The organism is Alistipes sp. ZOR0009 (assembly GCF_000798815.1).
Taxonomy (GTDB): domain Bacteria; phylum Bacteroidota; class Bacteroidia; order Bacteroidales; family ZOR0009; genus Acetobacteroides.
In genome coordinates, this window is record NZ_JTLD01000119.1 from 1 (window position 1) to 57,671 (window position 57,671).

Here is a 57,671-nt window from a genome sequence, read left to right on the forward strand (position 1 = left end):
TGAGTATTGAGATATGAGTATTGAGATATGAGTATTGAGATATGAGTATTGAGATATGAGTATTGAGATATGAGTACTGAGATATGAGTAAATCACAATACTTTGTACTCTGTGCTCACTACTCTGTACTCATTACTCCGTACTCACTACTCTGTACTCACTTCTCACTACTCACTACTCACTACTCATATCTCATATCTCCATAATTCTTTTTCTTCTACTTAATCTTGTCTACCTTTTTCAGCTCAACCTCCAGCTGATCTACCAGCTTTTGCAAACGGTTGGTTACAGCAAGGTACGACTCCTCTTTGGTCATATCAATCCCTGCATTTCTTAGAAGGTTGATTGGGTAGTCGTTACCACCGCTCTTTAGCAGGTTAAGGTAGCGCTCCTTAGCGGCATCTGCCTCCTTCTTATTCTTTGCATTTACAATGTTACCATAAAGTGCATTCGAAGCGGTAAACGAAACGGCATAGTTGTAAACGTAGAAGTTGTAGTTAAAGAAGTGGAATACGCGAGGCCAAGAGTACTTAAGGTTTTCGGGTTGCTCCACGCCTAAACCGTTGTACTTAGCGTCGATATCTCCGTAAACCTTAGCAATAACATCGGCATTTACAGGTTTATTGTTTTCTACCATGTTATGCATGGTGTACTCGAACTCTGCAAATTGTACCTGACGGTAGAAGGTACCTGCAACATTATCGATAGCTTGTACTAGCAGGGCAATCTTCTCGTTAGGATCTTTAGATTGAGCTAGCATGTAGTCTAACAGCACGCACTCGTTAAAGGTTGAAGCAACTTCGGCTACCATCGAATTTGCGCCACTATTGTTGTAGGATTGATACTTTTGGGCAAGAATACCATGAACCGAGTGTCCCAACTCGTGCGCCAAAGTAAATACGTTATCGCGAGTTTCATTCCAGTTCATTAGCACGTAAGGATGCACCCCATAAAGAGAAAGGTTGTAGGCACCGGTTTGCTTTCCTGGCTTCTCAAAAACATCAATCTTACCACCGGTAAGCATGCTGTTAAAGTTTTCGTTATACTCCTTGCCCATCATACCAAGCGCCGAGGTTACAATCTTAACAGCTTCCTCCCACTTGTAGCTACGGCTAAAGTTGGTAAGCTCTGCCGAAGCATCAGAATGGTAGTACTTAGCTAGCCCCAAAGCACGCTTACGTAAATCCCAGTATTTTTGAAGGGGAGCAACGTTAGTTTGGGCAACCTTTAGAAGGGTAAAGTACACATCCGTCGGAATATTATTGCCCGAAAGCGTAGCATCGAGGCAGCTTTTGTATCCTTCGAGCCTTGCGCTAGCAGCACGAGACTGTAGCATACCTAGGTAGATATCGGCAAAGGTGTTACGATGCTTAAAGTAGTAGTCGCGGTTAGCGTTTGCTACCTTAAGACGATCTTCCTGGTTAGGTGATGTAGCATATATGCGAGAAGCTACGGCAGGAGAAGCGGTTACCTCTTCGCCTGTTGAGAGCTTAACCTTTGGGAATTCAATATCGGCAACCGAAAGCGAATTGTAGATTTTAGAGGTTGCACTTAAAGCACGGCTATACTCGTTAAGGATATTTTGAGTCTTTTCGTCGAGAATATGAGACAGCTCGCGGTAAAAGTCCTCCATATCGTGCTTATAGGGAGCCAACTCAGGATTTTCGGCAATCCATTTCATTGCAGTTTCCTGTGGAAGAGTCGCCAATTCGGGCGAATACCATGAGCGATTCTTGCTCATCTCCACAAAAATGTTTTGTAGCTCCTGCAGCTTGGCATTATACATCGAGTTCTTTCCATCAACATCCTTCTGCAAGCGGGCAAACGAGCTAAGCTTAGATCCCATCTGTCCGGCCTTTTCCGAAAGCTTAATGTACTCAATTAGCGCCTTTGGATCTTTAGAGATCTTTCCCTTATACTCTATAAACTTAGGAGTAAGCGCGCTAAAGTCTTTTAGCTCCTTTTGCCAAGCATCCCAGCTGGGATAGATATGGGTGAAGTCCCAGTTGTAGGCAGGATCCTTTACTTCCATCTTTTCGGTATTTTGGCTAAAGCCCGAGCTGCATACTGCAGCTAAAGCAAAAGCGGTAAGTAACAATTTACGCATAAATGCCATGTTTTAGGTTATGGCTTCAAATATAGATATATTAACCCAACCCGATTTTAAGGAGAGAAAGGAAATGGAAGAAAAAAACATAAATGGTGAAAGATAAAATACGAGTCGTATAATGCACAACATAATAAGGTTGGATATACAGAACCTTGCCATAAATACTGAATCCTTAAAAATACATCGCTATCAAAACGCAAACTAAAAAGTACAATAAAACTTTTTTTGTAGGTTTACCATATCTAATAAAAAAACCATACTTAATTCCTTCGTTCGATGCAACCTACCAATTTAAGGCTGCAAAGTTCTGAATAAAAAGCTCCCATTACCTATGAATAAAATTGTGATAAAGGTACTACTACTCCTTACTTTGCTGCTACCTAACTTAGCATCGTGGTCGCAGGTCACCAAAAAGCTTGACAAAGCTCAAATGAAAAGTGACATTGATCACTTCTTTCGCTCTCTCCACCAACATCATCCCAACCCCTACTATTTCTGCTCTAAAGATTCGGTAGAACGAGAAAGAAATCTACTGGTAAATAGCTTACCCGATTCGCTATCTACCTCAGAATTTGCCAAACGGATTACCACACTCAACCATTTGTTTGATGCACATACCAATATTTCCCTAGACTTCATCTGGCAGGATACTTCACAAGTATACATTCCCCCCATTTTCGAAATTGACAACAACTATAACCTATACGTCAAAGAGAAGTATACCAGCGTAAGAAGCAAAGTCATGAGTATAAATGGGCAAAAGACGACCTCCGTCATGGCTCAATTCAAGAAATATATGTCTAACGAACAGATAAGATCTAACATACGTGGTAATATTCTTCTTTTTACGTATTGCCTGCCTATACTCGGGATAAACCATCCCTATACCATAGAATTGGAACATAATGGTACACTAGAGGTCATAAACATTTCAAATAACAAAGTGTATACTAACTCTGCATCTAACTACAACCTAGATTGTTCATCTCTTTACAAAAAGAGTCAAGACACAAATGCAGTGCAACCATCAAACTTTCAGATTAACACAGATCGTTCTTTAGCCATTTTATACTACACAAGTTGTGACATTGATCAGGACAGTTCTATACAACAACAGGTAAAAACCTTTTTTCAAAAAATTGATTCTCTAAAAATCAAAAACCTAATAATCGATATTAGGAATAACACAGGCGGCAATACTGCAAGTAATGACTATATAACTAAATACATAAAACATAAAGCATTTACGATTAAACAATCGGTAGAAGAGCGCATTACCAATGATTACAAGCAAGCGGCTTCTTCTAAGGTAAAAGATTACAGACAAAAAAGCTTACTTCACAAAATATTCTACAGGCTTACAATGCCATCTCATATTGTAAAGATATATGCTGGTAATGTTGGAGATCTGTACAAGGCAACCTACAAAGAAAAGGTAGCGGCTCGCACCTCTGGATATTCAGGAAATATTTTCATTGCTCAAGGATATAACACCTTCTCTTCGGCACTTGACTTTGCCTTATGGTTCAAAGTTTCTAAACGAGGTATTATTGTGGGAGATGAAACCGGTGAAGCAACAGATTGCTTCAGCAACATAAAATTTGACTATCTACCACACAGCAATCTGGCATACATGGTTGCACTTGGCAGATACAAATTTCCTTCAGGAAATATTGCCACAGGACTAAAACCTGACAGATACATAAAAATAGATGCTAGCGAGAGTTTTCTTAATGAGGAAGAAATCAATCAAATAATCCTCTTTAAATAAGGAACAACCACTACGTTGTACAATATAAAATAGCCGCATGATTACAATCATGCGGCTATATCTTATATGCTATTTATCAATTATATTCTAAGTAATCACACCTTACCCAAACTAGTAGTTCTCCTCTAGCTGCCCGTTTTCGTAAAGGATAATTAGCCGATTCAAAACCCGATCTTCTCCCTCCGCATCGAAGGTAGACTTTAGGTTTGAGCCAAAAAACCTGGCCAACGATTGCCAAAAGAATGCAGAAAAAGATCCCCGCAACTCCTTTACAATACTATAGGAGGTACGTCCCGTTTCCCTGTCGATAAGCTTTAGCAGCAGCTTACCCTGCGATATGGTTAGCTTCTTAAGCGGCTCCTCAAACTGAGCCCTAAGCTGCTTTTCGGCATTCTTTATGTAGATTTCGCGATCGCGCTTATTCTTAATCTGGGCCACCTCGCCCTCCATCTTAATTAGCATATCGCGCGCCAGAATGGCATAGGGATAAACCCGCTTAATGTTATAAATCATCCGACGATACTTTGCCTCATCCCTTGGCCTCTTAAACTTCTCCCAAGGAAAAACGTACACCTCCTTAATGGCGTAGTTTTCCATTGTTTCGCCATCTACCACCACCTTATTGGGTATGGTAAACGGATCTTGTGCAGCAGCAACCTTTGCTCCAAATACTCCTAAAAGGAGAATCAATATGTTAAGCCATTTTCGCATCATCGAGGTATGCTCTAAAACAAAGTGCCAAAGTAAACGGATTCTTTGCTATTTAGTTTTAGGGACGTTGTAAAATTAGCATTTGTTCAGTAATTTGTGCGAACTATAGCAATTGTTTCGATGTTTAAGCCAAAAACTTACTATGGATCAAAATAAGCGTAAGTATACCAATGGGGAGATTACCGTTTATTGGCGACCTAACCTTTGCGTGCATGCCTCCATCTGCTTTACCGATCTTCTTTCGGTATTTAACCCCAGAAAACGCCCTTGGGTAGATATGTCGGGCGCACCAACCCCTGCAATTATCGACATTGTAAACAGATGTCCTACCAATGCGCTAACCTTTAGCTGGAATGATAAGGAAAAGAACGATCTTGAAACGTCAGAAAAGGGGGAAAAAGATTTTGAAAGCCTTAACGAGGAGTTTGCCGGAATTTCGGAGCTGAAACCCGTTAAAGCCAACATCATGAAGAATGGACCGCTACTGGTTTCTGGTTCGTTTAAGATTATTGGCCCCGATGGAAAGGAGATGAGACGAATGCAAATGGCCTCATTTTGCCGATGCGGGAAAAGCGGAAGCTTACCCTTCTGCGATGGCTCTCACTTTAAGCATGGGTTTAACGACTAAATACAACTAGCATGGAAGAAGAACGCGACGAAAGCGTATTGGCTACCGTTACCATAAACGGAAGAGGCCCCATTCGCTTAGAAGGCAAATTTGAGCTGACAGATACTAATGGCGTAAAAGTTTTTATTGAAGATCAAACCATTAAAATATGTGGTTGCGGACGATCGGCTACCATGCCCATTTGCGACGGAGCACATAAAAGATAACCAGACATGCTAAAGCAGCATAGGCAATACCCAAAGTGTAGGGTATTGCTCTTTTAATCAGTAATAGGATCTAGGATTCTTAACCAACCTCATCTCCTTACACATGAAACTCAACAAGCTTATTCTAGCGCTTGTTGCTGCGTTTATTGCAACAGGCTTGCATGCAGCAACCGTAAACACGTCGAGTGGAACCTTTGTTGATACGAAAAGAAACAGAGATGTTCCCTACAAAATTTACTATCCCAACTTAGAGCAGGGCACCTATCCCGTAATCATCTTTTCGCACGGACTAGGAGGCAGCTGCAACGGATACTCCTACTTTGGCGAGTACATGGCACAACATGGCTACATCTGCATACACATTCAGCACAAAGGCTCCGATTCCGACATCTGGAAAAATGCAAGCAGTAAGATGGAAGTTATGCAAGCAATGAAGAGAGCGGTAATGCGTCCCAAAACCTCCATAGATAGATTTAAGGACATCCCCTTTACAATTGACCAAATAGCTGCCATGAACCAGTCATCTCCAATCTTTAAAGGACACATAGATGTAGGTAGCATAGGTATCGCAGGACATTCCTTCGGAGCACAAACGGTGCTATTTGCAGCTGGACAAAAAACCGTAAGAGGTGGTTTTCAGCTTAACGACACTCGCATTAAAGCAGGCATAGCATTAAGCCCCAACGCTCCCGAAAGTTTTAAAGACGAAGACTCGGATATTTACAATGACATGAAAATTCCGCTTCTACATATTACTGGGACAAATGACGACAGCCCCCTAGCAGGAAGTAAATCGGGCTTCACCCCTGCCAACCGAACAATTCCATACCAGAAGATCAAGAATGCACCTCAGTATCTAATTGTCTTCGATCAAGCAACACACATGACCTTCTCGGGAAGAGATGCAGAAGCCTCTCAAGATCCCTTCTGCGAAAAACATCTCGAAAATGTACTTCAAAGCTCGCTAGCCTTTTTCGACTGCTACCTAAAAGGCGAAAAGGAACGAGGTGCTTGGCTTAAAAAGGAGTTCGTAAAATCGCTAGCACAGAAAGATCGGTTTGAGTGGAAGTAGAAAGCCACCAAGCTAGCCTTCATTCGTATCGTCAGAATCTCAAAAATATAAAAGCAGCCGCAATGCTTGTGCGGTTGCTTTTTTTCTTGGTCAAACCTAAAGCTTGAAGAAATAGTAATAAGTTTGCAGCACTTATAATATATACCCTACTTTATTCATGGCTGGTTTCATCCGAATTAGGATTTTATTTCTTACGCTCATCCTCTTTGCTTGTATCGGCACAAAAGGGCAGATATCTATTAAAGGTACTGTTTTAAATCGCGAAACCAATGCAGTAGTAGAGGGGGTTCTCATAAAATCAGGGAAGAAAACTACGGTAACCAACCATCTTGGCCTTTTTATTTTGAAGTTAAGCAAAGGTGAATCGGCAAAGCTACAGCTGATGCATCTGGCCTTCGAAGAAGAAAACATATCGGTTAAATCAACAATAGATACTACGCTAACCATCTATATAACCCCAAAACAGCACAAGCTTGCAGAGATAACAGTAACAAGCCAACCAACAGAAAATAGAGGATCAAACATATCGGTTAACACCATAGAGATGCAAAAGAGAATCCCTCTCCTAGGAGAAGGAAACATCAACCTAATACTACAACAAAAACCTGGAGTGGCACATGCACAAGAAATCAATCCAGGCCTTTACGTTAGAGGATTCTCCAGCTCTCAGAATCAGGTAATCATTAACGGCTCTCCAATTTTCAACACAAACCATCTATTGGGAGTATACCCCTCGGTAAGCGCAAACGCAATTGCCAAAACACAGCTTCTCACAGACAATTTACATCCAAGGTATGGAGGAATGCTCTCCTCCTGCCTAATTATGGATAGCAATAGTAGACCCGCTGATAGCAGCGAATATATTGTAGGAGTAGGAGTTTTAACTTCGCATCTTTACAGCAGAGGTGCAATTGTCAAAAAGAAGCTATCCTACCTCCTTTCGGCTCGCCGTTCCTACTTCGATTTAGTAACAAAGAGCTACAATAAAAAAAATGATTACTCCCGAAACAGCGAAAAGCTACCCGACTACCGCTTTTATGATATCATAGGGTTGGTAACCTACCAGCACGACTCCTCCAGTAAAGTATGTGCCTCCACGTTTGTTTCAAGAGATAAGCTATCGCAGCACCAAAACTACTTAGGAATTGATGCTACCTGGGGAAATATTGCAGCAAACCTTTCTTGGGAGAAAAACATATCGAACAAAGTAAAGATAAAGGTAAATGGAGGTTACAGCCAGTACAATACCAATACCGATATCATTAAATCAAACAGTAACAGCATAACCAACTCCTTACAACGCTTTTACATATCGGCCGAGGGCAATCTAAAGATAAACGAAACAGGACAAGTAGACGCTGGCATTTTTGGAGGCAAAACCAGCACATCAATAAATTCCAACTCGAACGAAATTAATGGGAATGAGTCTTTTTTAAACAGTAAAGATGGCAGCTATATAAATAAAGGAATCTACGTCTCAATAAGTCAATCAGTAGCAAAAGTTGTACAGCTAAATGCAGGATTAAGGCTCGAATCATTTAGAAAAAACCAATACTACCTTTCTCCCCGTCTATACGCTCAATACTCCCTCTCTAAGCCAATATCCTTTTTTGCATCGTACTCGCAACGGCTACAATTCGATCATCTATATGCGCCCATGGGAATTAACCTTGCAATAGATATGACAATCCCCTGTGACGATACCTTAAAGCCCCAAAAGTCGCAGCAGGTAAGTGTTGGAGCTAACATCAACGTATCAAACGAATGGCATATTCAGCTATCATCATACTACTCAACGCTAATAAATCAGATCGATTTTATAAATCCAGAGCCTTTAAATGATGGATTCTACCACACTACAGGAAAAGGAGATGCTAAAGGAATAGAAATCTCTTCGTCCATAAAAAAAAGAACCTTTACCATAGAAGCCTCCTACTCTTTGAGTCAATCACGACGCAAGTTTGATAAAATCAACGATGGAAAATGGTTTAATCCACCGTTTGACATTAGACACAAAGCAGACCTATTTTTACACATAAAGATAAATTCTCGATGGAGCATCTCTGCTTCCCAATTCGTACAAAGCGGAAACATCACAACCATTCCAACCTCAATCTACTACGATAACGAACGCAATAAATCCATACCCATCTATACAACTCGCTATAACTTAAGGTTGCCCCTAAACCATCGGTTAGATGTAGCCGCACAGTATCAAGTAGTAAAAAGATTTGGGGAGGTGACACTCAACATGGGTATCTATAACGTATACAACCAAGCCAACCCATATTTCATTTATTTTAAACCGGAACAAATCGACAACGAACAAACCCGGCTAGTAGCAAAGAAAAGATCGCTGCTTCCGATGGTTCCTTTTTTCATGATAGAAGTTAAGATATGAAAACACCGCTCCTTATTCTACTCATAATATTCTGCACCATCAGCTGTAAGCTCGATAGCGATGTAGACATAACTCTTCCTACCCAAAAGAAATACCACATAGTAGAGGCTATTCTAAAAACAGATAAAGACATGAGCCTCCTACTAACCCAAAGCAATAGAATGAATGATATTGTAATGCTCAACTTCGTTTGGTACGCCCAAGCATCATTCATAATAAACAACGACACCATTCCACTAACTAACTATCTCATTTTTGACAAAGAAAACAACACCGTCATAAACTACCTATCTAAAACTCCACTCCCAAAATTCACAAACGGAGATATAAAACTCCTCATTATAAAAGATAAGGACACCATAACTTCCACCTCCCATTTTATAAAACCAATATCGATTAAAAGTTGGACTGTAAATGGAGTAGACATCAATGTTACCATTCCCAACATATACGACAGCGCCGATAGATTCTTTAGAATAGAAACATTCATCTACCATAGCAAAGAGAAAATCACTTCTAGATATGCTCAGCTCTACAACCTAGCAAAGAATAACGAGGAGTTGCTTAATATTCACATGAAAGTTGGAAAAATAAAACGCGACTCCATAAAAATCATCGTATCCCATATAACAAGAGAGCACTACGAATATCTTTACTCCTGCAATAGAGCCATAGACGCCTACTTCGATCCATTTACCGTGCCAACACCAATAAAAACAAATGTAAAAGGAGCAATGGGAATATTCACTGTAGTAGATGAAAAGTATATCTCCTTAAAAAGCACTTACCCTTAATATTAAGAATACAAGCTACATCTTAAAGGCTGTATGCACAAACTGCAATCTCAATTCGAAAGTCTCTAACCATGCACAAAACCTAAGACTTTCCTTAAAAAAGGATATATTTGCACGAATAAAATATTTTAAAACTAAGTCCAATGAAACATTTAATACTTGTAGCATCCATTGCTTGTGCAACCATTCTCGGATCATGCAGTAAAGACGATTCTTCCGTAAAACAACTTTCCCAAGCCGACGCAAAAGTTGAATTGCAAAAAGTAAGCAGCAACTTTGGAGCAGAGTATAAAACAATGCAGCAAAACAAAGGCATAAAAGCACTTGTAACTCTTTCTAAGATTGCAGACAAAGGGCTTCTTCCAAGCAGTTTTGCAAGTATTGCATCTCTAGAGGCAGTAAAAAGCAGCCTTTCTCCGCTACGCAATCCTATTGCCCCTGTATTAAAAGGGTCTGAAACACCTTTCGACTTTAATAAAAAAGGGAAATACACCTATACCAATGGAAAGTTTGTATTTAGCACAACAACCACTAAGGATATTGTTATAGTGTTCCCTACAGAAGGAAGCACCAAAAACAACGCGGTACTTACTCTCTCAAAATATGCCGAAATATATGTAGCTGCTCAAGAGGCTAACGTTCCAACTCAAATAGAAGCTAACCTAAGTGTAGACAACGTAACTGTCTTTAAAATCAGCTATAACGCTGCCTTTGGCGAACTTTTAAATGGACTAGGAACTAACGGAGTTGCTTCTGCTGACCTTTCAATGTCTTTCGCTCCCTACACACTCGAGTCTCACGACAAGGTTAGCATGAACCAAGGCAAGGCTGTCGCAACCAGCAGCACTTCGTTTAAAAACGGAAATAAGCAGCTAGTATCAGCACAAGAAGCCTTTAATATCTCACTCAACGAAAAGACAGGAGACGTTGCATTTAATGGTGACGTAGCACTACAAATCAACAATCTAAAACTTGAAGGAAAATTAAGTTTAGCCTACAACATGGATGGAGATTTTGACTACAAAGATATCGATATCAACAAAGCCATAAAGCTAGCAGCCTTCACATTCCCTGCTGGCGATAAAATAGGCGACATCATTGCCAATAAAGACAAACAAGGGAAAATCACACCTATGATTGTTTATGGTGATGGTACAAAAGAAAGCCTGCTAACCTACTTCAACAGCTGGTTTGGCAATATCAACAAATAGGCAATACGCAATAGAAATAAGAAAGCCGCTGCTTTTCGTTGAGAAGCAGCGGCTTTTATTTTATATACAATTTTACTTATAAAATCTTTATACCCTTCCAAAATATCCTTACATAATCCTTACGCCCCTACACCTACTTTTGATTTGTAAATAAAGACATTTATAAATCAAGGAAAATGACAACTGCTGATTTTATCCAGATCGCAATCTACGTAGGACTCCTCGTTGCACTTGCCCCTCTTCTTGGCAAGTACATGGCCAGAGTTTTTACAGGGAAAAAGCATTTTATGCTGCCCGCTTTAGGATGGCTAGAAAGATTATGCTACCGTACAATAGGTGTAGATTCCAATAAAGAGCAAGACTGGAAGTCCTATCTATGGGCTCTACTTCTCTTTAACCTATTTGGTTTTATCTTTCTTTTCGTTTTGTTGATGTGCCAAGGATTTTTGCCGCTTAATCCCCAACACCTTCCTGGCCTAGACCCTTTTTTGGCCTTTAATACCACAGCCAGCTTTGTTACCAACACCAACTGGCAGTCTTATGGCGGAGAAAATACGCTTAGCTACCTATCTCAAATGCTTGGACTAGGAGTACAAAATTTTGTAAGTGCGGCAACGGGCTTCACGGTAATTCTTGCCCTTATAAGAGGACTTTCCCGAAAGTCAACCACCCTTTTAGGTAACTTTTGGGTCGATTTAACCCGCAGCACACTATATGTACTGCTTCCTTTAGCCATTATTCTTTCGGTTGCACTTGTTTCTGAGGGTACAATACAAAATTTTAATAGCTATACCGAGGTTCATACCCTTCAGGGGGCAACGCAAGTTATTCCGCAAGGACCTGCCGCCTCACAAATTGCCATTAAGCAGCTTGGATCTAACGGTGGCGGCTTCTTTAACACCAACAGCTCTCACCCGTTCGAGAATCCAACTCCTTTTACCAACCTTTTGGAGATGCTATCGCTGCTTTTACTCGCTGCGGCCCTCCCCTTCACCTATGGGAAGATGGTTGGAAACATTAAGCAGGGCAGAATCATATTCGGAGTAATGCTTGTGCTGTTTTTAGCAGGACTTTCGCTATCGATGTACTCGGAGTATAGCGCCCACGCAGCCCATGCAGCCATGATGGAAGGCAAAGAAACCCGCTTAGGATTAACCAACAGCATCCTCTGGAGCGTTTCCACCACCTGCGCATCCAACGGTGCCGTCAACGCAATGCACGATAGCCTTTCTCCGCTATCCGGAATGGTTTCGATGGTGAATATGATGCTTGGAGAAGTAATATTTGGAGGTGTAGGCGCTGGTTTATACGGCATTTTAATATTTGTTTTCCTTACAGTATTCATTGCAGGGCTTATGGTAGGCCGCACGCCCGAGTATTTAGGAAAAAAGATTGATGCCTACGACATAAAAATGTCTATGGTAGCCGTTTTAGCGCCCAACTTTGTGGTTCTGGTCTTCTCCGCAATTGCCGTTATGCTCCCATCGGCGCTCACAAGCCTCAACAACGCTGGTCCGCACGGCTTCAGCGAGATTTTATACGCCTTCACATCGGCTGCCGGAAATAACGGAAGCGCTTTTGCTGGTCTGAATGCCAACACCCCTTTCTATAATACCATGATTGGCCTTGGGATGCTCATCGGACGCTTTGGGATCATCGTCCCAGTGATGGCGATAGCCGGAAACCTTGCACAAAAGAAGATCACCCCTCCTTCGGCGGGCACATTTAGAACCGATAATATGCTTTTTGCGGGCTTGCTAATCACGGTAATCCTCATTGTAGGCGGATTGACCTTCTTCCCAGCCCTTTCGCTCGGTCCAATTGTGGAGCATTTGCTTATGAATGCCGGAGTAACCTTCTAAAATTTGAAGTCAATGGAAAATAAGAATACAAAGCTACTTAATAAGCAGCTCATCATCGAAGCGATAGTAGCTTCATTTACTAAGCTAAACCCTAAGGTTCAAATAAAGAACTTTGTAATCTTCTTGGTGGAGCTTGGAGCCATTGCAACAACCCTTGTTGTCTTTTATGAGCTCTTCAGCGGTTCCTTTTCGGGATTCAACCTGCAAATAACCATCTGGCTTTGGTTTACTGTGCTATTTGCCAACTTTTCCGAAGCAATTGCCGAAGGTAGAGGCAAGGCACAGGCCGATAGCCTCCGAAAAAATAGAACCGAAACCAAGGCTAAGCTATTTGATGGCAAGTCGAAGGTTACCGAAATCAACGCAACTGAGCTTAAAAAAGGAAATTTGGTGGTTTGCGAGGCAGGCGACATCATTCCAAGCGACGGCGAGGTGGTTGAAGGCATCGCCAGCGTAGACGAATCCGCAATTACGGGAGAATCTGCCCCAGTAATTAGGGAAAGCGGCGGAGATAGAAGCGCTGTAACCGGAGGTACAAAGGTTATTAGCGATAGGATCGTCATTAGAATCACAGCCGAGCAGGGCGATACCTTCATAGACCGTATGATATCGCTGGTTGAAGGTGCTAGCCGCCAAAAAACGCCCAACGAAATCGCGCTATCGATGCTTCTTGTCGGATTAACCATCATTTTTATCCTAGCAGTAGTTACTCTACCCGCATTTTTTGGCTACGGACTCGCAGCGTCTGGGCTTCCAGCGTCGAGCAACCTCTCTCTTACCATCCTTATTGCCCTTTTGGTGTGCCTAATCCCAACTACCATCGGTGGGCTGCTTAGCGCAATCGGAATTAGCGGCATGGACAGGCTTTTGCGTCGTAACGTAATTGCCACCAGCGGCCGAGCAATAGAGGCAGCAGGCGATGTGGACGTTCTTCTGCTCGACAAAACAGGGACCATCACCTTAGGAAACCGTATGGCCACCGATTTTATCCCTGCCGAGGGTATAACCTCCGAGGAGTTGGCCATAGCAGCGCAGCTCTCGTCCCTGTCCGACGAAACACCCGAAGGAAGGTCGATTGTGGTGCTTGCCAAAGAGAAATATGGGCTTAGAGCTCAAAATATTCATGCTAACGACATCACCTTTATACCTTTTACCGCACAATCGCGCATGAGCGGCGTAGATATAAAATCTGCCAACGGTTCCATCCGCGAAATAAGAAAAGGATCAACCTTAGCTATCAAAAAGTACGTTCAGCAGAAGGATGGATTTATGCCCAAAGCGGTAGAAGACGTGGTAGAAGAGCTGGCACGCATGGGCGCAACGCCTTTGGTGGTTGCCGAAGGTGATAAAGTGCTCGGAGTAATCCATCTAAAGGATATCGTAAAGGGTGGCATCAAGCAAAGATTCGCCCAGCTACGTGCCATGGGCATCCGCACCGTTATGGTAACCGGCGATAACCCCTTAACCGCCGCCGCCATTGCTGCCGAAGCTGGTGTAGACGATTTCATAGCCGAAGCAAAGCCCGAGGATAAGCTTAACCGCATTAGAACAGAGCAAGCCAACGGTAGGTTAGTGGGAATGATTGGTGATGGAACCAATGATGCCCCTGCGCTAGCCCAAGCAGACGTTGGGATAGCCATGAATAGCGGTACGCAAGCCGCCCGCGAAGCTGGGAATATGGTTGACTTGGATAGTAATCCAACGAAGTTAATAGAAGTGGTCGAAGTTGGGAAGCAGCTGCTCATGACACGCGGCTCGCTAACCACCTTCAGCATTGCGAACGACGTTTCGAAGTACTTTGCCATCATTCCCGCCATTACAACGATACTTTACGCCAAATCGGGAGGCGAAGGACCGCTTTCGGCACTCAACATTATGCACTTGTCGACCCCAGAAAGCGCCATTTTAAGCGCGGTGATCTTTAATGCCATCATCATCATCCTTTTGATACCGCTGGCACTTCGTGGGGTAGCCTACAAACCCATGTCGGCAAACGCGATACTCTCTCGGAATATCCTGATATACGGTTTGGGAGGTTTGATAGTTCCCTTTATAGGCATCAAGCTTATCGATATGGTAATTTCAATGTTCTAGCAAAACGGCAAACAGCTTTAAAAACAACCGCCATTTAAAAAGAAGAAGAAAATGAAATCACAAATACTACCCGCCATTAAGGCGTTCGCCATCCTAGCCATTATAACAGGCGTTGCCTATCCCCTGCTAATTACCGGCATAGCCCAGCTGGCCTTTAACGGCAATGCGAACGGGAGCATCATCTACCAGAATGGGAAGGCAGTGGGTTCGAAGCTCATTGGACAAGAATTTACCGACGCCAAATACTTCTGGAGCCGCCCATCGGCGGTTAGCTACAGCTCGTCGCTATCTGGCGCCAGCAACCTTGGCCCTACAAGCGCCAAGCTCGACTCGACGGTAAACGCCCGTCGCCAAAGCTTCGCTAGCGCCAACGAGGTAAAGGCCAACACCCCTATTCCTGCCGACATGCTCTGCTCGTCGGCCAGCGGCCTCGATCCACACATCTCGCTGGAGTCTGCCATGCTGCAGCTTAACCGCGTAGCCAAGGCTCGGGGTTTCGACGCCGAAAAAAGGGAAAAAGTGGTGCATCTGATCTACCAAAAATCGCATACCATCGATTTTGCAACCAACGAAATGCGCTATGTTAATGTTTTAGAGTTAAATTTGGAAATCAATAAGCTATAATGAACGAGCAATACGACCTCAGACCCGATCCCGACGAGCTTTTGACATCCCTGAAGCTCGAGGAGGAAAGAAGCAAGCGTGGAAAGCTGAAAATCTTCTTTGGAATGTGCGCAGGAGTGGGTAAAACCTACTCCATGCTCAAATCGGCAGCCGTCGAAGCCGAAAAGGGAGTCGATATTGTCGTTGGGTATGTCGAAACACACGGCAGGAAAGAGACTGAGGCCCTATTGAACGGCTTTGAAATCATTTCGAGGAAGAATGTACTATACAAGGAGACATCTTTACCCGAGATGGACATCGATGCCATCATTCAAAGAAAGCCCAACACCGTTTTAGTAGACGAACTGGCCCATACCAACGCCCCTGGAAGCCGTCACAACAAGCGTTTTCAGGATGTTTTGGAGATTCTGGACAACGGTATAGATGTTTACACCACCTTAAACGTGCAGCATCTCGAAAGCAGAGCCGACACGGTGGCCCAAATAACAGGTATTGTCATCCGAGAAACGCTTCCCGACGAGATTTTCGAGAAGGCTGATGAGGTAGAGCTGATTGACATCACCACCAAGGAGCTTTTAATCCGCCTAACAGAAGGTAAGGTATATGCCGAAGAGCGTTCGCGCGAAGCTTTACTCAACTTTTTTAGGGAAGGAAACATCACGGCCCTACGCGAAATGTCTTTACGCATCGTTGCCGACCGTGTAGACAAGCAGCTGCGCGATTACATGCAGCTGAAGCGCATCCGCGGCCCTTGGAAGTCGGGCCTACACCTCATGGTGGTTATTGGCCCCAACCAGCAGTCGGCCAAGCTCATTAGGTGGGCCAAAAATCTCTCCTATACCATGTCGGCAAGCCTTATGGCCCTCTATGTGGAGACACCAAGGCCCCTTAACGACCCTCAGAACGAGCAGCTCACCAAAAATATAAACCTTGCCCGCCAGCTGGGAGCCGAAGTGGTTACCACGTCGGACAACGACCTCGTTAAGGCGATACTAACCGTCGCTTCGAAGGAGAATATCACCCACATTGTGGTGGGAAAACCTCGTACGCGGAACCTTTTATCCCTTTTGCAGCTGGGCAGCTTTGTGCAGCGGCTCATAAAAAACAGCGGGAACATCGACGTGTACGTCTTGGGGTCCGATTTGCAGAGCGATATCTCGTACAAGCGCTATATTGCCTTCCCATCGTATACCTCAAAGCCAATTCAGTACTTTATTTCCGCGTTGGCCGTTATTATTCCCTCGTTTTTGATGTTTCATCTCAGCCATGCCATAGGCTATCAGGTGGTATCGCTGGTTATGATGTTTATTGTATCGCTTCTTGCCACCGTTTTTGGTATTGGACCGATACTTTTGGCAGCTTTTCTGAGCACCGCCATATGGGATTACTTCTTTATCCCGCCTCATTTCACGCTGCACATCGAAAAACCCGAAGATGCCCTTACTTGCATCATGTTTTTTGTGATTGCGCTCATCAACGGCGTTCTCACAACGCGCGTACGCCGCCAACAAAAGCTCACCAAGGATCGAGAAGAGCGCACCAACGCCCTTTTCCAGCTTACCAAGGAGCTATCGTTGGCCACCAACCTCGACGAGGTGCTTTCCATCTCCAAAAAAAGGATCAAGAAGCATTTCGACGTGGAGCCAATCTTTATTTTACAGGATGGACAGGGAAAATTACAGGAGTACAACGCCTTTACCGAGAATGAGTACAGCGTAGCAAGCTGGAGCTACCGCTACTGCAAGAATGCGGGGCACTTCACCGACACTTTACCCTCCTCAAAACATACTTTTTATCCCTTATACGGTGCTACACTTAAGACAGGAGTAGTAGCCATAGAGCTAGCAGCCCGTTTAAAAGGCGACAAGGAGCTTTTTTGGGACACTTTCATCACCCAAATATCCAACGCCATAGAGCGCGAGTTCTTAAACAAGATTGCGCGCCGTGCCCAGCTGCTAAACGAGTCCGACAAGCTCTACAATACCCTTTTCAACTCCATTTCGCACGAGTTCAGAATACCTGTTGCCACCATAATGGGAGCCTCCGATGCCCTAATGTCGCAGGATTACCCACAAGAAATACAAAAGGAGTTCTACGGAGAGATCAACAAGGCCTCCGAAAGGCTCAACCGCCTTATCGAAAACCTTCTGAACATGTCCAGATTGGAATCGGGACGTATAACCCCCCGGTTTGAGTGGTGCGAGGTGAACGATTTGGCCAACGAAGTGGTAAAAAACCTTCAAAAGGAGCTCGAAGAGTACAACGTGGAGGTTGTAATATCGCCAGACACGCCAATGGTTAAGCTCGACTTTGGCCTAACCGAGCAGGTGCTCTACAACCTGGTTTATAACGCCACCCAACACACCCCAAAGGGCTCCACCATCCGCCTAAAGTTCTTTTTCGACAACGATACCCTAACCATTTTAGTTATGGACCGTGGCGAGGGCTTTAAATATCCCGATATTGCGCATATCTTTGATAAGTTTTATCGGGGAACCGACGCCAAACCAGGGGGAATGGGGCTTGGCCTTTCGATAGTAAAGGGATTCATCGAGGCGCAGGGCGGAACCGTTTCGGCCGAGAACAGAACCAACGGTGGCGCACGTTTTGTCATTAAAATGCCATCGCCCGTTCCTAATATCAACTTAGAGTAGCTTAGCAGCATGGAAATTAAGGATACCATATTGGTTATTGACGATGAGGTGCAAATACGCCGCTTGTTGGAGATTACGCTAACGGCCAACGGCTATAATGTGGCCGAAGCAGCCAATGCAAAGGATGCAGTGGTGGCTGCGGCCACCCACACGCCGGCTCTAATTATTCTCGACCTTGGCCTACCCGATCTCGACGGGCAGGTGGTGCTTAAGCAGCTCCGCGAGTGGTATCAAAAGCCCATCATTGTGCTTTCGGCGCGCAGCTCGGAGGACGAAATCGTAAAGGCTCTCGACTCGGGGGCCAACGATTACCTCACAAAACCCTTTCGCAACGGAGAGCTGCTGGCCCGCATCCGTTCGAGCATCCGCTTTAGCAATACAAACGAGGCATCGCCCATCTTGAACTTCGGCAACCTCTCTGTAGATCTGGCCAACCACACCGTGAAGAAGGATGGAGAGCCCCTGAAGCTAACCAGCACCGAATTTACCATGCTGGCCCTGCTCTCGAAGAACGCCGGAAAGGTGCTGACGCACCAGCAGCTGCTTAAGGAGGTGTGGGGATTTAGCTACATCAACCAAACCCAGTATCTACGTGTATTTATTGGGCAGCTACGAAAAAAAATTGAGGATAACCCCTCGCAACCCACCTTTATAAAGACGGAATCGGGCATTGGCTACCGATTTACCGAAGGAGTATAGGGGCGACATTCCTTAAAAGTCCATCTACTTTAAGCATCATTACGTAGGGCTGATATTGGCGCACAATATCGCAGCCTAGGAGCGGTATTGCCTACAACGAAGCACCCTACATCCGTAGCGCCAGCCGTAAGACGCGCTACAAAACAGCAACATAGGATAAGAACCTAAGCTACAATTCAAAAAAACCGCTCGTATTCAGCTTCTTTATCGGCCAGCGGCTATGGTATCCAAACCATCAACCTAAAAATGCCACAGAGCCAGCTTAGCAGAGAAAGAAAAGAACCGAGCAGATAAAAAAAACAAGCTAAAAGAACCGCATGTATACCATGCACTAACCACATCCATTAAAATGAAAAAAGCATTTTTTCTGCTGATGATCGCATCAGCTGGCCACGCCTTTGCCCAAGCTCAAGAGGCAAAAAAGGCTCCTCTCGAAGGGTTTAATACCACCTGGATTAACGGACAAAGCCGTCAAACCGAGTTTCCGCTAGCTGTAACCGATGCCAGCGGTCAGGTAGTAGTAACTGCAATGGCCTACGTCGATGCCTACTATAACTACGACCTTAAAAGGCCTTTAGACAATACTCATACCTGCTCAGCATCCATTGGACGCCACAACGAATTCACCTTAAACATGGCCACCATAGGTTTGGAATCTTACTACAAGAATACTATCGGCCGGATATGGCTGCAATCGGGTAGTATGCTCAATCTTATCCAAGAGACAGACGGTTCGACCCTTAAGGGACGCAACAGCACCGTTAGTAACCTCAAGTACATCCGCGAGGCAGCCGCTGGCTACCACTTTAACGTGCTAAATGGGCTTAATATCGAGATGGGACTCTTTAGCAGCTTTATTGGAATGGATAGCTACCTAACGCAGGAGAATTGGAGCTACCAGCGCGCCATGGTAAACGAGTTTGTGCCCTCCTACCTCACAGGCGCACGCCTTCAGCTCTTCCCTTCGTGGAAATTTAAGACGGAGCTGTGGCTTGTAAACGGATGGCAAAGCTATAGCCGTTGGAATAAGATGGCCGGAATAGGAAGCGCCAACCTTTGGCGCCCAACCGAAGATGTACAAGTAGCAGCCAGCCTCTATGTGGGCAAGGATAGCCGTTTAAACACCAACCGTTTTCATCACGACAACAGCATAGCCCTTCGATACCATAATCAGCCCACCTCTAAAGGGCTTTCGCAAGCTGCTTTGGCGCTAAATACCCATTACGGATTCCAATGGGGCGATGGAGCAAAGCGTAGCGAACAAAATATATTCGGAATATCGGCCATGAACCGCCTTTGGTTTATGCAGAATACCGTTGGACTAACCCTGAGGTACGACTACCTCACCAATCCGGGGCTCTACCTCGCCTTTTCGCCTGCAACCCTTACCCCAAACTCGTTTACCCAAGCCATAAATAACATGGATAAGCCAAAGCTAAACATCAGCCAGCTTACGGCAACCGTAGACTATATGCCAAATAGCTTCACAACCCTTAGGCTAGAGCTCGGATACCGTAAGAGCAACGTTCCCTACTTTGCAGGGCACGATGGCACCACCTCGCCCGATGGTTGGGCCGATTCGTCGACCACCGGATGGACTCCGTCGCTCGTAAAAGATGAAGCAAGAATAACTATAGCCGCTGGTTTCAGGCTATAGCCGTAAAGATCCGTATATGTCTTTTTAATAAGGACTATCCTCCCCTCTAGCAGCGAATGCTCGGGAGGAGGAATTCTACTATACCCATTAAAAAGATGATCGTTAATACCTAGTGCTCCTGCAGGTGCATTACATTTACATACCGATGTATTGCAATAGGAGCTTTGGTCTTTAAGATTATCTGAATTACCGCTTGGCGAAACTCCTCCTTGGTTTTCCAGGTGGTTCCCACATCATCGGAGTCTAAGCCAATCTCTATAACGCCCTTAAAGTTATCTCGTTCCCACTTTGCCCTATCTATAAGCGTTGCAACGGAGCTATTTTGGTAGTTCATAATCGAAAAACCATTCAAATAGTTAGCTACATCTGCAAACCAAGCCTTTCGATCCTCATCCGAAGTCCATCCAACCGCAGTCATGCTGTCATACCAAAAAGGAATGTCTGCCATAATCTCATCGCCGCCCATTCCATTATCAGCAAGTACCTTTCGGGCATCGCGGTAGGCTTCTTTTAGTAGGCTCATTATCTCGCGTTTGCGCTCTATGGTTGCTTTTGACCATTCCTCTAGCCCATGTGGCTCAATATCCAGATGTACACCTACTAACCGCTCATCTGGCTTAACCGATTGATTGTACAAAATGTAGTTGTTGGTAATGTAGGCTATCATATCCTTTCGGTATTGCGGGTAAACCCACTTAGGACTTCCAATTAGGTATACCGGCTGGATGCCTGCCGTATGGAGCTTTTTAAGCCACCTTTGCATAGCCTCCTTTTTATCAGGAGTGCTAGGCATACGTAAATATCCCCCATAAACACGGGTAATACTGTTCTTTTTGTAGCTGGCCAATACCACCGCCTCCTTACTGGAGTCTACAACAACATGATTAATACCGTAAGGCTCCGTTTGCGAGCCCCAGTGCCAAACGCTAACCACCTCCTTACCTGTAAAACCTTTGGCAGCAGTCGTTCCTTGTCCAAAAATGCGTTGATGAAAACCTACCGTAAGCAGTAGCAGTACAGCAGCAGAGAGTAAATAAGCCTTCATATTGGTTTATATTTAAAATAAATATCTCTACAATATACGCCGAGTTATATTTAAAAGTCAATAGTAAAAAAGAATAAAATATACGACTATAAAAATTAAAATTACGGCTTACAAGCTTGCTAAACTAATTTTATAATAGCGTCTACAATCTTCAAAAATAAAATTACCATCCTTCAAATATGGGTAACGTGCTCGTAAGCTATTTTCAGAAGCTCGTATTCCTTTTTCAGAATTCCGTAATGCATATTCGTAATTTGGTTAACCCATTTCGTACGCTCGAATTGTAGCTATAAGTAGTATCATTACTATTTTTAGATAAAAAGTAATTGCCATCGTAATGGCAAGGTTACCCAAAGCAAATAGCATTACGTAAAAGAGCTACAATAGAATAGCTATATAGGCATATAATTACCATCAATACCCGTAAAAAAGATGCTTTATAGGTGAAATAAAATAAATGGGAGCAAAACAAGCAGATCAAACCTAAAACGCTATATATGAACAACAAAAGAAATAAACCACAACAAAACCCTCCTGTTTTTATGTTGCATAACATATTTTTATAGCAATATTAGCATCTGGCGCGATAAATACATTTTTTGTAAATTGTAGGAAAATTGGTAGATACGTGGCTACACAAATCCAGCGCTAGCTGCTGCCAATTGGTATAATAATGCCCCATTATGCGGGGAATAATTATTCACTCTAAAACCCTTAAATATGGGAAGAGAACTGGTAAGAAGCTACTCCATGACCGATAGCGAAATGCTGCAACAGTCAAAGACGTTTATAGAGCTAGCAAAGCTAGATATCGACGAGCTAACAGCGGTAGAACCCTCCATAAACCTATCAATACTAAACAGCATGGACGAAGAGACTACTAGCTGCATTAACGATTTTTCGAGCGTGGAGTCTAAGAATAGCATCTCGATTGCCAAAGCAAATGTTGATCGCACAATGACAAAATGCCGCAACGAAATACAGCTCTTCTTCTTCCATTGCAAGCGCACCTTCCCCGATATCCCATCAATAACCATAGAGTTTGGCAAGAGGGAGATGGAAAAGGCCAGGCTAAACCCCGAAAAGATGATTCGGCTTATGAACCTAATTATTACCACCTACGATAAGCCAAGCTACAAGGAAAAGCTGGATAGCAGGCTTACAGCTAATTTTAAGGATAGGCTGGAGGAGCTAAAGCAGGAGCTATTGAATGCTAGCGCTATGCTTGGAGTAGCAAAAGCCAATCGGCCTGTAGAAACTGAAGCTAGAATTATGCGATTTAATGCCGTATGGGATTTTACGCGCAACATAAGCGAAATTGCCAAAATCGCATTCCGTAATAGCTTTGCCAAACAGCAGCAGTACAAGCTCTACGATACGCCAACGCATAAACCATCGCAACCCGACCAATCCGATAACATAAAAACGGGAAATGAGGAACCGTAGGCTAAGCGCAAGGTTCGTCATTTTAAGGCTAGCGCCCAAAAAAGATCAGCGAAATACAGCTAGCAATAAATAGTAAAGTTTTTTACTCGACATGAGGTATCATAATTCATTCCTTTTTTTAAAAAGGAAACTCCCCACCCCCGAAGAGACTTCGGTGATGGGGAGATCTTGTTTTTAGGGCTTATAAATAGTAAAGTTATAGTAATATCGTCGTGTGAAAGAATTTTAAAATGCCAAATATAATAGATAGTTCTTAAAAACCTACTTTAGCTTGTAGCTAACTCCTACACCTAGGAAAACGTTGTACATGCTAAAGGTTATGCTCTTAAAATCTTTTCCAAAAAGAGGAACAAGGCCTGTTGTAAGGTTAACATCTACCCCCAAACGGCTATTTATCATTCGCTTGGTCCCAAATTCGAGCCCCGCATCCCATTTTTGCACATTTTTACTAAAATCGAACTCCCCCTCGGTTACCTGAATCTTATTTGTGTTGTTATCAATCCAAATATAACCGTCGCGAGCGTATCCATTAAACTTCGAGCTGATGTTGTAAGACAGGTAGCCTCCTCCATAAATGCTCCACTTGCTGTTTAGCTCGTACACGGCCTTTACCGGAAGCGACATGTAGCTGTTGTAGGCCTTTGTATCATTTGCGCCCGTAAAGTAACCCGATAACTGAGAGCCATTTTGGTAAAACTCGGTGTAGTAACCCTTCACATCGGCCTTCACATGCATTCCTTTAGCCTCGTAACGCAATCCGGTAAACACCTTAAAGCTGTTAAGACGGTATACCGATATTTCGTAGCTCACCGAAGGGGTGAAAAGAGGGTTAAACCCGGCTACCGTAATATTTTTTGGCATGCTATAGGGGGTGGTTGCTCCAATATTAAGGTTTCCTTTAATAAAGCTCTCATGCTCCCAGGCGTAAGACTTTAAGCCAGACAGTATAAAAGCAAGTAGCACCAGTTTTTTAATCATTCGATACGTTTTGTGATAAAAAAATATGTTTTGAAGCAAAGCTATAATGAAATAGCTCCGCTTCAAAACCTATTAAAAATTGGCAGAGTCTTGCGGTATCGTACCGATACCACAAAAAATCATTATAAGACAGTTAAAAACAAAACACAAATGTCACTATAGATTCGGATACAAATACCTTGCCGTTTTGTGGCAGCTCTGCAGCATTTTCCTCAAAAACGAGCTATAGAAGGAAGGTTTTGGGGAGGACAAAAGGCGCTTCACAAACGACATTCATCCCGTAAAAGATAAACCTGAGCAATCCTTAAACCCCCCAAAAGCCTTCGTACTATCCTAATTTATAGTCGAATCTGCTACAACAACCTAATAAGCGGGTAAAGCATCGGCCTAAAAGGTGTCGCACGGCAGCAATGGCCGTTTTGCCACTATATAGAATTGTTTTAAATATTTTTGGTAGTCACTTTTATGTCGTCAACAAAAAGGGTACTCCCTACAGCTCCCTTAAAGATGTTTCCATCCCAGCTAGACGAGCACACAATGGTAAACATCAAATTCTCACCGGGTACTACGTCCCTCTTATAGTCTAGCACCAGGTCAAATTTGGTGTACACAGGCTGCTTACCACCCTTAAGCACAGCCTTAGCAATAATGCGGGAGTCTGTAAGGACATTGCGGCCATTCAAAGGCTCGGTGCCCGTAAACACAACGGCATAAATGGCGCACGAATCCTTTCCGTTGGGAATCACCGTGAAATTTTCGTCGGTTAGCTTATCGCCAGGGAGATACTTGTAGTATCCGCTCACGCTTAAAGGCTTGCGGGTGATTGGCACGCCGAAGCTGGTGCATTTCAAGGGGTCTGTCATTAAATGCAAGGTGGTAAAAGAGCCTAAGAAAAGAGAACCAGTAGCAATGGGAGTATTCTGGCCAAATACTGGCTTATCCGAAACAAATTCGGTACGAATAATAGCCGCCTTTGCCCCCTGAAAAGCATCTTCGGTTTGGTCTACAGTATTTTTTACGTTGTATCCAAGACCTCTTAATAGCACGTTACCAATGTTGGCAGTACTCCAATCGCTATTTGTAGGGGTGTAGTATATTGAATTATCCGAAGAAGCATCTGCCGGTTTCTTTTCCCAGCTGTCGAAAGGGTTAGAAAGCATTGCTTCCCTACGAACAGAGACCTCATACTCGCGAGTAACCGCTTTATCCTCCGATGTAACCACGTACTTAACCGGGTTGGTAAAGTCTTGGGTGCTTCCATTCTTTGGCGAAATGGTTGCTCCCGATGAAAGCTTAAATACTGGGCTTAACTTGGTAGCATCGGCATCTTTAGAAACATAAATGGTGATTTTAACCCCCGAAATGGCAGCATTACCCAGAGAAACTGGCTCTTTTAGCTGAACGGCCTCGATTTCGGCCTCGTGGTTATCGCTTTCCTTACTACACGATGCAGCACCAACAAGCAGCACCGATGCAAAAAGCATGTATGCCGCTACTTTCTTTACTAATTTCATTGTTTTATTGGTTTGGTTTGTACTACTAAATAAATTCTATCTATGGCTGATAATTTCCTATCGAACTAGAGGCCCTCTAAATAATCAGCAAACCTCTAACCCCGTAAGATTATAACAGACCATACTATCAAAGATTGTACTAAACCACATTTGTACTGTAGCAGAGATGCACCTAAAGCTAAACATCGCAGCTTTAAACCAGCTATACCAACATACAAACCCAATACTAGGCAGAAGAAGAGGTAAAAAGCCTCCATTAAACAGTAACATCTAGGCGCGAAACAGTACCGACCTCCGTCGTCGCTACCTTTATTATTCACAAACAATTAGAGCTTAGTTCGAACAAGCAACAGCGGCAGATTAGGACTAAACACCCCCTTTTATTGTTGAGCCAACCATGTTTTCACCTAGTTTAACCAAAACCAAACAGGTGCAACGCTACTTGAGAAATAGGAAACAGCCCTCCTGCGAAAGGAATAAAACTTATATATTTAGCCAGCGTTATGCCGCTCCATACCGCATCGTTAGAATCGGGTTAACCGCTATTTTAGAATACAAAGCAGCCTCAATAAAATGGATACATACCAAATAATCTCCTTCATTGCAGCCTCTGCTGCGCTAACGGTTCTTCCAGGTCCAGATATTCTTTTTGTAATAGCGCAAAGTATCTCCAATGGCTGGAAAAGCGGAGTTGCAGTAGCACTTGGCCTTTGCTCGGGATTAATTGTACATACCTCGGCGGTGGCCCTTGGTGTTGCGGCGCTTCTTGTGAAATACCCGGTGGCACTAACAGGTGTAAAAATATTTGGAGCTCTATACTTAATGTATTTAGCCTACCTCTCGTGGGGAGAATCGGGATTAAGCATTGCCAACAATAGCGAGAAGACAAACTATGGGAAGCTTATACGAACTGGTTTCATTATGAATGTCCTTAACCCTAAGGTATTGCTGTTTTTCCTAGCTTTTTTGCCACAGTTTATCGTTAAAGGACCGAATCCTGCTTTTCAGGTTGTAGTTTTTGGGATGCTATTCTTTGTACAAGCAATTATAATCTTTTCCATTATCGCCCGATTTGCAGGAATGCTAAATCGAAGCATTGCCCAATCGCGAGCAAGCCAGCATATCGGAAAAATAAAAAGTGGCGTTTACATTTTAATTGCGATAAACCTATTTTGGTTGTAACACCACCTCTTTATAAGGAGTGTAGATAGGGGGCTAAGCCCCTTTATTCCTAATCTAGCTTAATATCAAACTTTTCTAACCTCCTATAAAGTGCCGCTCGGCTAATGCCAAGCACTTCGGCTACCTTAGAGATGTTACCACCATATAAATCGATTGCCTTAACAATCATTTTACGCTCCATCTCCTCTAAAGGCTGCAACGTGGTGCTATCAACCTCAACCTGTTTTGCCGACATGGAGTTCTGAGCCAAATCTTCTGCCTCAATAATCTTTTTACCAGACAAAAGAACTGTCCGCTCAACCAAATTTTTCAGCTCGCGGATATTTCCGGGGAAAGGTTGCCTCAACAAATAGTCGATAGCACCCGAACTTAGGTCTACACCTCCTTCAAAATCGCCAGCCATACGCTGAATAAAGTGACGAGCGAGCAAGGGGATATCCTCGGGACGCTCGCGCAGCGGAGGCAGATTTATGGTTATTAGGTTTACTCTATAAAACAAATCCTCGCGAAACAAGCCCTTTGCAACCAGCTGCGAAAGATCTTTGTTGGTAGCACAAACAACACGAACATCAACCTTAGTCGGTTTGCTCTCTCCCAAAACCTCGAAAGTTTGCTCCTGAAGAACTCTTAGCAGCTTCACTTGGCACGAAAGATCTAGCTCGCCCAGCTCATCTAAGAAAATAGTTCCTTTATTGGCCATTGTAAAGCGGCCAACGCGATCTTGGTAGGCATCAGTAAATGCCCCTTTCTTATGACCAAACATTTCGCTCTCGAAAAGAGATTGCGATATTCCTCCAAGATTAACTTTAACCATGCTTTCGCGCCCCCTTGAGCTATTATCATGAAGCGCTTCTGCTATAAGCTCCTTCCCGGTTCCACTTTCGCCAGTAATGAGAACTGGGGCGTCTGTTTTGGCAACTCGGGCAACTGTATTAAGTACCTCCATCAACTTCGAAGAGGCACCTACAATTTTATTAAACTTAAACTTTGTATTCAGCTCAACTCTGGTGCTCCCCGAAGGTGCTGCAACCTCCTTCGAGCTCAACTCTACAGCTCTATTAACGGTTGCAATCAACGTCTCGTTACTCCAAGGCTTAGTAATGAAATCGAAAGCACCAGCCTTCATTCCACGCACGGCCAAATGAATAGATCCCCAAGCGGTAATTAGTATTACCGGAACCTTTGGGCAGAATATTTTTACCTGCTTAAGAAGTGTAATCCCTTCCTCTCCTGACGTTCCCGACGAATAGTTCATATCCATCAATATCAGCTCTGGAGATGCACATCTCACCACTTCCAGAACCTCTTCGGGGGATGAAAATGCGGCAACCTCGTACCCATGCTGCTTTAACAACAGCGATAAGCTAGAACGAACGGCTATATCATCGTCAACAATCAATATCATTTTGGAATATTTGAAGCAAAGTTAGAAAAAGGTGATAGATATTCTTTCTGCCAATACCACTAGGCTTAGGAAGTAACCTGCACGTTCTACTTTTAGGCAGACATCTTCTAAAAGCAAATTAGTAAAAACGACAAAGAAAGTAGCAAGCACCACCTAACTTGTAAAGGGATGCTTACTATTCTAAAATTATAGAAGCATAAGCTTTTCGTCTATTACTATATTACTTTTTCTTACAAAATCGTAAAGTGTTATCTGCCGGATGTTGTAGAAAAATAGCCAGGAGCCGTAAAGCTGCGAAATGTAGTTGCGCTTTGCCTCATCGCGAGAGGATTGCGCATCGTTTATATCGAGCACATTGACTTTGCCCATCAAAAACGTTTCGAAAGATGTTTTGTAACGTTGCTGAGCCACGGAGTCTGCTTCTTGAGCCAAGCTTAGCTGCTTAGGCTGATCGAGCAGCTGCATAACAGAGATGAAAACTCCCTCCTCGAAACGCTGCGTTTCCTGCTCTACCTTTCCTTTTTCGACCTCGAGCTGCGATTTTGCCTGCTCTACCTTGCTGCGTCCTTTGCCCCAATCGAGAATTGGAATACGAACCCCAACCTTTGCAACCTGAAGATCCTTTAAATCGTGGTAGGCATTGGGAAGCTTTTCGGCGCTACCTGTTAAACCAAAAGAAAAGAAAAGGTTTGCTCGAAAACCCCTCGAGGCCTTTGCATCTGCCACCTGCATTTGTGTTTCGAGAATGCGCCGCTGAACCTCCTGCATAAACGGATTATTAGCGCGGACAAGCTGCATTGCCTCGTCGAAGGAGGTTGTAGCAGTTGGCGCTTGTGCTGGAATTTCGGGGATTAGGAATACCTTATCGTTAAAGCCAAGAAAGCTGCGAAGCGCAAACATTCTTTTCTCCTGCTCCTGACGCACGGTAGCCATGTTGAGCTCAAAGTTTATTTTCGAGAGTTTTAGCTGCAAAAGATCGTTATCCGAAATAACACCAATACCTTTTTTGGCAACAGCAATCTCATACAGCTTACTTGCATTCTTTAGGTTTTGCTCGGCAATGTCGCTATTTACCTTTGCCAAAAGGAAATCGAAGTAAAGCGTGATTGCCTTTACCTGAACCATCTCCATGTTGGCACAATACCTACGTTTTGCCTCTTCGTAACGGATTGGCTCTATCTTACCCATCCATTTTAACCTATTAAACGAGAATAAAGGCTGCTCGTAGGTAAAACCTATCGGACGAGACATGTGCTGAGAGGAGGAGCTTTTGCCCAGCTGATCGATACGCTCGAGCTGCGACTGAAAAGAAACCTTTCCTCCTGTAATCGGAATATTTTGCTCCAGAATAAGGTTCAAATCAACCGTAGAAGCATTGCTTCGGACATAGGAAAAGGATCCATCCGTATTTTGGTAGCTCTGAACCGAACGGTTGATGCTCGGTAATGTTCCCTCGAAAGCAACACTTGGTAAAAGTTCCGACTTATAGCTTCGGAGCTGCCAGTAGGCCACCTTAAACTCATTCTTTGCAACTAGCGCATCCAACGACTGCTCGCGAGCCAGCTTTAGAGCCTCGGTTAAGCTAAGCGTTACCATATTTTTTTGCCCATATGATAAAACGCTACCTAAAAGAAACAAAGCGAATAATAAAGGTCGTCTGATTTTCATAGTAAAAAAGGTAAAGGCTGATAGCAGATTTACTGCAAGTATCAGCAGTAATAAAAGACTATTCGTAATGCAGCACTATGGCGGGATTTACTTTCGATGCCTTAAGTGCAGGAATAAGCACGCTTGCCAATACGGCTAAAGCCAGAATAATGAATGTTAGGCAAAACTCTCCTGCAACACGCCAGGCTGTTACCGCGTAAGTAGGCTCGAGCTTATCTAAGTAAGCTAGGTTTATGGCAATCAAAAGAACAGGAATAAAAGATAAAACCAGCAAAAGCAACGACTCTCCGGTCACCATCCTAACAATATCTTTTCGACTTGCGCCAATGGCCATCCGTATCCCTATTTCTTGAAAACGTTTTTTTACACGACCCGAGAAAACGACGTAAATGCCCAAGAATACATTTACCAAGAAAAAGATGGTACACCACATCATCCCTGATAGCATGTTACTCTTGCTTAAATCGATGATGGCTTTCTTTGTTTCGAAATCTTCAACGGCTCTAATCTCAATGCCTAACGACGAAGCGATATCGCCATAAAGTAGCTTTAAGGTTGTAGCAAAACCATCCTCCATCCCTTTTCGCACCTTTACAATGGTCTTCCAGCCATATTTCATCTCCCGTAAATCGAGTGGAGTAAAAACCGTTGGATTTACTTTCTCGAATGAGCCTGTTTTTACATCGGGAATAATTCCTACGATTCTTCGCTTTTCGGTTGAGTTAGCACCCAAAGCAATCTCCGTGCCCACCATTTTAGGTATATTCAAAGTAGCACATAGCGACTCGTTAACCAGGCAAACCTTGCTATTTTGCAGCACTTCGGCGCCTGTAAACCAACGTCCATTTAGAATCGGGATGCCTAAAATGGAGGCAAAGGAGGCATCTCCCTCCATTAGCTGAACTTGGAGCTCCTTACCATTTACAATGCAGCTTGTAGAAACGCTACTTCCCGAGTAGGGTTCGGATTGAAAGGTAGCGGCAATCCCTTCTATTTCGGGACGCCCCTTTAGATACTGGGATACCTTTTCATTCACTTCCAAAGCCTTTACGCTATCGATATCCTTTGCTACAAAGTGCAGCACGTAGCAACGTTCCACGTTAAAGCCTTCGGGAATTCGGTAGGTTCGGTAGGCTGAAATTGCCGTATCCAAAATAAAGAAGAGGAAAATTCCGGCAAACATTAGCTCGACAAACAGCAACGTATTGCTTTTACGCTGAGCCCATAGGTATTTTAAAATCATGGTAATCATTGCTCACCCCCTTTCAGTGCGGTAGAAATATTCATCTTTGCGAGCTTAACGGCTGGAAATATCCCCGAAATGAAGCTGACGATTAGAATAAGGCCAACAACAAAAGCAAAAGACAGCAAGCTTGGGTAGCTTTGTCCGCTAAATGGAATATCAGCATACCTTTCGAAATCAAAAACGGCAACATGATGAATCCGAGAGAACAGAAATGAGAAAATATACCCGACTGCACCACCAATAAGCACTACCAAGCAGTTGCTAGCCATAAAGTAGATAACGACATCCTTTTTCGATGCCCCAAAAGAGCGCATTGTTGCCATTTCGGCATACCGATCTTTTATATGGTTATAGTTTAGTATAGTCAAATTCAACACTGGCAGCAAAAGAATTATAAGAACTAAACCACCGTATCGGAAACAAAATTCAATAATAGCCTCCTTTTCTTCGACGGCGTAACCCACTACCAGCGCCTTCAACTTTGTTCGAGGACGAGATACGGTTATGTGAGTACCATTGCCCGTTGATGCATTGTAACGATGCTCCAAAGCCTCGACCTCCTTAACCAGCTTATCCCTATCGTTGCCCGATTTAAGAAGATAAACGATTTCGAAAGAACCAGTAGGTTCGTTGCCACCCTCTACCTCGTTAAAAATAGAGTAGGGAATCCAAAGGCTAGCGTTGGTAAAGATTCGGTACGAGTTGGCATCGCTTACCACTCCAACAATCAAGAACTCGCGTCCGCTGTAGCTTATCTTTTTGGTACTTCGTTCGATATCGGTAAGCTGGCTGTAAAGAGATTGAGAAACAACCGCAACATTTGCCTTACCACGAAACTCTTCGGCCGTAAAAGGACGGCCTTCCTTAAATTCAAAATCGAATATATTCCAGTAGCTATTGTCGCAGCTAATTAAAGCAAGATTCTTAGACGCAACACCCTCTAGCCTCGGAAAGCTCCCCCTTCGAAAGATGGAAGAAAGTTCCTGCGTTTTGGTGCTACTTAAGTAGCGCTGTGCAAAACCTAACGAAAAAGCTCCAATACTGGTTGATTGTGTTTTTAACTCCTCGCTTTTGATTCTATTCATGCAAAGAATCCTATCTATACGGCTCTCGGGGCTAACGGGCCTCAAGTATTCGCCGATAGAATTTATCACTATCATAGATGTTGCAACCCCCAAGGCAATACAAAGGGTGGCTGTTGCCAGATGCCCCTTAGAAAGGAGCACCTGACGTGATATATTTTTAAGAATCTTCATTGCTAGCTTATTAGGAGAGTAGCAGGCTACTCGTAGTGTAAAGCTTCCGAAGGCTGAATCTTTGATGCCTTACGCACCGGAATCCAGGTGCCAAGCATAATCATACCGGCAAGAATTAGCAGCGTTGCCACCCCCGACAGAATGAAAATGATAATCTTTTGCTCCCAACTACCAAGAACGTTGACATCAAAAAAGCGCATCTGAATGGTAATGATGGCCGATGGCACCACCGCCAAAAGCAGCAGAATTAACGACTCGGTTAGGAAGTAAGATTTCAATCCCGATTTCGACGAACCAATAGCCATTCTTAGCCCAATCTCATTCTTGCGCTGCTCTGTCCGAAACCAGAAAGCACCAACAATACCCAGCAGCACATTTACCAAGAAGAACACAATGATCCCCATGCTCATCTTTATCGATTTTACCTCGCCAGTCCAAGTAAAGTACTCGCTTCTTATGCTATCAAAAGGGGTTATATCAACAAGGTAGTAGGGAGAATCGCCTAAATTAGAGAGTTCCTTCTTCATCTTTTCTATGGCATCTGCAGAGGCATTATCCTTTAGCCTTATGCAAATCTCTGGAGTTCCAATAGTTCCTAAAATATACTTATAGGAAAAGGTCATTGGCTGATAGGTTGTAGGCGTTTCATCTGCAAAATCGTAGTACTTGTAAGTATCCGTTACACCTACAATAGTAAGCGTATCCCCATTAATAGCACATCGCTTTCCAATGGCATTTGGAGCACTTTTGAATAAGCTATCGGCTACTGTTTTACTAATAACCACCGTCGAATTATCTGTACTCAGATATCTTTTACCATAAAGAAGTGGAATCCTAAAAACGTCGAAAAATTCAGGTTCTACATGACGTAGATAAACATTTACATTTTTCTTTCCCGAAGTAACATCGCTCCAACTATTGCTTCCATTATAAGGTCTGGACATATCAGAAATAGCGGCCGCCTCTACGTTAGGATTTCTTTTAATCTTATCAAACAACGAAAGAAGAGGCACCTTATAGTTCTTTATTAAGCTATCCATACTTGTATTATCTGGCGCTGATCTGCCAGGAATCATATTAATGTTTACATAGTAGGTATTCTCCACATTAAAACCCTTAGGAACGCTATACCTATGGAAGTATCCAAAAAGCTGATCCATTACCATCCAAAGAAGAAGGGAAACAAGCATCAGCTCCATCCAAATTAGGAAGTTAGAACGGCGTTGCGCCCAAACTATTTTAAATATTTGCTTTATCATGACTTCTTTGATTTTAGAGCTTGAACAATAGGCTGCCTTGCTGAGTAGATAGCAGGGAACAGAGCCGAGAGCAAGTTGATTACTACACCGGTAGCTATAAGGTATCCTAAAATGGTAGGACGGAAAAAGGTGGTGATATTAAAGTCGAGCCCATCGGGATAAAGCGTACTTTGGAAGGCAAATAGTAAAAAGATGGAGAAAATTAATCCTATTACTCCGCCAATTAATGTTAGCACCATGTTTTCGGCCACTACCTGAGCTATAATATTACTTTTGAAGGCGCCAAACGAACGTCGAAGTCCAAGCTCCTCCTGTCGCTTTTTCATACGCGAAACTGTAAAACTGGCCATGTTTAGTGCTGGAACAACCATCAAAACAATGATAACGGTCAGCCAAAGCTTTACCATTTCGTCGTAACGACTTACCTCGTCGCTAGCCCATTTCCTGAAGCGCTGCTCCGAATGATTGTCGGGACCATGCAGCTCAATTCTGATTTCTTTCTCTACAGGCTTAACGTAGGCCTTTAGATTTTTAGTTATCTGCTCCTTAATGGCATCAAAATCGGATGGACTTTTAGCCAAAATAAGTGCATTTAATCCACCGCAAGCCAATGATTCCTTCGACGAAGCAATTTGATCGTTTGTAGTGTATGGGGCCCAAATTCTGGAGTATGCAAAGGTTGCCGATGGATCTACGCTTTTTACAACCCCAACTATTTTAAAAGGTTGCTGAGCTATATAAACATCCTTCCCCAAACAGCTTTCGCCCTTATAAAGTGTCTGCGCTAAATGCTCATCTATAACAGCAACCCTTATTCCAGACTTAAAATCGCTTGAGGTAAAAGGTTTACCCGCCACAAATTCAAATTCATAAAATTTCCAGTAGTTTCCATCCACCCACTTTACAGAAATATTCTGTCCTTCACCTGAAAAAAGGGAGGGCTCTACAACCGAGTTTGAAGTCATTACCCCTGTAACCGACTCTACATCTTTCAGGTTATAGAAAACATTATCGAGCAAACGTTGCGATAGGTAGGAGTTATTTTTGTTATGTTCTCCACGACATTCGCGTACACCTTTAACGTAAAGAGTACGGTATCGGTTTACTTCGGGTGCTATGGAAGCATCATCTATTTCGTTTACCGTCAATATTACCATTATGAAGGAAACGGCTAATCCTATTCCCAGCAGCGATATTATGGTAAAGAACTTGTCTTGCCATAACATGCGCCAGGCATGTTTCATGTAGTATAAAATCATATCTATGTTTATTCGGAGTGCTACTGGATTTGACGACCATCGAAGAAGCGCATAATGCGACCCGTTTGCGAGGCGATATGCTCATCGTGCGTTACCATAACAATGGTGGTTCCTTCCTGCTTATTGAGGTTAAATAGCAGCTCCATAATCTCGGCTCCCATCTTACTATCGAGGTTTCCGGTAGGCTCATCGGCTAGCAGTATTTCGGGACTTCCGATTATGGCGCGGGCAATGGCAACACGCTGGCATTGTCCGCCCGATAGCTGGGTTGGGAAGTGCTTCATGCGGTGCGAAAGCCCTACCTTCTCCAATACCTCGTGCGCCCTTTTACGACGCTCGCCGCTCGATATCTTACGGTAAAGTAGCGGAAGCTCCACGTTATCTAGCACGTTAAGAGCCGGAATTAGGTGAAAGCTTTGGAAAACAAACCCCAGCTTTTGGTTGCGTAGCATGGCCAGCTCCTTATCCTTCATACTTTTTACGGCGACTCCGCCTATAGAGATTTGGCCGGCTGTTGGATCGTCCAAAAGTCCCATAATATTTAGCAGGGTACTCTTTCCGCAACCCGACGGTCCCATAATCGAAACAAATTCTCCCTTCTCTACCTGCAAGTTTACATTTTCGAGAGCCACGGTTTCTATCTCGTTGGTTGTGTAAACCTTCTGAATGTTAGATAATGTAATCATATTGCCTTCGTATTTTCTTCGTTTTTTATAAAGCTATTTAGTTTGCCAGCAGCCGAGCTGTCGACTTAAATTACCCCGCTGCTGGCTACAACACACCTTTTTTACTACTTCTTTCTAATTTTAAGCTTGCTGTTATTTTTGTACTTGGTCATGTCCGATACGATAACCCTATCGCCAACCTTTAGTCCCGAAATAACTTCCGCCTGCTCGAAGCTACTTTCGCCCAGCTCCACCTTTCTTTTTTGGGCAACGCCGTCGCTAATAACCCACAGCTCGTACTCACCTTTTCCTACGTAGTAAGTACGGTTGGCCAACCTCATCACATCGTCGCGAATGGAATTAATTACAGAAACATCCACCTTAAGCCCAGAGCGAAGCTTAGCGTTGCTGCTCTCCTTCAAAAGCACTGTAAAGCCAATAATTCCATTCTTAACCGATGGCACCACATTCCCCACAATTCCTTCGAGCTTTTCGCCACCAACACGGACAATTGCCTTGGCACCTGCCGAAATTCGGTCGGCGTACACGTCAGAAATTTCGGCCTCCACCTTAAAGTTATGCAGGTCGGATACGATTGCCAGCTGGCCACCCGGACTAACTACTGCACCTATTTGATTATTCAACCATGTCAACACCGCTTCTCGGGGCGAGCGCACCTGAGCCTCGCTCATGGTTTTACCCATCAGCTGTACGTTCTGCTTAGAGATATTGAAGTCGAGCGCAGAGACCTTTAGGTCGGCAGCAGAGGTAAGCCGCTCGTTCCTATACTTCTGCTGCAGCTGCTCAAACTGCAGGCTCTCCACCTTATAGTTAAGCTCGGCCTGACGAACCTTATCGCTCGTACTGGCACCAATGCTATCCAAGTAATGTTCGTTTTTAAGCTCCACCGCCATGCGCTTAAGCTTCATCTCTGCAATCTCCACCTGAATCTTTAGGTCCGAGAGCTTGCTCTTAACCGAAACATTCTGCTGGTCTAGCTTGCAGCGCTTCATCTCCACCTCGTTCTTTATTCGGTTAAACTCGGTTTGCGTAGCCTCAAGGTCGAGGCGCAGAATGGCATCCCCCTTCTTTAAAATATCACCCGGCTTCTTGTAAACCTCCAGCACCTTCGACGAAACAGGAGAAGTAATAACCTCCTCAAAAAGCGGAACCACCTTTCCGTTTGCCGATACCGACACCTCAATAGTTCCCTTATCTACCGTAGCAATTTCTATATCCGATTCGGAAATGCCCGAGCGTAAAAAGATGGCCAGCACGTAAAATAGGGCAGCCACCACCACCACGCCGGCAGCTATCTTAATCAGCTTTACTCGTTTTCTTTTCAAAATCTCTTCCTTGGGTATATTCCTGTCCATTTATGTACACTTTAGTATTTGCTAACGGAGGAAAACAATCGGCATGCCACCATTTTTAATGCGCTGATGGGCGGACAATTACCACAAAACGCCCCTAAAAAAGTTGTCCGAATACGAACAGGAAGTGTCCGATATCGGACAGCTGGAGGAAATTTTCAAAAAGTGAAGGGTACAAGATAGCCTGCTGCCAATGGCTAGCGGCAAATAACCTCAACAGAGCATACATCAGGCTAGAAAACACAAAACGCTACTAAACACTAGCAATCTGCTTGTTAGCCATCATAATAATCCAACAAAACCTTAAATATAACCTCTCGATCGGAGCATTTCCCTAATGTTTTGGAACAAAAGACTAATCTTTTGTTCCAAAACTTTAGTCTTTTGCTTCATCAACCAAAGTTTTTGTTTTACCAACCAAAGTTTTTACTACGCTAACGAAAGTTTTTGTTCCACAAACTTAGGTTGGCAAAACAGCAACTTTCGTTGGTCTTTCACAAACTTTCGTTACCAAAACAACAAGCTAGCTCGGTGCTATACCTACCAATTTTTTTAAAACAAAAAGATAGCTTGGTGCTACAAAAAATTAGGGTGAAATGGGAAAATAAACGAGCGGCAGATGCCCTTAAAGCCTTTCCGTAAATTTTTTTTATTCCACTTAAAAAAAGTAGCTCAAAAAATAAACAAATAAAAAGATACCCCTGTTAGTAGCATGATAGGTCCTATTATTAATCATTGTCAAAACTAGATGCCAATGAATTTTTTCGATCTTGTGGTTGACTATAAGGGCTCGAAGGATAATGACCTTGGCCCTTTTACAGAGAATGTTCTTGTAAGAACAGTTAAGAATCCCCTTTTCCATATTGAAGAGGAAGTATACCTAACCCCCTTACAGCAATCTCTAAACGAGTTTGCTACCAATTTAGGTAAAAGTATAGGCGGATCTAAGACTGATACTCTAAAAAAAAACCAGTCGAAGCTTGTTGTGTGCCAGAATCTTGAAAAGCTAGCTGTAGAGCTATGCCGACAAGCCAATGGTGATAGAGAAAAGTTGGCAACTACTGGTTTTGTACTCTCCAAAGTTCCCGAAAAACGGAAGGCTCCTTCCGCTCCAACCGGGTTTAAGGTAGCTATAGGAGAAAAGAGCGGCGAGCTTGCTTTTACCGTTGATGCATGTGAGGTAACCCTTATGTACTACTTCTTCTGTACGCCAGTACCTGTAGAAGAGAACGACATACAAAAATGGAAGTGGATATCATCACCCAAACGTAAGGCCACCATGGTTGGGCTTACGCGAGGAACAGAGTACGAGTGCACCTGTGCCTACCAGGCTCCTGATGGAACATTTGTTTACGGTCAAAAAATACGAGTAATAGCCAACTAGCTTAACCTACGTAACCCTATATAAAGGGGGAGCACCTTAACAGGTCTCCCCCTTTTTCTATGCCCACCGTTTTAGCTTGTTAGGCTACAGGGGAAAGGTATTCTACAAGCTCAATAGCAAAGTACACCTACCTGTAGAGCCGTAATGCTACAGCTGTGTTATAGGTTCTAAATGTTAAAATACTACCTTTGCGCCTCAAATTATGGATTAGTAGGAAACAATAACAGCATAAAATATTTACCAACAAATAAAGTCACCCTATGAGGAGAATTGCCATTACAATACTAGTCTTAGCCTATACAGTAGGGCTTAAAGCTCAGGAGTTAACCCCAACAGCTAAAGGAAACTTCATGATTGGAGGATCGGCAGGATATAGCCATTCTAAAAACAATCTGAGTTGTTCTAAAAATTTTGATTTAGCTCCTAATATTGGCTACTTTATTATTGACGGGCTCGCAGTTGGAGCTACTCCAATGTATTCGTATAGCAATATAAAACCCTATAATAACAACAGTTTCTCTTTAAAAACTATCTCACATACCTTCTCCATAGCTCCGTTTATACGCTATATATTTAAAAATAGAATTTTTACTCAAATAGAAGGAGGCATTGGTATAGCCTCAGTAAAAGAAAGACTTTTTTATTGGGATAAAGATTTGGAATCTACCACTACTACTAAATATATTCAGCCATCTATTGGTTATAGCTACTTTATTAATAGCAAAGTAGCTATAGAAGCATCAGCATACTATAAGTATACCACTCAAAAAGAAAAAATAAAGGACGAGTTTGCTAGAGACATTGAGCCTTTAAACAAAAAAAGTATTGGAATAAGAGTTGGTATTCAAGCATACCTATAACCTATCCTCATCTGTAATAAAAAAGCTAATATGAAAATACTATTTACTGCAACGTTAGCAGCACTAATGCTATCGGCAAATTCTCAAGAAGTAAAACCAACTAGTAAAGGAAATTTTATGCTTGGAGGTAATGCTTCCTTTAGCTATAATGAGGACAACTTTCAAACAACAACAACAGCTGGAATAGAACCTCGTATAGGATATTTTATTATTGACAACTTAGCCGTTGGAATTACTCCGTCCTTTCAGTATACAAAATATAAAAAAGAATTTACTATTTTGACATCCAATGTATCAACAAGAAAATTAGACGTATGTACAAAAGAATATATTTTATCTCCTTTTGTTAGGTATGTTAGTAACTTAGGTGTGTTTGGTGAATTACAAGCAGGTTTTGGCCTAATTAACTATCAATTAATAGAAAGTGAAACCCGTAAAACTATAAAAATTACACCAAGTGTTGGATACTCCTACTTTTTAAACTCAAAAGTTGCTGTTGAAGGAGCTATATACTACAACTATCAAAAATATGATCCAGAACCAATTTCTTCAACAGATAAAAGTTATGGCTTTAAAGTAGGGTTTCAAGTTTACTTATAATGCATTCTTACTAAATAGAATAAAAGGCCTTCTATTAAAAGAAGGCCTTTGTGTTTTTAGCAGCCACACTATAGAAATACGATTTCGCAAAAAGAAATATATTTACAGAAAAATACTACTCTTAAATAGTAACGAGCTAACCTATTCAAAAACATGAGATTTATCTACAACAAGTTTCCCAACGACGAAACGTTTCAACCAGATGAAACGTGGACTCCTCTAAAAGAGCCAACAGACCTAATTGAGGTTCAAATTAAGGCAATTCCATTTTTCATAATCAACTTTCTTGTAGTGCAGCTGCTATTTTGGATTATGGGATTACACTTTAACTTTGAGATGTCCCTGCTTCTAGTTGCCTTTCTTATAGTAACTCCTATACACGAGCTTTTACATGCGCTATTCTTTCCCGAAAACCTGCTATCGAAGAATATTTACTTTGGAGCAATACTAAAAGCGGGAGCCTTTTTTGCCTTTTATACGGGCGAGATGAAAAGAAACACCTTGATAAAAGTATTTTTAGCTCCGTTGGCTATCATTAGCATTGCTGGAGTTGCCTACCTGCTAGCATTTGGTCATAATTCGCTAGTAGAGCATATTGTCCTATTTAACGCCTTCGGAGCAAGTGTCGACTGCCTCGGAACCTACCTAGTACTACGACAAGTTCCAAGGAGGGCCTACGTCAGAAATAAGGAAATTAAATCCTACTGGATAGTAAAAGAGGAAAATAGCTGCACGGAAGAAAAAGCATAGAAAAGAGGGTTGCAGCCTAATTTTAGCTATGGGAAAAGTGTTTAGGAAAGACAAGCAAGGAGCATTAGCATACAAATTTAAATCATAGAACAATGAGCTATCCCCTTTTTGCAGCAGGAGTACTGGCTGTGCTAGCAACCATCGGCCATTTCTTTGCAGGATACAAGATGTATATCAGGCCAATTATAGGCTCTAATGCCGATGTCATTCCTAAAAATGTGGTGCTATGCCTTTTTCACTATATGTCCGTATATCTAATACTAACCGCCATTATTCTGCTTGCATTTTCCTTTGGATATAGCCTCATATTCGATAGTATCCACGATGTAACCTTGGTTATTGGAATCTCGTATGCCGGTTTTGCCTTAGCACAGCTCGCGGTTGCACTAACGTCCTCGGTAAAAAGTGGACCATTAAAGATGTTTCAGTGGATATTTTGGCTGCTTATCGCCTTACTTTCGCTAGTAGCAGCATAAATGTTGGTAGCATACATATCCAACTAAGCTTAAATAGCCTTACCGTTTATAAATAGAAGGTAGCAAAGTTGGGGAGGAAAAAAGTATGTCTATTTTTGTCTGCTCTTAGAAATATAGCAAGCATTGTAAATACTTTTAGTATGGAAATATCTAATAGTAGGCAGTAGAAGATAGAATTTTCCGATTCCAGACTCATGTTGTACCTACATGCTATTTACACTAATATAATTGATTTTATAGACTTATTTCTCAGACACATATAATGACTTTTACAAAAAAATGGCGAAGATAATTTCTCCTTACTTTTTACCTAAAATAAACAATAAAATTGCATGCCTAAAAAATTATTTCATTTAAAAAATGAAAGTCTAGACGCCTACGTAGTATCGTGGAACACAAAATGGGAGCAAACACAAGTATTCTTTAACGACACCCTAATAGGAGTTGTTAATGGAAAGGAAGAGCTCAAAAAGGGAAAATCATTTGAGATAGAAGATTTCAAAACTCTTACAGTAAAGTTAACTGGTGGATTAATTCCTGAACTAGTACTTCTAATAAATGGTAAGTACATAGATGGAAGCCCTACAGATCCTGCCTTAGAACTCAAAAATGTATATAATCTAATTTTCACACTTAGCAGCCTTAGCATCATCGTAGGAGTAATAGTAGAAATTTTTCAGATTGATTTTCTATTAAATGTAGGCATAGGCTTAGGATCAATAATCTATGGTTTAATACTTTTTGGACTTGGATATGGAGTAAGCAAGCGACTAAAAGGAGCACTTATATTAACTTTTGTCGTAATAATTTTGAGTATTGTTCTAACTCTTATGGCCGTAAAAAATTCACATACCAACCCTTCCTCAGGAATCACAATAAAGCTCTTTTTTCTTTATTACATGTTTAAAGGCTTTGCCGCGATAAAAAAGATAAAAGAAACCACCACATACTCCGAATAGCACAAAAAGGCCGAACGTTATGTTCGGCCTTTTCTATTATGCTGCCATTAAGCACTACTTTTTAGTATCCTGCAAGAGAACCTCTACAGCCTTTTCGAGCTGCTGGTCTCTACCGTTGGCAACCGTTTCGGGAGCATTCTTTACCACGTAATCGGGCACGGCTTCCAGGTTTTCCATCCAGTTTCCATGAAGATCTTTCGCGCTTACAGGAACCATACCCCACATTGTTTCTCCATCACTAAGCATTTCCCATCCGGCAAAGCTGCAAGTTCCAGGAACAGGCATCCCTACCATCTTACCAATGCCGAGTTCCTTATAAGAACAGGCGAAACAGCTAGCATCGCTATAGTTGGCCTCACTAACCATCGCAACTGTTGGCTTAGTCCAACGGAATGATGGCTCGTAACCCAAGGCGCGCGTTTCGTTGGTGTACTCTATAAACTTCTTACCCGTAAAGAACATGGCCAAATCCGCAACAAGGTCCCCACCACCGTTGAATCGGGTATCAACAACTACCCCTTTTCGGTCGTGGAACTTACCCATCATTTCGCTGTAGATATCGCGGTAAGGACCATCCCCCATTCCGGGGATATGAACGTAGCCCAGCTGACCATTGCTCAACTTTTCCACATCCTTTTCGTTGTTTTTTACCCAACGTTTGTAGAGTAGCTCTCCTTCTTCCCCTTGTGATATTGGCTTAACCGTAAGCTGCTGTTCCTTTCCAGTAGCCGGATCGAACACCGTTAAAAGGACAAACTTGCCAGCCTTTAGGTTAAGGTAGGCCGCATAATCGGTGTTTGCCTTAATGGTATCGCCATCAACCATACGAATAACCATACCCTCCTTTACCGCTATGTTGGCCCTATCGAGAGGACCTTCCTTTAGCACCTCGGCAATCTTAAGGCCATCCTCCTTAAAGCTGTAGTCGGCAAAAACACCCAACGAAGCCGTAGCATCAGCATCCGGCATGCGCTGGCTATACCTCGATCCCGAGTGAGAAACGTTTAGCTCGCCCAACATTTCGGAAAGCATCTCGGAGAATTCGTACCCAGTTCCAATGTAAGGAAGATACTCGCGGTAGTGAGCTGTTAGCTTGTCCCAATCAACCCCATGATACTTGGAGGTATAGAAACCGCGCTTTGTACGAAGTACCACGTGGTTAAACATAGCCTCGCGCTCTGCATTCTTATCAACGCGTACATCGGCGTCAATCTTTAACGCCTCGCGCTTGCCCTTGTCAACCTCTACCTTATATATCTGTCCATCCGATAAAAGGAAAAGATTCTTCATATCCTTGTCCCACTCAAACGAACCAGAGCGGGCGTTCATTGGCATTTCTAGCTTAGCTTCCTTAGTACGAAGCTTAACGCTCCAAAGATTGTACCCCTTCTCAAATCGAGCAAGGTAGTACATCGTCTCACCATCCTTAGATAGCACCGCATCGCCAATAGACGCCGAGTTAATGGTTAGCTTGGTATACCTATCGGTAAGGTTCTCCCAGTCAACCTTCATCGACGAATCAGCTTTGGCTACTTCTGGAGCCTTAGCCTTCTTGTCCTTCTTCTTATCATCCTTTTTCTTGGCATCTTCCTTCTTCTTTGCATCCTCTTTGGCCTTTTTCTCTCTTTCTTCTATGGCTTTCTGAAGATCATAGTCCTCCTTGCTTAGGTTAAACTTATCCCACGCATCGCGAGTAAGGAACATGCTAAAAACATCCGCCTGACGCGAACCACTATTGGCAGCACTGCGAAGCCCTTCGCGAGTAGAGAACCATAAAAGCTGATTCTTGCTAACCCATTTAGGGTTGTAGTCCTCATAACCGCTCTGCGTTAGGTTAATAAAAGGTTTCTTGCCATCAACAGGGATAAGGATCACCTCGCCATTGGCCATAGTTGGAGAGTATTCGGCCAAAAGCCACTTGCTATCCGGACTCCACGAAAAATTATTTCGGCCATCCTGCATATAGTAAAGTTCATTCGGAGTAAGAAGAGTTACCTCCTCCTTGCTTGCCAAATCTTTCACCTTTAAGGTTGTTCGGTTTTCAACAAAGGCAATCTTCTTTCCATCAGGAGATAGAAGCGGCTGATAGTTATCCTTGTCGTTGCTAATTAAAGGTTCCTCCTTTATAAGTGTAGCTGCAAAGAAGAAAGGCTCCTCCTTGCGTACCTTTACCGATTTAAAGATCTGCCAACGTCCTTCTCTTTCGCTAGCGTATACTACCGATTTGCCATCGGGGGCAAAGGTTACAAAAGCCTCCTGTTGGGGAGTAGCGGTTATTCTTTTAGTAAAGCCTCCCTCTACAGAGGTTACAAAAACATCGCCTCGAGAGATAAAAGCCACCTCTTTACCATCGGGAGAAACGGCCATTTCCTTTACGTTTCCGCCAATGCTTAGCCTTTGCTCGCTATTGCTTTTGTCATCGCCAATAATGGTGATGCCTACCTTGCTTGGCTTTCCGCCTTGTGCCATGATATAAATCTCGCCATCGTATCCAAAGCAAAGTGTTTGATCTTTGCTTATGCTTAGGAAACGAACAGGCTGCTCCTTAAAGCTAGTTACAGCAGTACGCTGCGCTGGGTTCTTAACAGGCGATTTATATACGTTAAAGGAACCAGATTCCTCGCTAAGGAAAAACATCTCCTCGTCGTTGCTAGAAAGTACTGGATTGCGATCTTCTCCTTTAAAGGTGGTAAGCTGGGTATGCTTTCCGGTTGCTGGCTCATACATCCAAATATCACGAGCAATAGACGACTGATGGTGCTTACGCCATTCATTCTCCCCGCCTTTCTTATCCTGGTAGAGCATAAATTTCCCGTTAGCCGAGAAAGCTACATTTTCGGCTGGGGTTGATAAAACCTGCTCTACACGACCTCCGGTAGAAGGAACCGAATATAGTTCGGGCTGAGAACCTGCTGGGAAAAGACGGTTACTTGCCACATCCTGACGCGCTGCTCCAAATATAACCGACTTGTCATCGTTGCTAAAAGCGTAAGGTAGCTCGCTAGTAGAATGGAAGGTTAACCTTGTTGGTTTTCCTCCTACTGCATCAACCACAAATACGTCGAAGTTACCGTAACGATTAGAGGCAAAAGCAATACGTTTCCCGTCGTGACTCCATACTGGCATGTAATCGTGCGCAGTATGTGTGGTTAAAGCAGATGCTACTCCTCCCGAAGAGGGAACAGTATAAATATCTCCCTTATAAGAAAAGGCGATGGTTTTGCCATCGGGAGAAATAGATGGATATCGCAGCCACTTAGGGGACTGTTGTGCCATCGTAGAGAAAGCTATTGCAGCCATAGGCAACAGCAATGCTAACTTTTTAATCATTCTGATACTGTTTTTTTATAGGTTATTTTGCTTGTTAATTCTTTCCTAAAAGCAACAGAAGGAAACCTCCCTCTGCCTTTACTTTACAAATCTAGCACTTTATGGCTGCCCACTTTCCCCCTTCACAAAAATGACGGCAATAAAAAGGCATAACATGCGGCAACCAAACTAGCCCAAAGACGAACAAAAAAGAGGAATGTAACATTCCTCAAAAAAACTCGTCTAAAATGTCAAAAATCACGCCGTCAACCCTTTTCCGGCCTAATAGAACAACAGATTTTATAGCGACAATACAAAGTAAAGACGATACTAGTTAATACTGTGTAGATTTAGGGATAGACAAAAGAACGAGGGTGCCTCCAATACAGAAGCACCCTCGTTCTTTGCATATATCATCTCAAATGTATTTCCTTTTTGTAAATTGCTGATGCGAAAAATCGCTATAAAAACGCAAGCATTTCCCTGCTATACTAAATAGGACCCGAGTGCTCTACTCCCGAGTGCTAACAATTTCGTGCGTTGCAAGAGTTGCGGCAACAGTAGAAAGAATAGCAACAAAACCAGCAAGAGCAAACCCAATAAGAGGTATTGTGGTAAATACCATATAAATCAAACCTAAACCTACAGCAGTTCCCTTATGCTGTCGAACAGTAGCCACACTTTGCTTTATATTAAAACGGCGACGTTCTAACGTATAGTCCATAAACGAAAAACCATAGAAATAGGCAGCGACACTTAAAAGGTATATGGGCACTACAAATCCTACCAGTGGTATAAAACCAAGAATAAGCGATATTACTGAGTTTACAATTTCGATGGTTAGGTTGCGTAAGGCAATCCTTACCCCTCTAAATATGTCAGAGATGAATTCACCAAAAACAAATGGATAGCTCTTACCCGTAATATGCTGGTCTACCTTTTCGGAAACATATACGAGTACCGGAGAAAGTAGAATCAGAAGCACAAAACCGCCAATGTACACAAGAATAAAGAACAGCGATATCCAAACTAAAAACGACGCAATAGTTCGAAGGGTATTTGCCCACCAACTATCACCCATCGAGAATGGAGCAATATCGCGAATCCAATCGGTAATAATATTGGTGAAATGCGAGGAGAGATTTCCCCCTACCACAAGGTTGATTATAAGAATCAAAACAGGAATGACGAAAACCCATCCAAGCTTACACTCCCTAATAATCTGAAAAGACTTGCCGTATGATCGAAAGGCAAGTCCTAATCCTCTAAAAAAATGTAGCATTGTTTACCTCTTTTTTTCAATATCTACAAACCACTCCAATCCTACTCGTCAGAATCCTCGATATCATCGTCGTCGTCGGTGCTATACTTGTTTTTCTTTTTGCTTTCCTTCTTGGCTAGCCCCTCTACGATAATTACAATTTCGCCTTTTACTTCCTTCTTCCCAAAATGCTCTATCAGCTCGGTCAAAGTACCTCTTGCATTCTCCTCGTATAGTTTGGTAAGTTCGCGCGATACGGAAGCCTTACGTTCTGCCCCCATGTGCTCCGAGAGTTGGGTCAGCGTCTTGACCAATCGGTGAGGCGACTCGTAAAAAACGATCGTACGATCTTCGGTAGCCAAACGTTCAAGACGTGTTTGGCGTCCCTTTTTCTGAGGAAGAAAACCTTCAAAAACAAACTTATCGCAGGGAAGTCCGCTATTAACCAATGCAGGTACAAATGCCGTAGCACCAGGAAGGCACTCCACCTCAATATTACGCTCGACACAGGTGCGAACAAGCAAAAAGCCTGGATCAGATATCCCTGGCGTACCCGCATCGGACACTAAGGCTACCGCCTGTCCCGATCCAATAAGATCGGCAACCATATCCACCGTCTTATGCTCGTTAAACTTATGGTGGCTTTGCAACTTTGCCTGAAAGCCAAAATGTTTGCAAAGAATGGCTGTCTTACGGGTATCTTCGGCAAGAATAACGTTGACGCTCTTAAGTATATTAATTGCCCTCAAGGTCATATCCTCAAGGTTTCCAATAGGGGTCGGTACTATGTATAACTTTGACATTTTCTCTTAATTCGTATCTCTACTCGGCATTCGGCATTTTAGCACAACCGTTTAAGGCTATGCTGCCATACGAATACATAAAACTTCAGTAAAGAAGGTTATCTATAAGAACCTTCGCTGCAACAAATCTATCAGGAGATTAACCTCAGGCAGTGCCGCATCCCAGCTGTAGTGTTCCTGGATATGGATAAGAGCTTCATCAATGGAGGTACAGCCATTTAGCGCGTTTATCGCCGCATCGTAAGCCCTGCCATCCCCACCAAAAAGCGTACGGATAAGACGGAACTTGTCGTTAAAGCTAATGGCCTTATGCAGATCCTCCACGGGCTTTTGCTGCAGCTTAGAAGCTAAATCGGACTTCCCTTTTGGCGAAACGACCTCGTTCAATGAGCTCTTAGTTGAAGCGATAACCTCACCCAACCGCTTATCGGCCACCTTCACCCTATCTTCGAACGTTGTAACTACCAGCTTTTCCTCAACCGGTGCTGCAACCTCAGCCACAGGAGCCATCACTTTGACCTCAACCTCTAGCGCAGAAGCAACGATCTTTATCGGCTCAAGTTTTTTCTCTGCAGCAGGAGTATCATGCTCAAGCTCAAGGATTGGTTCGGGAGCCCTTTCGAATGTAATATCAGACGGCTTAGCATTACTGTTGATAGAACCTGCCAAGCTGGAAATGGCATCCAGAATTGGAGCAGCCTCCTCGGCCGTTAGCCGCTTCTCCTCGCTCTCCTTACTGCGACCTCCTATTATCGGAAAATCAGGAATCACCAGCTCCTCCAGCTCGTAGGCTCCCTGCTTGCGCTGCTGCGGCATAGGTTTTAGCGCCTCCTCCTTCTTATCGGACACCTCATAGAATAGCCCCTGCAGCTTACGATTTCCCATATCGCTATCTACAGCCAATTTTTCTGAAAGAATGCTTGATTTTGCTTCAGCCTTTTTGAGGCTCATATAAATCACCTTCATCTTATCGAGGGCGATTTCACGTTCGATGTCAGGTATTTCGCTATGCTGCTCCCATTGAGCTATGAGATCTATAAGCTCGGCTAGCTCAGATGAAATTGTCTGTAAGTTCATCAGTAGAGGTGTTAGATTCCTGTAAAAAAGGAACAAAAAATAATACTTTTGTAAATGTAGTTATATAAAAGATATTTATAGGTCATGTTTTTGGAAAAATCGTTAAACAGCAGATCATCAGTTGGCTGGATAGAAGTAGTTTGTGGCTCCATGTTTTCGGGCAAAACGGAAGAACTTATCCGCAGGCTTAAGCGAGCCAAAATAGCCAACCAACGGGTTGAAATCTTCAAACCGGAGATTGACACCCGCTACTCTACCAACGAGGTCGTATCGCACGATTCGAACGCCATCCGTTCGACACCCGTATCCAACTCGGGCAACATCCTGCTCCTTTGTGGCGATGTAGATGTGGTAGGAATTGATGAAGCGCAGTTTTTCGATTTGGGATTGGTAGATGTCTGCAACCAGCTGGCCAACCAGGGCGTTCGTGTCATTGTTGCCGGGTTAGACATGGACTACAAGGGCAAACCCTTTGGCCCCATCCCCTCGCTTATGGCAACCGCCGAATATGTAACAAAAGTTCACGCCATTTGCGTCAAATGCGGTAACTTAGCACAACACTCGCACAGAACCGTTGTTAACGACAAGCTGGTAGTTTTAGGCGAAAAAGACACCTACGAACCACTTTGCCGCGATTGCTACAACGAGGCAAATGCGATCAACCAGATGTAAAATGTCTACCTACACACTTAAGGATATTGCCCTTGCCACTGGCGGCAAGCTTGTGGGCGATGCAAATGCAGCCGTATCGCATCTGCTTATCGACAGCAGAGGTGGCATTCCGCCTAAGATGTCCATCTTTTTTGCCATCCAAGGCGCCCACCACGACGGGCATAAGTTTATCGAGGAGCTGTACCATAAGGGCCTCCGAAACTTTGTAGCGGTACAGTCGGCGCTGCCCAACGTAAAGGCTTTACCAGAGGCCAACTTCATATTTGTTGACGACACGCTGGACGCACTGCAGTCGCTGGCCACCTTCCACCGCCGCCGCTTCAGCTACCCCGTAGTTGCCATTACCGGCAGCAACGGCAAGACCATCGTTAAGGAGTGGGCATCGCAGATGATGCACGGAGAGAAGAAGGTAGTCCGCAGCCCGCGCAGCTACAACTCGCAGGTGGGTGTTCCGCTCTCCATCTGGCTGATGGGCCCCGAAAACGATGTGGCCATATTCGAAGCCGGCATTTCCAAACCCTCAGAGATGCATCGGCTCGAGCGCATGCTCCTCCCCGATATCGGCATCATCACCAACATCGGTGCTGCGCATCAGGAAAACTTCAACACGGTAAAAGACAAGCTGCAGGAAAAGCTCGAGCTCTTTAGGCACTGCAGCGTAATCATCTACCAGCAAGACCAGAAGATAGTAGACGAAGAAATTCGCAACATACCAACCAAGGGAAAGCAGCTGTTTACATGGGGAACCTCCGAAACGGCTACCCTTCGCATCCTCAGCCAGGAGGAGGGGCTACAAACAAAGCTAACCCTCCTTTTTGCGGCCGAACAGTTCGACGTGGTAGTTCCATTTGCCGACGACGCCTCCATCGAAAATGCGATGCACACCATCTCGCTGATGCTGGTGCTGGGCTTCACCGCCGACTTTATTGCCGAACGCATCCACAAGCTAATACCGGTGGCCATGCGCCTCGAGCAGAAGGAGGGCATCAACGGATCGACCATCATTAACGACAGCTACAACTCCGACATCAGCTCGCTAACCATCGCCCTTAACCTGCTTAACAACCAGAAATTCGACAAGCGAACCCTCATCCTTTCCGACATCTTCCAAAGCGGAAAGCGCAACGAGGAGCTCTACGCCGAGGTGGCTGCACTGGTAAAAGAGAAGCGGATAAACCGGATAATCGGCATCGGATCGGCCATAAGCGCCAACGCCGACAAGTTCGAGGAGGTAGAAAAGCGCTTCTACTCCAGCACCGACGACTTCCTGCACTCGTACCACAAGGAAGATTTTGCCAACGAGGCCATCCTGCTAAAGGGGAGCCGCAGCTTTCAGTTCGAGCGCATATCGCGCCAGCTCGAAAGGCAAATCCACCAAACGGTACTGGAGATAAATCTCAACGCCCTTATCCATAACCTCAACCACTTTAGGTCGGTTGTAAAGCCCACCACCAAAATGGTGGCCATGGTTAAGGCCTTCTCCTACGGCAGCGGATTCTACGAAATTGCCAGCATCCTTCAGTACCATCGGGTAGACTACCTGGCCGTTGCCTTTGCCGACGAGGGGGTGGAGCTCCGCGAGGCTGGCATCACCATGCCCATCATCGTGCTGAATGCCGAACCCGGGTCGTTCGACCTGATGATAAACTACAACCTCGAACCCGAGATATACAGCCACACCGCCCTGCGCCGCTTCAGCGAATCGGCCATCAAGGCTGGCGTTACCGACTACCCCATCCACGTTAAGCTCGATACGGGCATGCACCGCCTAGGGTTTATAGAGATGGATTTGCCGCTGCTGATTGCCCACCTTAAAAGCGACGAGCGACTAAAGGTTTCGAGCATCTTCTCGCACCTTGCCGCCAGCGACGAGCTGGTGCACGACGACTTTACCAAAGGGCAAATCGACCTATTTGCCCGCCTATCTAGCCGCATAACCGACGAGCTGGGGTACGCCATCAACCGCCACATCCTCAACTCGGCCGGAATCGAACGCTTCCCCGAAGCCGAGTTTGACATGGTACGCTTGGGGATTGGTCTCTACGGCATTAGCGCTGTAGACACCTCGAAGCTGGAGGTGGTAAGCACCCTGCGCTCTACCATCGTTCAGATAAAAGACATCCCAGCCAACGAGTCGGTTGGGTACGGGCGTAAGGGCTGGGTAAACGAGCCCAAGCGCACCGCCACCATCCCTATTGGCTACGCCGACGGCCTAAACCGAAAGCTAAGCAACGGGGTTGGCAAGATACTGGTTAAAGGGCAGCTCGCCCCCATAATCGGAAACATCTGCATGGATACCTGCATGATTGACGTAACCGGCATTGACGTAAAAGAGGGCGACGAGGTTACCATTTTTGGACAAAATCCGACCATCACCGACATTGCCAGCTGGATAGGCACCATACCGTACGAGATACTTACCAGCATTTCGCGGCGGGTTAAGAGAATATACATTCAGGAATAAGGCAGCCGAGGGCTTACAGCTCGGCAAAAAATATTGAAAAGGAGACAAGCGGTTATGGCTAGCCGCTTGTCTCCTTTTCCACCTCACCCACCAGCCCCATGGGCTACCGCTCCACGCGGATTTTTGTATCGATGTAAAATTACAAGGCCTATACACCACGCGTTTTGGCTGCTTACAGACGCTCATAACGTCTGCAACAAGCATTAAATCCTACATGCACGGCGGCTAACGTCTAAAAGGGGCGTTTTGTACCTGCTGCTGGTATTCTATATCAGCAGGTAGTAGTTTTTTCCTTCCTGCAGTACTGCAGCAGGGTAAAATGAAAGGTTGTCCCTTCCGGCAGTATTGCGGCTCCATAAAGTGGCCGTTTTTCGTCTCCTGCAGCCTTGCAGCGCCTAGATGCTGATCTTTTTTTGTATTCCCCAACAAGAATATTGTATTAGCTTAAGTTTTTTCTTCTACGGCATGTGTGCAGGCGCTTTGCAAGTGTTTCTTGAGCTAACTAGCATGTATGTAGCGAATAAGTAAAAATAAATACATGCCATTTTATTTGGCGAATAAAAAATGTTGTTAAATTTATAGCCAGTATTACTCAAAATTCTAATGTATGAAAACAGTTAATTTCACAACAAATCCAGCTTATCAGCTCTCGAATGTACAATACTCCCAGTTTATGCGCGATATGCTGCACCACCTAGGGCTTATCAACAAGGCGGAGATGACTGACGAGGAGCTAAACCAGCTTATTGCTACGCTAACTACCCTGCTGGGCGATTTTGACAAGGTGATGAAGATAATTTCGAAGAGCATCCTAACCAACGATGTTGAGGAGCTCGATGCGGTACGAGATGTAAGCGTCCGGGCGTTGCGGCAGGCGGTAAAAACGGAGCTGCTATCGGCTGATCCTGCGGTGCTGCAGGCTGCCCGTTCGGTGGAGATTCTGATGGCCTCCTACGGTGCCATTGCTCGGCTGTTAGTGGAGGAGGAGACGCGCGCTATCGATTCCGTAGTTACCCAGCTCGAAAGCGCCAAGTACCAACCGTTGGTGCAGCTGCTGGGCATTGGTAGCAAGGTGGTCCGTCTAAAAACCGACAACGAGGCGTTTAAAGCAAAGTATTCCGAGCGTACCGAGGAGTATATTGCCAAGAATGCCTCCAACAACCGCGAGCTGCGGCTTAAGATGGGCGAAACCTACAAGCTACTTTGCGACTATGTTTTAACAATGGCTCGTCTCGAAAAGGGGGCGTTGTACGACAAGGTGGTAAGCACCATTAACACCATCCGCACGCAGTACAACGCGCAGGTAGGCCGTTCGGGCGAGAGAAAGGCTGGGGAGGAGAAGAGCTAGATATACATATCGCTACTCACTTAATTTGAGAACCAAAGATCTTTTATTAGAAAAACTACAACAAAAACTACAACATGTTTGTTTTTGTTGTAGTTTTGAACACTCTCACAATTAGATTATGACAAGTATAGACATCAAAAAAGACTGTTTTGAATATTCTATTGACAAATTTATAGACTGGTACAAGGAGATAAACCCAGAAAAACCAGAGGGTTGGAAAACAGACTTTACTAAGTTAAAACTTATCAAACTTAACTTCTTCCTTTCAGCAGTCAATGCAAAAGAAGACAGCGATGGTCTATTAAATATTTTTGACAACTACTTTGCTATGCCTTATGGGCATGTTGAGAGTGATGTATATAGCTCTATCGCTGATTTAACTAGATATAATATTGGCAATACAGGAACGGATTTAAAACCTGGTGCTAATGTTACTTTCAATACAATAGAACATCAAGAAGAAATTGACAGAGCAATTGAATCTTTAAAAAGAGAGAATAAAGATTTGATCAACTATGGTGCTTTTAAACTGGTAGAACTTAGCCACCAATGGTATTCTTGGATTAACATGTTCAATCTTGCGAAGATGCGAGGTGATAAAAGTATCGCAATTCCCAGTAGCCTAATCAAAAATGAATCTAAAATTTTCAAATTAGAATATGCCTCTTTTTAGCGATATTGAAAAATGCATTCATGAGTTTGTTGAATTAGAATGGTTTTTGGCTGAAGGGATTGATGATAAAGAGTCACATCAGGTTGTATTTCTCAACGATAATTCAAAAAAACTATTCGAAGGAATTGTAAAAATTGTAATATCTGGAGATTATTTTAAGATTAAAAATATCAACATACGTCTCGACAATATAATCAATAAACTTGGAAACGAATTTAAAATTGAAGCAAAAATTGACGATCAAAACGATTATTTTAACATATTCAGCATTGCGCAAACTTATAGTAATTGGTTGTTAAACTTTAGGGCTTTTCATGCCAAAATAATCAATCAACTTACAGACTCAACTCTTGACTGGTCCATTGATTTATACATACAGGTTGATGACGAAAACAACTTAATACCAACAATAAATAGGTACACATTATTTCTTAATTATATTATCAAATTATTTAATATTGATTTTTTCCTTTCTGAAAATGTTAATCAAATTAAAGATTTATTTGAAATAAGAGACAGACTTAAAGATTCTAGTTTCAATGTAAGAATAAACACTATAGATTTACGTCAAATATTAATTGAAAAATGCAATCTATTGCTATTAAAAATTGAAAGATCAAAATCAAAAAAATACAAATATTTACTAAACGGAATTGAATACAATCAACATAAAGAAGGCCAACTATTCGAGAAGTATAGAATTGATCTAAGGGAAAAAGGAAATATTGAAAAGTTAAATTCCAGCACTTCACTAAAGGATGTTGATGATTGGCAACTTATGGATTATTATGTCAGCATGAAATTTGTCAAGGATGAATCTTCCTCTATACAAGACAGTGATTTGCTTCTTGAAAGATATGCAAATTCATTTAAACCAGACAACATGTTTGACAGATGGGCACATAACATTTCTTATGTTTATTTGTATAATAATATTTTATCATTAAAACTTAAAGACAAAGTCGCAACTTATGAAGAATTACGTAAAACATATAGCAAGACTCTTGCATTACAATCAAAAAAATCAATCAAGAATTACTTCCCATTTTTAAAAATATCGGAATGCATAAATCATATAATTAAAAATAGAATAAGTTCGTTAACAGAAATTGAACTGAGAGATTATCTGTTGTTATTACAAGAATCCAATGAAAAACTGACTGAAAATTTTGAATGGAGTAAAAATCATTTAAAACGTTCCTTTCAACCTTTCTTTTCTGAGTGCTCTACTAGTTTTGGGGAAATCAGTATTTTCACAGCCTCCGCATATATTTTACCAATAGACTACACAACCGTAGAAGAACAAATTCGTAAAGTTAAAGAAGAAAGCGCATTATCTCGTGGTTTTGTAGATACACTTAAATTGAATAGCAGATTAATTGAGCATACTGCAGATAAAAACATAGAGAAACTTCAAGTTGAAAATAGAGAACTATTAAAAAAAAATGTGGAAGTCCTATCTATCTTTGCAGCAATCGTTTTATTTGTTGTAGGTAATATCCAATTATTTGCTCAACTGACTTCGCTAAAATCAGCACTGCTATTCATTCTTGTTTTTGCTTATATTATTTCAATGTTTGTATTGCTAATTAGACTTACTACAAGAAATTACCCAAACATCAAACAGTCATTATCTATCAAAGACATATTGAACTTCAATCTATTTGAATCACTACATTTTGGAATTATGTTTATTGCTACAATTGCAATACTAATGATGCTAAAATGTTCAGATGACATTGATTTAGCCAAAAAAGATTCTAATGATAAAAATGGAGAAAAAGTATTGATAGATATAAAAAGCGCAACAACTAATCAACATTAAGAACCTCCCCCCTATATCGGATCAACATCCACGCTAACGCTCATACCCTTATACTGGGGTTGACACTTCACCTCGTAGATCGCGTTCAGATGCTCCTTTACCTTAACTTACCTACCAGTTTCTGGCTAAAAGCGGCTATGGAGAGCGAAAAAGGGAGGCCCGAAGAAGTTCTTTAAAGACGTATTGGCCTACTTGCGGCCTGCTACTGGCCGCTTTTGAGGATTTTCTTGCGATAAGGAGGTAACCACGACCAGCACCATTCGCGCTTGGTATGCCGCGCAAGTGTGCGTAGATACCGCCACTCGTGCTTCTGGAGGATACGGTAGAAGCAAAACCCTCCAGCCATAAAGTTGGTGGTTCAGCAGACTTAGATTACCTGGTACTAGAGATTGAGGAGACGCGGAATCCGCGTCTCAATGCCATTCGAGCCGAGCTACAGCTCCGCTTTAAAAACCGTACATCCAGCCATCTCGAAGGAAACATCCGACCTGAATATGCCAAAGATAGTGGAGCCACTACCCGACATGGCGGCATATGCGGCCCCCCGATCGTAAAGCTGCTGCTTGATATCGGCCAGCAACGGATACTTCTCGAATAGGTGCGGCTCAAAATCGTTGAGCAGCGTGCCCCTCCACGTCTCAATTGGCTGGGCAACCGTCTCCGCAATGGAGGCTGATGGTTTTTTGGGTTGGATACCGGCAAACGCCTCGGGCGTACTAATGCCAAACGATGGCTTTACCAGCACAATCGTATAGCCCTTTAACGAAAAATCGACGGGAGAAAGAACTTCTCCACGCCCGGTGGCCAGCATCGGACGGTTGTAGATGAAAAAAGGGCAATCGCTTCCGAGCGTGGCGGCGTATTCGGCCAGCCGCACCTCCGACAGGCCCAGCTTGTAAAGATGGTTGAGCATTACCAGCATCTGCGCGGCATCAGCAGATCCTCCACCAAGCCCCGCACCAAAAGGGATTGCCTTGTGCAGGTAAATATCCAGGTTGGGCAGGCTGAACTCCCGCTGCAGCAAACGGTAGGCGCGCATCACCAGGTTCTTCTCAGGCTCCACATCTACCACCAGCCCAGATCCCGTAAAGGTAGCCTCCTCCCCGTTGGCCGGAACAGCCTCAAGCGCATCGCGCCACGGAACGGGGTAAAATAGCGTTTCGAGGTTATGGAATCCATCGGGACGTTTCTCGGTTACATACAGTCCAAGGTTTATCTTGGCGTTAGGAAATACAACCATTGCTGCTTTTTTAGAATTAGGGATGCCCAAACATCAGCACAAATATAGCAATTGCCCTGCATTCCGATTCCCGGAACATGCAGCATTGGCCTGTAAAGCCTCCAGCTTACCTTCACAATAGTAGCGTCTTGCCAGCAGCATTGGCCACCTTGGGGCGGCCATCAGCCCTAATGCAACGGGCAGCAGCGCGCAGCACATCCGCCACACCACCAGTAGGATAAAAACAGCTTCTAAAAAATAGCTTTCGCCCCTCCATTTTTATAATCGTTAAAAAACGGCGGGATGATTTACCCTTTTTATTGCTAATTTTGCATGTTGAACACCATTGAACAGGCCGACCTTTCTCGGTTAAGATGGCCAACTGCGGGTAACATACGACCGCCAACCATGTAATTCGTATGAAATAGATAATAAATGAGCAATAGACAGGTTGTAATCGCTATCGACGGTTACTCATCGTGCGGCAAAAGCACATTCGCAAAAGCAATAGCGAAAAAGTTGGGATATGCCTACATCGATAGCGGCGCAATGTACAGAGCAACCACCCTATACGGGCTACAGAATGGCGCATTTGATGCTGAAGGAACGCTGAACAGCACAAAGCTAATACAAGCATTACCACAAATAACCATAACCTTTAAGTTTAACAACGAAAAAAGTCGCAACGAAACCTACCTAAACGGCACCTGCGTGGAAGACGAAATACGCACCATTGCCATTGCCGACAAGGTGAGCCGTGTGGCCGAGATTGCCGAAGTACGCGAACAGATGGTTCTGCTTCAGCAGCAGATGGGCCAGGAAAAAGGCATTGTTATGGATGGTAGAGATATTGGTACCGTAGTATTCCCCGATGCCGAGTTTAAGATATTCATGACCGCCGACCCGGCTATCCGCGCGCAGCGCCGCTACGACGAGCTAAAGGCAAAAGGCGAAACGGTAGACATCAAGGAGGTGGAGGAAAACATCCGCAAGCGCGACTACATCGACGAGAACCGCGAGGTAAGCCCTCTACGCAAAGCCGACGATGCGCTGGTGCTAGACAACAGCCATATCACCGTAGAGCAGCAAATGAAATGGGTGGAAGAGCATTTAAATCGAATTTTAGAAAAGTAGCAAATGGTAGTAACGGTTGATGACAAGTCGGGATTTTGCTTTGGAGTTACCAACGCTATTGGTAAGG

Annotated in this window: 46 protein-coding genes (1 of these 46 running past the window's edge); 28 read left to right on the plus strand and 18 right to left on the minus strand. The window is 43.5% G+C overall.

Annotated features, from left to right (window positions below; translation table 11 throughout):
- Positions 1-217: 217 nt before the first annotated feature.
- Entirely contained in the window at positions 218-2,107 is a 1,890-nt protein-coding gene (gene pepF / locus L990_RS17205) for an oligoendopeptidase F (RefSeq protein ID WP_197057327.1), read from the minus strand.
- Between the two features lie 334 nt (positions 2,108-2,441).
- Between pepF and L990_RS17210 the strand changes: the two genes are divergently transcribed.
- Entirely contained in the window at positions 2,442-3,881 is a 1,440-nt protein-coding gene (locus L990_RS17210; RefSeq protein ID WP_047452008.1) for a S41 family peptidase, read from the plus strand.
- 111 nt (positions 3,882-3,992) lie between these two features.
- Here L990_RS17210 and L990_RS17215 read toward each other — a convergent pair whose 3' ends face one another.
- Complete coding sequence (locus L990_RS17215; protein WP_052181120.1) at positions 3,993-4,595, minus strand: DUF4294 domain-containing protein; 603 nt, start codon at positions 4,593-4,595, stop codon at positions 3,993-3,995.
- A gap of 139 nt (positions 4,596-4,734) precedes the next feature.
- Between L990_RS17215 and L990_RS17220 the strand changes: the two genes are divergently transcribed.
- From L990_RS17220 to L990_RS17275, 12 genes are all read left to right on the plus strand, one after another.
- A complete protein-coding gene (locus L990_RS17220; RefSeq protein ID WP_047452010.1) occupies positions 4,735-5,220 on the plus strand; it encodes a (4Fe-4S)-binding protein in 486 nt (161 codons plus the stop codon).
- A gap of 11 nt (positions 5,221-5,231) precedes the next feature.
- The gene (locus tag L990_RS17225) at positions 5,232-5,426 is read left to right on the plus strand and encodes a CDGSH iron-sulfur domain-containing protein (protein ID WP_047452013.1); all 195 of its coding nucleotides are present in this window, start codon (positions 5,232-5,234) and stop codon (positions 5,424-5,426) included.
- A 103-nt stretch (positions 5,427-5,529) separates the two neighbouring features.
- Positions 5,530-6,498: an alpha/beta hydrolase family protein gene (locus L990_RS17230; RefSeq protein ID WP_047452015.1), complete on the plus strand. Its 969-nt coding sequence runs from the start codon at positions 5,530-5,532 to the stop codon at positions 6,496-6,498.
- 157 nt (positions 6,499-6,655) lie between these two features.
- Positions 6,656-8,899, plus strand: coding sequence for a TonB-dependent receptor plug domain-containing protein (locus tag L990_RS17235; RefSeq protein ID WP_047452016.1), 2,244 nt, complete (start codon positions 6,656-6,658; stop codon positions 8,897-8,899).
- Positions 8,896-9,693, plus strand: a complete 798-nt coding sequence (locus L990_RS17240; protein ID WP_047452018.1) for a DUF4249 family protein — start codon at positions 8,896-8,898, stop codon at positions 9,691-9,693. Before L990_RS17235 ends, L990_RS17240 begins: the two co-directional genes overlap by 4 nt.
- Positions 9,694-9,836: 143 nt before the next feature.
- Positions 9,837-10,904 (plus strand): hypothetical protein, encoded by a 1,068-nt coding sequence (locus L990_RS17245; RefSeq protein WP_047452020.1) that lies wholly within the window; start codon positions 9,837-9,839, stop codon positions 10,902-10,904.
- Positions 10,905-11,080: 176 nt separating this feature from the next.
- Positions 11,081-12,766 (plus strand): potassium-transporting ATPase subunit KdpA, encoded by a 1,686-nt coding sequence (kdpA, locus tag L990_RS17250; protein ID WP_047452022.1) that lies wholly within the window; start codon positions 11,081-11,083, stop codon positions 12,764-12,766.
- Positions 12,767-12,778: 12 nt separating this feature from the next.
- Positions 12,779-14,860: a potassium-transporting ATPase subunit KdpB gene (gene kdpB, locus L990_RS17255; protein WP_047452023.1), complete on the plus strand. Its 2,082-nt coding sequence runs from the start codon at positions 12,779-12,781 to the stop codon at positions 14,858-14,860.
- 51 nt (positions 14,861-14,911) lie between these two features.
- Entirely contained in the window at positions 14,912-15,484 is a 573-nt protein-coding gene (kdpC, locus tag L990_RS17260) for a potassium-transporting ATPase subunit KdpC (protein WP_047452025.1), read from the plus strand.
- Entirely contained in the window at positions 15,484-18,138 is a 2,655-nt protein-coding gene (locus tag L990_RS17265) for a sensor histidine kinase (RefSeq protein ID WP_047452027.1), read from the plus strand. Before kdpC ends, L990_RS17265 begins: the two co-directional genes overlap by 1 nt.
- A 9-nt stretch (positions 18,139-18,147) precedes the next feature.
- The gene (locus tag L990_RS17270; RefSeq protein WP_047452029.1) at positions 18,148-18,837 is read left to right on the plus strand and encodes a response regulator; all 690 of its coding nucleotides are present in this window, start codon (positions 18,148-18,150) and stop codon (positions 18,835-18,837) included.
- 349 nt (positions 18,838-19,186) lie between these two features.
- Positions 19,187-20,494, plus strand: a complete 1,308-nt coding sequence (locus L990_RS17275; protein WP_047452031.1) for an outer membrane beta-barrel protein — start codon at positions 19,187-19,189, stop codon at positions 20,492-20,494.
- Between the two features lie 109 nt (positions 20,495-20,603).
- On the opposite strand, the gene L990_RS17280 is transcribed toward L990_RS17275, so the two are convergent.
- Positions 20,604-21,539 (minus strand): hypothetical protein, encoded by a 936-nt coding sequence (locus tag L990_RS17280; RefSeq protein ID WP_047452033.1) that lies wholly within the window; start codon positions 21,537-21,539, stop codon positions 20,604-20,606.
- Between the two features lie 720 nt (positions 21,540-22,259).
- On the opposite strand from L990_RS17280, the gene L990_RS17285 reads away from it, so the two are divergent.
- On the plus strand, positions 22,260-22,985 hold the full coding sequence (locus tag L990_RS17285; protein WP_047452035.1) for a hypothetical protein: 726 nt from the start codon (positions 22,260-22,262) through the stop codon (positions 22,983-22,985).
- A gap of 261 nt (positions 22,986-23,246) precedes the next feature.
- Here the strand turns inward: L990_RS17285 and L990_RS17290 are convergent, their stop codons facing one another.
- Together L990_RS17290 and L990_RS17295 are read right to left on the minus strand one after the other, a co-directional pair.
- A complete protein-coding gene (locus tag L990_RS17290) occupies positions 23,247-23,963 on the minus strand; it encodes an outer membrane beta-barrel protein (RefSeq protein ID WP_047452037.1) in 717 nt (238 codons plus the stop codon).
- 440 nt (positions 23,964-24,403) lie between these two features.
- Positions 24,404-25,477, minus strand: a complete 1,074-nt coding sequence (locus tag L990_RS17295) for a PCMD domain-containing protein (RefSeq protein ID WP_047452039.1) — start codon at positions 25,475-25,477, stop codon at positions 24,404-24,406.
- Positions 25,478-26,050: 573 nt separating this feature from the next.
- Between L990_RS17295 and L990_RS17300 the strand changes: the two genes are divergently transcribed.
- Positions 26,051-26,659 (plus strand): LysE family translocator, encoded by a 609-nt coding sequence (locus tag L990_RS17300; protein ID WP_047452041.1) that lies wholly within the window; start codon positions 26,051-26,053, stop codon positions 26,657-26,659.
- A gap of 49 nt (positions 26,660-26,708) precedes the next feature.
- Here L990_RS17300 and L990_RS17305 read toward each other — a convergent pair whose 3' ends face one another.
- The 8 genes from L990_RS17305 to L990_RS17340 all read right to left on the minus strand — a co-directional run bounded on the left by L990_RS17305 (position 26,709) and on the right by L990_RS17340 (position 36,793).
- Positions 26,709-28,064 carry a sigma-54-dependent transcriptional regulator gene (locus tag L990_RS17305; protein ID WP_047452043.1) on the minus strand — a complete coding sequence of 452 codons (1,356 nt, stop codon included), beginning with the start codon at positions 28,062-28,064 and terminating at the stop codon, positions 26,709-26,711.
- A gap of 186 nt (positions 28,065-28,250) precedes the next feature.
- A complete protein-coding gene (locus L990_RS17310; RefSeq protein ID WP_052181121.1) occupies positions 28,251-29,660 on the minus strand; it encodes a TolC family protein in 1,410 nt (469 codons plus the stop codon).
- Between the two features lie 130 nt (positions 29,661-29,790).
- Positions 29,791-30,984, minus strand: coding sequence for an ABC transporter permease (locus L990_RS17315; RefSeq protein ID WP_047452046.1), 1,194 nt, complete (start codon positions 30,982-30,984; stop codon positions 29,791-29,793).
- Positions 30,981-32,234, minus strand: coding sequence for an ABC transporter permease (locus L990_RS17320; protein WP_047452048.1), 1,254 nt, complete (start codon positions 32,232-32,234; stop codon positions 30,981-30,983). Before L990_RS17320 ends, L990_RS17315 begins: the two co-directional genes overlap by 4 nt.
- Positions 32,235-32,260: 26 nt before the next feature.
- Positions 32,261-33,493, minus strand: a complete 1,233-nt coding sequence (locus tag L990_RS17325) for an ABC transporter permease (RefSeq protein ID WP_047452050.1) — start codon at positions 33,491-33,493, stop codon at positions 32,261-32,263.
- Positions 33,490-34,752 (minus strand): ABC transporter permease, encoded by a 1,263-nt coding sequence (locus L990_RS17330; RefSeq protein ID WP_081981782.1) that lies wholly within the window; start codon positions 34,750-34,752, stop codon positions 33,490-33,492. The genes L990_RS17325 and L990_RS17330 overlap by 4 nt, the downstream gene beginning before the upstream one ends.
- A gap of 20 nt (positions 34,753-34,772) precedes the next feature.
- A complete protein-coding gene (locus tag L990_RS17335) occupies positions 34,773-35,438 on the minus strand; it encodes an ABC transporter ATP-binding protein (RefSeq protein WP_047452054.1) in 666 nt (221 codons plus the stop codon).
- Between the two features lie 104 nt (positions 35,439-35,542).
- Positions 35,543-36,793 (minus strand): efflux RND transporter periplasmic adaptor subunit, encoded by a 1,251-nt coding sequence (locus tag L990_RS17340; protein WP_047452056.1) that lies wholly within the window; start codon positions 36,791-36,793, stop codon positions 35,543-35,545.
- A gap of 751 nt (positions 36,794-37,544) precedes the next feature.
- Here L990_RS17340 and L990_RS17345 point away from each other — a divergent pair.
- The 6 genes from L990_RS17345 to L990_RS17370 all read left to right on the plus strand — a co-directional run bounded on the left by L990_RS17345 (position 37,545) and on the right by L990_RS17370 (position 41,819).
- Entirely contained in the window at positions 37,545-38,174 is a 630-nt protein-coding gene (locus L990_RS17345; RefSeq protein ID WP_047452058.1) for a hypothetical protein, read from the plus strand.
- Between the two features lie 260 nt (positions 38,175-38,434).
- A complete protein-coding gene (locus L990_RS17350) occupies positions 38,435-39,034 on the plus strand; it encodes a hypothetical protein (RefSeq protein WP_047452061.1) in 600 nt (199 codons plus the stop codon).
- A 30-nt stretch (positions 39,035-39,064) separates the two neighbouring features.
- Positions 39,065-39,634, plus strand: coding sequence for an outer membrane beta-barrel protein (locus L990_RS19495; RefSeq protein ID WP_081981784.1), 570 nt, complete (start codon positions 39,065-39,067; stop codon positions 39,632-39,634).
- Positions 39,635-39,787: 153 nt separating this feature from the next.
- Positions 39,788-40,384 carry a DUF3267 domain-containing protein gene (locus L990_RS17360; RefSeq protein WP_047452063.1) on the plus strand — a complete coding sequence of 199 codons (597 nt, stop codon included), beginning with the start codon at positions 39,788-39,790 and terminating at the stop codon, positions 40,382-40,384.
- Between the two features lie 92 nt (positions 40,385-40,476).
- On the plus strand, positions 40,477-40,860 hold the full coding sequence (locus tag L990_RS17365) for a hypothetical protein (protein WP_047452065.1): 384 nt from the start codon (positions 40,477-40,479) through the stop codon (positions 40,858-40,860).
- Positions 40,861-41,192: 332 nt separating this feature from the next.
- Positions 41,193-41,819 (plus strand): hypothetical protein, encoded by a 627-nt coding sequence (locus tag L990_RS17370; RefSeq protein ID WP_047452068.1) that lies wholly within the window; start codon positions 41,193-41,195, stop codon positions 41,817-41,819.
- Positions 41,820-41,873: 54 nt separating this feature from the next.
- Here the strand turns inward: L990_RS17370 and L990_RS17375 are convergent, their stop codons facing one another.
- From L990_RS17375 to L990_RS17390, 4 genes are all read right to left on the minus strand, one after another.
- Complete coding sequence (locus tag L990_RS17375; RefSeq protein ID WP_156121664.1) at positions 41,874-45,149, minus strand: S41 family peptidase; 3,276 nt, start codon at positions 45,147-45,149, stop codon at positions 41,874-41,876.
- 490 nt (positions 45,150-45,639) lie between these two features.
- Positions 45,640-46,410: an EI24 domain-containing protein gene (locus L990_RS17380; RefSeq protein ID WP_047452071.1), complete on the minus strand. Its 771-nt coding sequence runs from the start codon at positions 46,408-46,410 to the stop codon at positions 45,640-45,642.
- A 41-nt stretch (positions 46,411-46,451) separates the two neighbouring features.
- The gene (rsmI, locus tag L990_RS17385) at positions 46,452-47,192 is read right to left on the minus strand and encodes a 16S rRNA (cytidine(1402)-2'-O)-methyltransferase (RefSeq protein ID WP_047452073.1); all 741 of its coding nucleotides are present in this window, start codon (positions 47,190-47,192) and stop codon (positions 46,452-46,454) included.
- 102 nt (positions 47,193-47,294) lie between these two features.
- Positions 47,295-48,269 (minus strand): hypothetical protein, encoded by a 975-nt coding sequence (locus L990_RS17390; RefSeq protein ID WP_047452075.1) that lies wholly within the window; start codon positions 48,267-48,269, stop codon positions 47,295-47,297.
- Between the two features lie 84 nt (positions 48,270-48,353).
- On the opposite strand from L990_RS17390, the gene L990_RS17395 reads away from it, so the two are divergent.
- From L990_RS17395 to L990_RS17415, 5 genes are all read left to right on the plus strand, one after another.
- The gene (locus L990_RS17395; RefSeq protein ID WP_047452077.1) at positions 48,354-48,941 is read left to right on the plus strand and encodes a thymidine kinase; all 588 of its coding nucleotides are present in this window, start codon (positions 48,354-48,356) and stop codon (positions 48,939-48,941) included.
- Position 48,942: 1 nt separating this feature from the next.
- The gene (locus tag L990_RS17400) at positions 48,943-51,405 is read left to right on the plus strand and encodes a bifunctional UDP-N-acetylmuramoyl-tripeptide:D-alanyl-D-alanine ligase/alanine racemase (RefSeq protein WP_047452079.1); all 2,463 of its coding nucleotides are present in this window, start codon (positions 48,943-48,945) and stop codon (positions 51,403-51,405) included.
- A 607-nt stretch (positions 51,406-52,012) separates the two neighbouring features.
- Positions 52,013-52,753: a DUF6261 family protein gene (locus tag L990_RS17405; protein WP_047452080.1), complete on the plus strand. Its 741-nt coding sequence runs from the start codon at positions 52,013-52,015 to the stop codon at positions 52,751-52,753.
- Positions 52,754-52,871: 118 nt separating this feature from the next.
- Positions 52,872-53,426, plus strand: a complete 555-nt coding sequence (locus L990_RS19500; protein WP_052181123.1) for a type II toxin-antitoxin system antitoxin SocA domain-containing protein — start codon at positions 52,872-52,874, stop codon at positions 53,424-53,426.
- Positions 53,413-55,251 (plus strand): hypothetical protein, encoded by a 1,839-nt coding sequence (locus L990_RS17415; protein WP_047452082.1) that lies wholly within the window; start codon positions 53,413-53,415, stop codon positions 55,249-55,251. Before L990_RS19500 ends, L990_RS17415 begins: the two co-directional genes overlap by 14 nt.
- A gap of 433 nt (positions 55,252-55,684) precedes the next feature.
- Here L990_RS17415 and ispE read toward each other — a convergent pair whose 3' ends face one another.
- A complete protein-coding gene (gene ispE / locus L990_RS17420) occupies positions 55,685-56,491 on the minus strand; it encodes a 4-(cytidine 5'-diphospho)-2-C-methyl-D-erythritol kinase (protein WP_047452330.1) in 807 nt (268 codons plus the stop codon).
- Between the two features lie 414 nt (positions 56,492-56,905).
- On the opposite strand from ispE, the gene cmk reads away from it, so the two are divergent.
- Positions 56,906-57,604: a (d)CMP kinase gene (gene cmk, locus L990_RS17425; protein ID WP_047452084.1), complete on the plus strand. Its 699-nt coding sequence runs from the start codon at positions 56,906-56,908 to the stop codon at positions 57,602-57,604.
- A 3-nt stretch (positions 57,605-57,607) separates the two neighbouring features.
- Positions 57,608-57,671: the start of a 4-hydroxy-3-methylbut-2-enyl diphosphate reductase gene (locus L990_RS17430; protein ID WP_047452086.1), read on the plus strand. 812 nt of this gene lie beyond the right edge of the window; 64 of the gene's 876 nt are visible here — the first part of the coding sequence; it begins with the start codon at positions 57,608-57,610; its stop codon lies beyond the right edge, outside the window.

Excerpts from the sequence above, each read along its gene's own strand:
- cmk (WP_047452084.1), top strand. The coding sequence starts at position 56,906 with ATGAGCAATAGACAGGTTGTAATCGCTATCGACGGTTACTCATCGTGC.
- L990_RS17325 (WP_047452050.1), bottom strand. The coding sequence starts at position 33,493 with ATGATAAAGCAAATATTTAAAATAGTTTGGGCGCAACGCCGTTCTAAC.
- L990_RS17405 (WP_047452080.1), top strand. The coding sequence starts at position 52,013 with ATGAAAACAGTTAATTTCACAACAAATCCAGCTTATCAGCTCTCGAAT.
- L990_RS17370 (WP_047452068.1), top strand. The coding sequence starts at position 41,193 with ATGCCTAAAAAATTATTTCATTTAAAAAATGAAAGTCTAGACGCCTAC.
- L990_RS17310 (WP_052181121.1), bottom strand. The coding sequence starts at position 29,660 with ATGGTAACGCTTAGCTTAACCGAGGCTCTAAAGCTGGCTCGCGAGCAG.
- L990_RS17400 (WP_047452079.1), top strand. The coding sequence starts at position 48,943 with ATGTCTACCTACACACTTAAGGATATTGCCCTTGCCACTGGCGGCAAG.
- L990_RS17275 (WP_047452031.1), top strand. The coding sequence starts at position 19,187 with ATGAAAAAAGCATTTTTTCTGCTGATGATCGCATCAGCTGGCCACGCC.
- L990_RS17380 (WP_047452071.1), bottom strand. The coding sequence starts at position 46,410 with ATGCTACATTTTTTTAGAGGATTAGGACTTGCCTTTCGATCATACGGC.
- L990_RS17235 (WP_047452016.1), top strand. The coding sequence starts at position 6,656 with ATGGCTGGTTTCATCCGAATTAGGATTTTATTTCTTACGCTCATCCTC.
- rsmI (WP_047452073.1), bottom strand. The coding sequence starts at position 47,192 with ATGTCAAAGTTATACATAGTACCGACCCCTATTGGAAACCTTGAGGAT.
- L990_RS17350 (WP_047452061.1), top strand. The coding sequence starts at position 38,435 with ATGAGGAGAATTGCCATTACAATACTAGTCTTAGCCTATACAGTAGGG.
- L990_RS17270 (WP_047452029.1), top strand. The coding sequence starts at position 18,148 with ATGGAAATTAAGGATACCATATTGGTTATTGACGATGAGGTGCAAATA.
- L990_RS17265 (WP_047452027.1), top strand. The coding sequence starts at position 15,484 with ATGAACGAGCAATACGACCTCAGACCCGATCCCGACGAGCTTTTGACA.
- L990_RS17415 (WP_047452082.1), top strand. The coding sequence starts at position 53,413 with ATGCCTCTTTTTAGCGATATTGAAAAATGCATTCATGAGTTTGTTGAA.
- L990_RS19495 (WP_081981784.1), top strand. The coding sequence starts at position 39,065 with ATGAAAATACTATTTACTGCAACGTTAGCAGCACTAATGCTATCGGCA.
- L990_RS17315 (WP_047452046.1), bottom strand. The coding sequence starts at position 30,984 with ATGATTACCATGATTTTAAAATACCTATGGGCTCAGCGTAAAAGCAAT.
- L990_RS17375 (WP_156121664.1), bottom strand. The coding sequence starts at position 45,149 with ATGATTAAAAAGTTAGCATTGCTGTTGCCTATGGCTGCAATAGCTTTC.
- L990_RS19500 (WP_052181123.1), top strand. The coding sequence starts at position 52,872 with ATGACAAGTATAGACATCAAAAAAGACTGTTTTGAATATTCTATTGAC.
- L990_RS17365 (WP_047452065.1), top strand. The coding sequence starts at position 40,477 with ATGAGCTATCCCCTTTTTGCAGCAGGAGTACTGGCTGTGCTAGCAACC.
- L990_RS17285 (WP_047452035.1), top strand. The coding sequence starts at position 22,260 with ATGGGAAGAGAACTGGTAAGAAGCTACTCCATGACCGATAGCGAAATG.
- L990_RS17240 (WP_047452018.1), top strand. The coding sequence starts at position 8,896 with ATGAAAACACCGCTCCTTATTCTACTCATAATATTCTGCACCATCAGC.
- L990_RS17220 (WP_047452010.1), top strand. The coding sequence starts at position 4,735 with ATGGATCAAAATAAGCGTAAGTATACCAATGGGGAGATTACCGTTTAT.
- L990_RS17245 (WP_047452020.1), top strand. The coding sequence starts at position 9,837 with ATGAAACATTTAATACTTGTAGCATCCATTGCTTGTGCAACCATTCTC.
- L990_RS17390 (WP_047452075.1), bottom strand. The coding sequence starts at position 48,269 with ATGAACTTACAGACAATTTCATCTGAGCTAGCCGAGCTTATAGATCTC.
- L990_RS17305 (WP_047452043.1), bottom strand. The coding sequence starts at position 28,064 with ATGATATTGATTGTTGACGATGATATAGCCGTTCGTTCTAGCTTATCG.
- L990_RS17290 (WP_047452037.1), bottom strand. The coding sequence starts at position 23,963 with ATGATTAAAAAACTGGTGCTACTTGCTTTTATACTGTCTGGCTTAAAG.
- L990_RS17330 (WP_081981782.1), bottom strand. The coding sequence starts at position 34,752 with ATGATTTTATACTACATGAAACATGCCTGGCGCATGTTATGGCAAGAC.
- L990_RS17300 (WP_047452041.1), top strand. The coding sequence starts at position 26,051 with ATGGATACATACCAAATAATCTCCTTCATTGCAGCCTCTGCTGCGCTA.
- L990_RS17360 (WP_047452063.1), top strand. The coding sequence starts at position 39,788 with ATGAGATTTATCTACAACAAGTTTCCCAACGACGAAACGTTTCAACCA.
- L990_RS17210 (WP_047452008.1), top strand. The coding sequence starts at position 2,442 with ATGAATAAAATTGTGATAAAGGTACTACTACTCCTTACTTTGCTGCTA.
- L990_RS17280 (WP_047452033.1), bottom strand. The coding sequence starts at position 21,539 with ATGAAGGCTTATTTACTCTCTGCTGCTGTACTGCTACTGCTTACGGTA.
- kdpC (WP_047452025.1), top strand. The coding sequence starts at position 14,912 with ATGAAATCACAAATACTACCCGCCATTAAGGCGTTCGCCATCCTAGCC.
- L990_RS17295 (WP_047452039.1), bottom strand. The coding sequence starts at position 25,477 with ATGAAATTAGTAAAGAAAGTAGCGGCATACATGCTTTTTGCATCGGTG.
- L990_RS17340 (WP_047452056.1), bottom strand. The coding sequence starts at position 36,793 with ATGGACAGGAATATACCCAAGGAAGAGATTTTGAAAAGAAAACGAGTA.
- L990_RS17215 (WP_052181120.1), bottom strand. The coding sequence starts at position 4,595 with ATGATGCGAAAATGGCTTAACATATTGATTCTCCTTTTAGGAGTATTT.
- L990_RS17225 (WP_047452013.1), top strand. The coding sequence starts at position 5,232 with ATGGAAGAAGAACGCGACGAAAGCGTATTGGCTACCGTTACCATAAAC.
- L990_RS17335 (WP_047452054.1), bottom strand. The coding sequence starts at position 35,438 with ATGATTACATTATCTAACATTCAGAAGGTTTACACAACCAACGAGATA.
- L990_RS17320 (WP_047452048.1), bottom strand. The coding sequence starts at position 32,234 with ATGAAGATTCTTAAAAATATATCACGTCAGGTGCTCCTTTCTAAGGGG.
- pepF (WP_197057327.1), bottom strand. The coding sequence starts at position 2,107 with ATGCGTAAATTGTTACTTACCGCTTTTGCTTTAGCTGCAGTATGCAGC.
- kdpB (WP_047452023.1), top strand. The coding sequence starts at position 12,779 with ATGGAAAATAAGAATACAAAGCTACTTAATAAGCAGCTCATCATCGAA.
- L990_RS17230 (WP_047452015.1), top strand. The coding sequence starts at position 5,530 with ATGAAACTCAACAAGCTTATTCTAGCGCTTGTTGCTGCGTTTATTGCA.
- kdpA (WP_047452022.1), top strand. The coding sequence starts at position 11,081 with ATGACAACTGCTGATTTTATCCAGATCGCAATCTACGTAGGACTCCTC.
- ispE (WP_047452330.1), bottom strand. The coding sequence starts at position 56,491 with ATGGTTGTATTTCCTAACGCCAAGATAAACCTTGGACTGTATGTAACC.
- L990_RS17345 (WP_047452058.1), top strand. The coding sequence starts at position 37,545 with ATGAATTTTTTCGATCTTGTGGTTGACTATAAGGGCTCGAAGGATAAT.
- L990_RS17395 (WP_047452077.1), top strand. The coding sequence starts at position 48,354 with ATGTTTTTGGAAAAATCGTTAAACAGCAGATCATCAGTTGGCTGGATA.